The 49,611-nt window shown below is 34.1% G+C and carries 65 protein-coding genes and 1 tRNA gene; 31 read left to right on the forward strand and 35 right to left on the reverse strand.

Translation table 11 applies throughout. From position 1 onward, the window contains the following. Nucleotides 1-222, forward strand: a 222-nt coding sequence (locus VEU72_00220; protein HYL65558.1) for a hypothetical protein, incomplete at its 5' end; no start/stop codon positions are given. Nucleotide 223: 1 nt separating this feature from the next. Here VEU72_00220 and bcp read toward each other — a convergent pair. Then, on the reverse strand, nucleotides 224-682 hold the full coding sequence (gene bcp / locus VEU72_00225; GenBank protein HYL65559.1) for a thioredoxin-dependent thiol peroxidase: 459 nt from the start codon (nucleotides 680-682) through the stop codon (nucleotides 224-226). Between the two features lie 77 nt (nucleotides 683-759). Between bcp and VEU72_00230 the strand changes: the two genes are divergently transcribed. Then, nucleotides 760-1,467: an MIP family channel protein gene (locus VEU72_00230; protein HYL65560.1), complete on the forward strand. Its 708-nt coding sequence runs from the start codon at nucleotides 760-762 to the stop codon at nucleotides 1,465-1,467. 57 nt (nucleotides 1,468-1,524) lie between these two features. After that, nucleotides 1,525-1,599: transfer RNA gene (locus VEU72_00235), tRNA-Arg, on the forward strand. A 137-nt stretch (nucleotides 1,600-1,736) separates the two neighbouring features. Here the strand turns inward: VEU72_00235 and VEU72_00240 are convergent. Together VEU72_00240 and VEU72_00245 are read right to left on the reverse strand one after the other, a co-directional pair. After that, entirely contained in the window at nucleotides 1,737-2,276 is a 540-nt protein-coding gene (locus VEU72_00240; protein HYL65561.1) for a zinc ribbon domain-containing protein, read from the reverse strand. 291 nt (nucleotides 2,277-2,567) lie between these two features. Then, nucleotides 2,568-3,008: a hypothetical protein gene (locus VEU72_00245; GenBank protein ID HYL65562.1), complete on the reverse strand. Its 441-nt coding sequence runs from the start codon at nucleotides 3,006-3,008 to the stop codon at nucleotides 2,568-2,570. A gap of 471 nt (nucleotides 3,009-3,479) precedes the next feature. Here VEU72_00245 and VEU72_00250 point away from each other — a divergent pair, with 471 nt between their 5' ends. Next, nucleotides 3,480-3,845, forward strand: coding sequence for a hypothetical protein (locus VEU72_00250; GenBank protein HYL65563.1), 366 nt, complete (start codon nucleotides 3,480-3,482; stop codon nucleotides 3,843-3,845). A 289-nt stretch (nucleotides 3,846-4,134) separates the two neighbouring features. Here VEU72_00250 and VEU72_00255 read toward each other — a convergent pair whose 3' ends face one another. Then, complete coding sequence (locus VEU72_00255; GenBank protein ID HYL65564.1) at nucleotides 4,135-4,341, reverse strand: hypothetical protein; 207 nt, start codon at nucleotides 4,339-4,341, stop codon at nucleotides 4,135-4,137. A 250-nt stretch (nucleotides 4,342-4,591) separates the two neighbouring features. Continuing rightward, on the reverse strand, nucleotides 4,592-5,620 hold the full coding sequence (locus VEU72_00260; GenBank protein HYL65565.1) for an SPFH domain-containing protein: 1,029 nt from the start codon (nucleotides 5,618-5,620) through the stop codon (nucleotides 4,592-4,594). A gap of 129 nt (nucleotides 5,621-5,749) precedes the next feature. Between VEU72_00260 and VEU72_00265 the strand changes: the two genes are divergently transcribed. The 6 genes from VEU72_00265 to VEU72_00290 all read left to right on the forward strand — a co-directional run bounded on the left by VEU72_00265 (nucleotide 5,750) and on the right by VEU72_00290 (nucleotide 10,398). Then, nucleotides 5,750-6,025: a hypothetical protein gene (locus tag VEU72_00265; GenBank protein ID HYL65566.1), complete on the forward strand. Its 276-nt coding sequence runs from the start codon at nucleotides 5,750-5,752 to the stop codon at nucleotides 6,023-6,025. 38 nt (nucleotides 6,026-6,063) lie between these two features. Continuing rightward, entirely contained in the window at nucleotides 6,064-6,207 is a 144-nt protein-coding gene (locus VEU72_00270) for a hypothetical protein (GenBank protein ID HYL65567.1), read from the forward strand. A gap of 305 nt (nucleotides 6,208-6,512) precedes the next feature. Beyond that, nucleotides 6,513-8,084: a glycosyltransferase family 39 protein gene (locus tag VEU72_00275; GenBank protein HYL65568.1), complete on the forward strand. Its 1,572-nt coding sequence runs from the start codon at nucleotides 6,513-6,515 to the stop codon at nucleotides 8,082-8,084. A 103-nt stretch (nucleotides 8,085-8,187) separates the two neighbouring features. Beyond that, entirely contained in the window at nucleotides 8,188-9,351 is a 1,164-nt protein-coding gene (locus VEU72_00280; protein ID HYL65569.1) for a HAMP domain-containing sensor histidine kinase, read from the forward strand. Between the two features lie 191 nt (nucleotides 9,352-9,542). Next, the gene (locus tag VEU72_00285) at nucleotides 9,543-9,791 is read left to right on the forward strand and encodes a hypothetical protein (protein HYL65570.1); all 249 of its coding nucleotides are present in this window, start codon (nucleotides 9,543-9,545) and stop codon (nucleotides 9,789-9,791) included. A 67-nt stretch (nucleotides 9,792-9,858) separates the two neighbouring features. Further along, nucleotides 9,859-10,398 carry a hypothetical protein gene (locus VEU72_00290; protein ID HYL65571.1) on the forward strand — a complete coding sequence of 180 codons (540 nt, stop codon included), beginning with the start codon at nucleotides 9,859-9,861 and terminating at the stop codon, nucleotides 10,396-10,398. Between the two features lie 25 nt (nucleotides 10,399-10,423). Here the strand turns inward: VEU72_00290 and VEU72_00295 are convergent, their stop codons facing one another. Then, entirely contained in the window at nucleotides 10,424-10,876 is a 453-nt protein-coding gene (locus VEU72_00295) for an SHOCT domain-containing protein (GenBank protein HYL65572.1), read from the reverse strand. Between the two features lie 135 nt (nucleotides 10,877-11,011). Beyond that, entirely contained in the window at nucleotides 11,012-11,890 is an 879-nt protein-coding gene (locus VEU72_00300) for a hypothetical protein (protein ID HYL65573.1), read from the reverse strand. Nucleotides 11,891-12,037: 147 nt separating this feature from the next. Here VEU72_00300 and VEU72_00305 point away from each other — a divergent pair, with 147 nt between their 5' ends. The 7 genes from VEU72_00305 to VEU72_00335 all read left to right on the forward strand — a co-directional run bounded on the left by VEU72_00305 (nucleotide 12,038) and on the right by VEU72_00335 (nucleotide 17,117). Further along, nucleotides 12,038-12,391 carry a hypothetical protein gene (locus tag VEU72_00305; protein ID HYL65574.1) on the forward strand — a complete coding sequence of 118 codons (354 nt, stop codon included), beginning with the start codon at nucleotides 12,038-12,040 and terminating at the stop codon, nucleotides 12,389-12,391. 376 nt (nucleotides 12,392-12,767) lie between these two features. Then, nucleotides 12,768-13,004: a hypothetical protein gene (locus tag VEU72_00310; GenBank protein ID HYL65575.1), complete on the forward strand. Its 237-nt coding sequence runs from the start codon at nucleotides 12,768-12,770 to the stop codon at nucleotides 13,002-13,004. Between the two features lie 51 nt (nucleotides 13,005-13,055). Continuing rightward, complete coding sequence (locus VEU72_00315) at nucleotides 13,056-13,262, forward strand: hypothetical protein (protein ID HYL65576.1); 207 nt, start codon at nucleotides 13,056-13,058, stop codon at nucleotides 13,260-13,262. 165 nt (nucleotides 13,263-13,427) lie between these two features. After that, complete coding sequence (locus VEU72_00320; protein ID HYL65577.1) at nucleotides 13,428-13,943, forward strand: tetratricopeptide repeat protein; 516 nt, start codon at nucleotides 13,428-13,430, stop codon at nucleotides 13,941-13,943. 58 nt (nucleotides 13,944-14,001) lie between these two features. Then, the gene (locus VEU72_00325; protein ID HYL65578.1) at nucleotides 14,002-15,045 is read left to right on the forward strand and encodes a hypothetical protein; all 1,044 of its coding nucleotides are present in this window, start codon (nucleotides 14,002-14,004) and stop codon (nucleotides 15,043-15,045) included. A gap of 74 nt (nucleotides 15,046-15,119) precedes the next feature. After that, nucleotides 15,120-16,283: a hypothetical protein gene (locus VEU72_00330; protein HYL65579.1), complete on the forward strand. Its 1,164-nt coding sequence runs from the start codon at nucleotides 15,120-15,122 to the stop codon at nucleotides 16,281-16,283. A 399-nt stretch (nucleotides 16,284-16,682) separates the two neighbouring features. Further along, nucleotides 16,683-17,117 (forward strand): hypothetical protein, encoded by a 435-nt coding sequence (locus VEU72_00335; GenBank protein HYL65580.1) that lies wholly within the window; start codon nucleotides 16,683-16,685, stop codon nucleotides 17,115-17,117. Between the two features lie 90 nt (nucleotides 17,118-17,207). Here VEU72_00335 and VEU72_00340 read toward each other — a convergent pair whose 3' ends face one another. Beyond that, nucleotides 17,208-17,396, reverse strand: coding sequence for a hypothetical protein (locus VEU72_00340; GenBank protein HYL65581.1), 189 nt, complete (start codon nucleotides 17,394-17,396; stop codon nucleotides 17,208-17,210). A 198-nt stretch (nucleotides 17,397-17,594) separates the two neighbouring features. After that, nucleotides 17,595-17,900 carry a hypothetical protein gene (locus tag VEU72_00345; GenBank protein ID HYL65582.1) on the reverse strand — a complete coding sequence of 102 codons (306 nt, stop codon included), beginning with the start codon at nucleotides 17,898-17,900 and terminating at the stop codon, nucleotides 17,595-17,597. 58 nt (nucleotides 17,901-17,958) lie between these two features. Between VEU72_00345 and VEU72_00350 the strand changes: the two genes are divergently transcribed. Then, the gene (locus VEU72_00350; GenBank protein ID HYL65583.1) at nucleotides 17,959-18,228 is read left to right on the forward strand and encodes a hypothetical protein; all 270 of its coding nucleotides are present in this window, start codon (nucleotides 17,959-17,961) and stop codon (nucleotides 18,226-18,228) included. Between the two features lie 64 nt (nucleotides 18,229-18,292). On the opposite strand, the gene VEU72_00355 is transcribed toward VEU72_00350, so the two are convergent. Further along, the gene (locus VEU72_00355; GenBank protein ID HYL65584.1) at nucleotides 18,293-19,099 is read right to left on the reverse strand and encodes a hypothetical protein; all 807 of its coding nucleotides are present in this window, start codon (nucleotides 19,097-19,099) and stop codon (nucleotides 18,293-18,295) included. Next, nucleotides 19,096-19,770, reverse strand: a complete 675-nt coding sequence (locus VEU72_00360) for a hypothetical protein (protein ID HYL65585.1) — start codon at nucleotides 19,768-19,770, stop codon at nucleotides 19,096-19,098. The genes VEU72_00355 and VEU72_00360 overlap by 4 nt, the downstream gene beginning before the upstream one ends. 76 nt (nucleotides 19,771-19,846) lie before the next feature. Between VEU72_00360 and VEU72_00365 the strand changes: the two genes are divergently transcribed. Continuing rightward, a complete protein-coding gene (locus VEU72_00365; protein ID HYL65586.1) occupies nucleotides 19,847-20,320 on the forward strand; it encodes a MarR family transcriptional regulator in 474 nt (157 codons plus the stop codon). Between the two features lie 55 nt (nucleotides 20,321-20,375). Next, nucleotides 20,376-20,633 carry a hypothetical protein gene (locus tag VEU72_00370; GenBank protein ID HYL65587.1) on the forward strand — a complete coding sequence of 86 codons (258 nt, stop codon included), beginning with the start codon at nucleotides 20,376-20,378 and terminating at the stop codon, nucleotides 20,631-20,633. A gap of 4 nt (nucleotides 20,634-20,637) precedes the next feature. Here the strand turns inward: VEU72_00370 and VEU72_00375 are convergent, their stop codons facing one another. Genes VEU72_00375 through VEU72_00385 form a run of 3 tightly spaced genes read right to left on the reverse strand, consistent with a single transcriptional unit; the run spans nucleotide 20,638 to nucleotide 22,560 of the window. After that, on the reverse strand, nucleotides 20,638-21,306 hold the full coding sequence (locus VEU72_00375) for a hypothetical protein (protein ID HYL65588.1): 669 nt from the start codon (nucleotides 21,304-21,306) through the stop codon (nucleotides 20,638-20,640). Next, the gene (locus VEU72_00380; GenBank protein ID HYL65589.1) at nucleotides 21,307-21,885 is read right to left on the reverse strand and encodes a proteasome subunit beta; all 579 of its coding nucleotides are present in this window, start codon (nucleotides 21,883-21,885) and stop codon (nucleotides 21,307-21,309) included. Between the two features lie 60 nt (nucleotides 21,886-21,945). Further along, nucleotides 21,946-22,560 (reverse strand): hypothetical protein, encoded by a 615-nt coding sequence (locus tag VEU72_00385; GenBank protein HYL65590.1) that lies wholly within the window; start codon nucleotides 22,558-22,560, stop codon nucleotides 21,946-21,948. A gap of 339 nt (nucleotides 22,561-22,899) precedes the next feature. Here VEU72_00385 and VEU72_00390 point away from each other — a divergent pair, with 339 nt between their 5' ends. The 4 genes from VEU72_00390 (at nucleotide 22,900) to VEU72_00405 (ending at nucleotide 25,976) form a co-directional block, all read left to right on the forward strand. Next, a complete protein-coding gene (locus VEU72_00390; protein HYL65591.1) occupies nucleotides 22,900-23,217 on the forward strand; it encodes a DoxX family protein in 318 nt (105 codons plus the stop codon). Between the two features lie 287 nt (nucleotides 23,218-23,504). Beyond that, the gene (locus VEU72_00395; GenBank protein ID HYL65592.1) at nucleotides 23,505-24,239 is read left to right on the forward strand and encodes a winged helix-turn-helix domain-containing protein; all 735 of its coding nucleotides are present in this window, start codon (nucleotides 23,505-23,507) and stop codon (nucleotides 24,237-24,239) included. A gap of 142 nt (nucleotides 24,240-24,381) precedes the next feature. Next, on the forward strand, nucleotides 24,382-25,176 hold the full coding sequence (locus tag VEU72_00400) for an SIMPL domain-containing protein (GenBank protein ID HYL65593.1): 795 nt from the start codon (nucleotides 24,382-24,384) through the stop codon (nucleotides 25,174-25,176). A 71-nt stretch (nucleotides 25,177-25,247) separates the two neighbouring features. After that, on the forward strand, nucleotides 25,248-25,976 hold the full coding sequence (locus VEU72_00405) for a tetratricopeptide repeat protein (protein ID HYL65594.1): 729 nt from the start codon (nucleotides 25,248-25,250) through the stop codon (nucleotides 25,974-25,976). A 231-nt stretch (nucleotides 25,977-26,207) separates the two neighbouring features. Here VEU72_00405 and VEU72_00410 read toward each other — a convergent pair whose 3' ends face one another. Beyond that, nucleotides 26,208-26,399: a hypothetical protein gene (locus VEU72_00410; protein ID HYL65595.1), complete on the reverse strand. Its 192-nt coding sequence runs from the start codon at nucleotides 26,397-26,399 to the stop codon at nucleotides 26,208-26,210. A 143-nt stretch (nucleotides 26,400-26,542) separates the two neighbouring features. Between VEU72_00410 and VEU72_00415 the strand changes: the two genes are divergently transcribed. Continuing rightward, entirely contained in the window at nucleotides 26,543-26,722 is a 180-nt protein-coding gene (locus VEU72_00415; protein HYL65596.1) for a hypothetical protein, read from the forward strand. Nucleotides 26,723-26,784: 62 nt separating this feature from the next. Here VEU72_00415 and VEU72_00420 read toward each other — a convergent pair whose 3' ends face one another. Further along, complete coding sequence (locus VEU72_00420; protein ID HYL65597.1) at nucleotides 26,785-27,699, reverse strand: TFIIB-type zinc ribbon-containing protein; 915 nt, start codon at nucleotides 27,697-27,699, stop codon at nucleotides 26,785-26,787. A gap of 173 nt (nucleotides 27,700-27,872) precedes the next feature. Between VEU72_00420 and VEU72_00425 the strand changes: the two genes are divergently transcribed. Beyond that, a complete protein-coding gene (locus VEU72_00425) occupies nucleotides 27,873-28,292 on the forward strand; it encodes an SHOCT domain-containing protein (GenBank protein ID HYL65598.1) in 420 nt (139 codons plus the stop codon). Nucleotides 28,293-28,317: 25 nt separating this feature from the next. Here the strand turns inward: VEU72_00425 and VEU72_00430 are convergent, their stop codons facing one another. From VEU72_00430 to dps, 4 genes are all read right to left on the reverse strand, one after another. Next, a complete protein-coding gene (locus VEU72_00430; protein HYL65599.1) occupies nucleotides 28,318-28,830 on the reverse strand; it encodes a hypothetical protein in 513 nt (170 codons plus the stop codon). 1 nt (nucleotide 28,831) lies between these two features. Further along, nucleotides 28,832-29,194: a hypothetical protein gene (locus tag VEU72_00435; GenBank protein HYL65600.1), complete on the reverse strand. Its 363-nt coding sequence runs from the start codon at nucleotides 29,192-29,194 to the stop codon at nucleotides 28,832-28,834. A 49-nt stretch (nucleotides 29,195-29,243) separates the two neighbouring features. Continuing rightward, nucleotides 29,244-29,531, reverse strand: coding sequence for a hypothetical protein (locus VEU72_00440; GenBank protein ID HYL65601.1), 288 nt, complete (start codon nucleotides 29,529-29,531; stop codon nucleotides 29,244-29,246). A 123-nt stretch (nucleotides 29,532-29,654) separates the two neighbouring features. Next, nucleotides 29,655-30,233, reverse strand: a complete 579-nt coding sequence (gene dps, locus VEU72_00445; protein HYL65602.1) for a DNA protection during starvation protein — start codon at nucleotides 30,231-30,233, stop codon at nucleotides 29,655-29,657. A 282-nt stretch (nucleotides 30,234-30,515) separates the two neighbouring features. Between dps and VEU72_00450 the strand changes: the two genes are divergently transcribed. Further along, the gene (locus VEU72_00450) at nucleotides 30,516-31,025 is read left to right on the forward strand and encodes a MarR family transcriptional regulator (GenBank protein ID HYL65603.1); all 510 of its coding nucleotides are present in this window, start codon (nucleotides 30,516-30,518) and stop codon (nucleotides 31,023-31,025) included. 13 nt (nucleotides 31,026-31,038) lie between these two features. Further along, nucleotides 31,039-32,523, forward strand: a complete 1,485-nt coding sequence (locus VEU72_00455; protein HYL65604.1) for an MFS transporter — start codon at nucleotides 31,039-31,041, stop codon at nucleotides 32,521-32,523. A 19-nt stretch (nucleotides 32,524-32,542) separates the two neighbouring features. On the opposite strand, the gene VEU72_00460 is transcribed toward VEU72_00455, so the two are convergent. From VEU72_00460 to VEU72_00500, 9 genes are all read right to left on the reverse strand, one after another. Further along, nucleotides 32,543-33,517 carry an NAD(P)/FAD-dependent oxidoreductase gene (locus tag VEU72_00460; GenBank protein ID HYL65605.1) on the reverse strand — a complete coding sequence of 325 codons (975 nt, stop codon included), beginning with the start codon at nucleotides 33,515-33,517 and terminating at the stop codon, nucleotides 32,543-32,545. A gap of 1 nt (nucleotide 33,518) precedes the next feature. Beyond that, nucleotides 33,519-33,749, reverse strand: coding sequence for an Lrp/AsnC ligand binding domain-containing protein (locus VEU72_00465; protein HYL65606.1), 231 nt, complete (start codon nucleotides 33,747-33,749; stop codon nucleotides 33,519-33,521). A 32-nt stretch (nucleotides 33,750-33,781) separates the two neighbouring features. After that, entirely contained in the window at nucleotides 33,782-34,576 is a 795-nt protein-coding gene (locus tag VEU72_00470) for a hypothetical protein (GenBank protein HYL65607.1), read from the reverse strand. Nucleotides 34,577-34,676: 100 nt separating this feature from the next. Then, on the reverse strand, nucleotides 34,677-34,871 hold the full coding sequence (locus tag VEU72_00475; GenBank protein ID HYL65608.1) for a hypothetical protein: 195 nt from the start codon (nucleotides 34,869-34,871) through the stop codon (nucleotides 34,677-34,679). Next, nucleotides 34,871-36,457 carry a lysine--tRNA ligase gene (gene lysS / locus VEU72_00480; protein ID HYL65609.1) on the reverse strand — a complete coding sequence of 529 codons (1,587 nt, stop codon included), beginning with the start codon at nucleotides 36,455-36,457 and terminating at the stop codon, nucleotides 34,871-34,873. The genes VEU72_00475 and lysS overlap by 1 nt, the downstream gene beginning before the upstream one ends. After that, nucleotides 36,457-38,043: a tRNA uridine(34) 5-carboxymethylaminomethyl modification radical SAM/GNAT enzyme Elp3 gene (locus VEU72_00485; GenBank protein ID HYL65610.1), complete on the reverse strand. Its 1,587-nt coding sequence runs from the start codon at nucleotides 38,041-38,043 to the stop codon at nucleotides 36,457-36,459. The genes lysS and VEU72_00485 overlap by 1 nt, the downstream gene beginning before the upstream one ends. Before the next feature lie 113 nt (nucleotides 38,044-38,156). After that, nucleotides 38,157-39,179 (reverse strand): phosphoribosylformylglycinamidine cyclo-ligase, encoded by a 1,023-nt coding sequence (gene purM, locus VEU72_00490; protein HYL65611.1) that lies wholly within the window; start codon nucleotides 39,177-39,179, stop codon nucleotides 38,157-38,159. Nucleotides 39,180-39,370: 191 nt separating this feature from the next. Further along, the gene (locus VEU72_00495) at nucleotides 39,371-39,556 is read right to left on the reverse strand and encodes a PAC2 family protein (protein HYL65612.1); all 186 of its coding nucleotides are present in this window, start codon (nucleotides 39,554-39,556) and stop codon (nucleotides 39,371-39,373) included. 306 nt (nucleotides 39,557-39,862) lie between these two features. After that, a complete protein-coding gene (locus tag VEU72_00500) occupies nucleotides 39,863-40,207 on the reverse strand; it encodes a hypothetical protein (protein ID HYL65613.1) in 345 nt (114 codons plus the stop codon). 121 nt (nucleotides 40,208-40,328) lie between these two features. Between VEU72_00500 and VEU72_00505 the strand changes: the two genes are divergently transcribed. Both VEU72_00505 and VEU72_00510 read left to right on the forward strand, forming a co-directional pair. After that, a complete protein-coding gene (locus VEU72_00505; protein HYL65614.1) occupies nucleotides 40,329-40,565 on the forward strand; it encodes an Lrp/AsnC ligand binding domain-containing protein in 237 nt (78 codons plus the stop codon). A gap of 49 nt (nucleotides 40,566-40,614) precedes the next feature. Next, complete coding sequence (locus VEU72_00510) at nucleotides 40,615-41,622, forward strand: hypothetical protein (protein ID HYL65615.1); 1,008 nt, start codon at nucleotides 40,615-40,617, stop codon at nucleotides 41,620-41,622. Here the strand turns inward: VEU72_00510 and VEU72_00515 are convergent. From VEU72_00515 to VEU72_00540, 6 genes are read right to left on the reverse strand one after another with little or no spacing between them, the layout of a single operon-like run. After that, a complete protein-coding gene (locus VEU72_00515) occupies nucleotides 41,619-42,971 on the reverse strand; it encodes a TldD/PmbA family protein (GenBank protein HYL65616.1) in 1,353 nt (450 codons plus the stop codon). The genes VEU72_00510 and VEU72_00515 overlap by 4 nt on opposite strands. Beyond that, nucleotides 42,972-44,234 carry a 5-amino-6-(D-ribitylamino)uracil--L-tyrosine 4-hydroxyphenyl transferase CofH gene (cofH, locus tag VEU72_00520; GenBank protein HYL65617.1) on the reverse strand — a complete coding sequence of 421 codons (1,263 nt, stop codon included), beginning with the start codon at nucleotides 44,232-44,234 and terminating at the stop codon, nucleotides 42,972-42,974. Next, on the reverse strand, nucleotides 44,231-45,400 hold the full coding sequence (cofG, locus tag VEU72_00525; GenBank protein HYL65618.1) for a 7,8-didemethyl-8-hydroxy-5-deazariboflavin synthase subunit CofG: 1,170 nt from the start codon (nucleotides 45,398-45,400) through the stop codon (nucleotides 44,231-44,233). The genes cofH and cofG overlap by 4 nt, the downstream gene beginning before the upstream one ends. Nucleotides 45,401-45,439: 39 nt before the next feature. Further along, complete coding sequence (locus VEU72_00530; protein HYL65619.1) at nucleotides 45,440-46,576, reverse strand: trypsin-like peptidase domain-containing protein; 1,137 nt, start codon at nucleotides 46,574-46,576, stop codon at nucleotides 45,440-45,442. 38 nt (nucleotides 46,577-46,614) lie between these two features. After that, nucleotides 46,615-47,823, reverse strand: a complete 1,209-nt coding sequence (locus VEU72_00535) for a glycosyltransferase (protein HYL65620.1) — start codon at nucleotides 47,821-47,823, stop codon at nucleotides 46,615-46,617. Between the two features lie 4 nt (nucleotides 47,824-47,827). Continuing rightward, entirely contained in the window at nucleotides 47,828-48,244 is a 417-nt protein-coding gene (locus VEU72_00540; protein HYL65621.1) for an SRPBCC family protein, read from the reverse strand. A 362-nt stretch (nucleotides 48,245-48,606) separates the two neighbouring features. Between VEU72_00540 and VEU72_00545 the strand changes: the two genes are divergently transcribed. Beyond that, nucleotides 48,607-48,933 carry a hypothetical protein gene (locus tag VEU72_00545; protein ID HYL65622.1) on the forward strand — a complete coding sequence of 109 codons (327 nt, stop codon included), beginning with the start codon at nucleotides 48,607-48,609 and terminating at the stop codon, nucleotides 48,931-48,933. The last annotated feature ends 678 nt before the right edge of the window (nucleotides 48,934-49,611 follow it).

Raw genomic sequence — 49,611 nt, forward strand, 5'->3', positions numbered from 1 at the left:
TCTACTACATCATCAGTATCATCTGGCGAAGTTGCACCAGCATATGCAACAACCAGCTCTACAGGTTATACTGGAAACAGATACTATGCAACAAGAGCAAGATTGTCATATCACCCTCCAGATAAACAATACAAGGGTGAATCTGTGTCATCTCAAACTGTTAAAGTTGCAGAGCCGCCAAAACCAAAACGTGGTACACTGCCCGCTGGCTGGAAACCCTAAACTAATTTTTAAAAGCCTCTAGGACTTCTTGTGCATGTCCTGCAGGTTTTACTTTTTCAAAGACTCTGAAAATTTTCCCTTTTTCATTTACTAAAAAAGTTGATCTGTTTACACCCATGTATTCACGACCCATGAATTGTTTTTTGCCCCATACGCCGAATTTCTTTGCAACGTCTTTCTCCGTATCTGCAAGCAAGATAAATGGCACCTTCATTTTTTCGCCGAATTTCTTGTGAGATTCTTCGTCATCTGGACTTATTCCTAGTATATCAATATCTGCATTCTTGAATTTCTTATAGTCTTGGGCAAACTCGGCTGCCTCTGTCGTGCATCCTGGAGTAAAGTCCTTTGGATAAAAATAAACAACATATTTTTTTCCTTTTAAATCTGATTTTTTAACTAGCTTTCCAGTAGCGTCCTTTAATCTAAAATCTGGAACATCATCACCCTCTGCAAGCATAAGATACGTTTTTTCATTCCCTAATTATTTTTTCTTATTCGAATGTTTTATATGGTAATTCCAAAGGTGATTGACTGATGGTAAATCCACGTGCATGGTTTGCAGAAGCTATCGCAACGTATGCTTTGGTTTTCTTTGGGCCACTAGCTATCATACTAGCCGCGGTCGCATTTGGGACTGGTCTGTCAATTCAAGCAATAGTTATGATATCTTTGGCACATGGTGCTGCAATTGGTTTGATGGTTTATACATTTGGTCATGTTTCTGGTGCTCACATTAATCCTGCTGTGACAATTTCCATGTTGGTTACAAGAAGAATTGGAATCAAAGATGGCATTGCTTATATTATATTTCAGTTAATTGGTGCAATTACTGCTGCCGCATCACTTAAGGCAATCTTGCCAGATCTTGGTGCCAAGGTAAATTTTGGAACACAAGGTGGACCAAGTGAACTTTTAAACCATAGTGCTATCTCTGGTCTTGCCGTTGAAATTATTTTGACATTCTTCTTGGTTACTGTTATTTTCATGACTGCAGTTCACAAAAAAGCACCTGCAGGAATGTATGGTCTTGCCATTGGTGGCATGATATTTTTGATTCATCTAGTTGGTGTTCCATTGACTGGTGCATCAGTAAATCCTGCAAGAACTTTTGGTCCAGCACTTATTTCGGGATACTGGGATTATCACTGGATTTACTGGGCAGGCCCAATTATTGGTGCAATAATAGCTGGTTTGATAATGAATTATGTCTTTGTAAAAAAGGCAGAACAGCAAGCGGCATAAATTTCAAATCCTGAATTATTTGAAATGTATTATAACGGGTCAAATGAAACTTCCAATGGACCCGTTGCACAGCTTGGATAGTGCGGATGCTTGCGGAGCATCAGGTCGTGGGTTCGAGTCCCATCGGGCCCGCTTTCACTGTGAGTGCGAGTCCTGACTATTTTTGATTACAATCTTGCCATTTGGCAAAATAAAAGGACAAAATACTTGTGTTTTCAGCTGATGATGTTAAAAGTATGAAATAAAAAAATCAGATATTGATTTATGTTCTATAATGAGTGGCCGCAATTATGGCAAAACTTGGCATCTGAATTTTTTGATGCGCCACAAGAAGAACATCTGTGTGAACTAGGATTGTATAATGGTATTGTAATAGTCTCTGGCTTTGAAGTAGTTTGGTTATTTTCAACCGACGTATTTGCATATTTTTCCAACAGAAGTGAATTTGATGAAACAATTTTTGGTGGAATTGTATGCTTGGTTGGTTTTGGTGACTCGTTTCTGATCTGTGTAGTGGCAAAAACGTTTCTTTGTTGAACTTGGACTGTAGATGGCCTTTGTTGTTGAACCTGAACTGTATCTGGTCTTTGTTGATAAATCAGTGACGGGGCTGTTATTTCTATATCGTGGATTCCTTTTGTAGAATGTTCTTTTTCTTCTTGCATTTTTTCAGCTGATCCCTCCATAATCTCACTATAATAGAAGGACACTAGGTGCTCCATTGTTTTTTTCAGACTCAGATCAAGCTTCTCAGAAATCTCTTTTAGCCACATATAGTGTTCAGTGCCTATTGGTACGCTTATAGCCATGGAAGGATAATCTTTTTTGTTCGTATAAGAACTAGGGTGTATCATAGTTGTACAAACAGTCGTATATGACTAATCTAGAATAGTCTCATTCTTGGGAAACATTTTCAGAGATTGGCATTTCTGATTCTTTTTCAGTTATGTGAATTTTCAACCTTTGAGGGTAACAACTCATGATTAGTAATACATCCTCTCTAACAAAAAGCCAAGTGTGTATTCGTTGGTTACAGACTCTAACCTTGAGGTTCAGATTTGCTCAGAATTTAAAAATAAAAAAGAAAAAGCTCCTTTACACTAGTTTCGTGCAGGTGTGCATGCTTGAATCCAGTATTGCAGTACGCCTTGGTTTAGACCAGTAAACATTTTTGCATTCTCGTTGAATGTGTTTATTGCTTGCTGAGTAGCATCAATTGCAGCCAGCACTACTTTATTTTGTACTGCTTGTGCCTTGATGATTTCTTCAGTTACGTCGTTTGCCATCTTTACGATAGCTGCTGGAACACTTGTGTTTATGCCAGCTTTTGTTGCAAATTCATGATTTATGGAAATGGCTGATTCTGTTGCCTTTTGCCATGCTGCAACGTAAGAACGCTGAAGATTTGTTATTGATTGATGGTATTGTGGTATTGTTTTTTCTACCTCATCAAAAAATCTATCTGCGTTATGCTTGTATACTGAGTGGATTTCTTTTGATTCTGTATGGAACTCTTTTGGTTCCGGTGTTGATTTACTCATGTATTCCTATAGTTGGTATCAGCATATATACCTATTGGTAGTGATTGGTAATTAAAACCAACAGCCATAAGAGTTGAAACTATGCCTTTGATCCGTTTTTTGCATGAGTTACAAATGGTAGAATGCAAATCAAAAAATAATGTCTCTATGCCTATTTGTAAATGATAAACATAGAGGTAGCGATGATATTGTTTAGCCGATAAAGTTGGGCTAGAGTCTGTAATCGCTCGGGAGTAAGCTCTGACACTTGTTTCTCGGTATGATGTTAATTGATTTTAAAGATTAAATGCAAATTATTCTATCTATGAATCAATTATAATTTAACATTTTTTGATCGTCTTGCTATATTGGTTTCATAGTTCTATGAATTATCAAAAAAACCATAGAATACACTTAGATAAAAAGAAACAAAGTAAGTCGATGATGATTATTACAAACCATAAAATTCTGTTATTAATTGGGTTTTCAATTATGACTCCTGGTTTTCTTATGAATGCGTATGCCAGTGATCCAGAAAATTATAAACCGGAAATAACTTTGATTGCAGGTGTGTCAATTGATCAAATAGATTCAAATTATAAAAATCTGACAATAGACCATACTAAAGATGCTTATGTTGTTTATTTGGATGGAAACAATCTGTCTACAAAATACACATCAGGAAATTCATTGATTGGCGATTCATCATTTGAGAATATTGTGATTGAAGGAAATTGTTTGAATTCATATGATGTTCCGACTAGAACACAAACAAACGATATGTGTCAACAAGATATCTATTTTCCAGTGCAATATTGGACAGAAACACAAATTGGCAAGTTTATAATATTACAATAAGTGTGTAAGATACATCAATTTTAAAAAGGTTGAACGAATTAGAGAACTTTCTCACGTCTATATCTGTTCTTAATGTATCTGGTATGAAATTGTCCATGAGATGATATTGACTTTACTAAGTCTTCATAGATCTTTTTTGGTACACTAAAGTACTGGTAGATTCCACCATGATGAAATTCTATTTCTAATATTTGGGTTGATTCATTATAGCCAACTGATCTAAGATCACTCGATTTAATTCGTATTCTTTCCATATTTCTCAAATTTTATGAAAACTATCTTTAATAATCTAACTCGTGGAATCCAACGGTCGCGCTAAACTTTTTGGATTTTTGTTGAATTTGCTTACTATGTATTGTACTTTATCATCGCCTTCCGGTAAGGGATTGGCACAATGTCCGCATTTTGGCAAAGTAACTACTGCGTCATAATCAATCTCTCCAATGAATCTATCACACTTGGAACAACGTACTGATTTTTTATCATAAATATTCATTATACTGTCTTATACGCGCTCATCTCTAATAAACTGGCTTGATGTGTGATTTACAGTTGTGAAGAACCCATTAATTTTATAGGTATTACAGTTTCAACACAGTAATTGTCTGAAGAAAATAACGCCGATAAAAATGAAAAAGATACGGAGTATTTAGACGAAAGTTATGATGATGACACCAAAACAGATCAAGTGGAGGAAGATTAGTTAATTTTTCATTCCATTGATTGTAATGACAATCCTTGAAGAATTATTCTTGTTTTGCTTTGTCGGCGTTTGATTTTTCATTTTGAATTGCTTTTTTTGTACTTTCTAAATATGCTATGGTAGTTCCCAAGTTTCCAAATCCCATTGAATTAAGTGATTCTGATGGCACCATAATTATGGTATTACCTTGTACCTTGATTGATTCATACAACATGTTGGATTGTCTTAACGCGTATGCAACAGGATTATCAGCATATACTTTTGCTGCCTCTAGAAATTTTTGTGCAACCAGAACTTCGGACTCTCCATATGTCACTCTAGCACTTTTTTCACGTTCGGCCTGAGCTTGCATTGACATTGCAGATTCCAACTCTTGTGGTATTATGACTTGGCGAATCTCAACACCTGTTACTTCGACTCCCCAATTACTTGCCTCGCTTTCTATTGTGGTTCTAATATGGGCATTGATTTCTTCCCTTTTTGAAAGTACATCTTGGAATAATGAAGAACCTATGTTATTACGGAGCGTAGTCTGAGAAACCTGTTGGATCATATTGTTAAAGTTCTCGACATTTAATATGGCATCTTTCGCTCGTTGTTCAATTATTTTGTAACGAAGTATGGCATCGATGGTTACTGGAACATTATCTTTTGTAAGCATCCTTTCTGCTTTGAACTCGCTTACTTTTTCTCTGACATCCACTACGAGAATATTGTCTGCAAAAGGCAGTCTAGTTTGAACACCAGGACCGACCTGTTTGTGATATTTTCCCAGTCTTAGTATTATCGCTCTTTCATATTGTTTGATTATCATAAGAAATGCTGAAACAATAACTATGACCCCTGCAGCTATTGCAAGATAGATTATTGTCTCGTTTTGATAGGAAATACCAATGCCGATGCCAATGATTAGAATTAGTATTCCTATTATGACGTGAGAACCAGATCCTTTTTGATTTACAAATTTGTGTACAAAATCATATTGTTGATATCCGCTAGACAATTCTTTGTCTTGTACTCCTTTGCGCCGAGTCCAATTCTTGATTCTGCATGCTTTACCTGTCTCATCCAAGTATAAAAATCAATGATCCCCAAAACATGAAAACAAACTAGAAATCAACCATTAAATGCAACGGTATCCATATACAATATTGTTACAAAATGTTTCCTGTAATGGAATGTTAAGAAATATGGTGGTATCATGGACAAGGTGAAATTTTTTGCAATCTTTATTCCAGTATTAATTGGACTGGCATTTTTATTTAGAATATTAATTCCAATAGCAATTGCAGCGGTCGCTATTTGTATTATAACAATGGTTTTGTTTGGCAAGAAAAACGAAGCTGGCGGATTTTTTAGAACAATGAGAGCACGAGAGCCTACTAAATTTGTCTGCATAGAGTGTGGCTATTACCACAATGAAAATGCCTGCCCAAAATGTGGCTCTAAAATAAAAAAATATTATTCCAAGACATAATGAAAAGAGATATCAGTCAAGGTGGTTTTGAATATATAATGTCAGACGAGAAAAAGAAGATAAAAACAACACAAGAGGACTATGATAAGGCTCTGGCCTCAGAAGATCCAACTAAAATTACAAAAGAAGAGCAGGAAAGACTAACTCGTGAAGCAGTAAAGAAATTCAAATCTCTATCTTGATTTCATGGATTATCAATATGTTATACTAGAAATGGTTTTACTTGGAGGCATGACTGCTGCAGCAATTAATTTGTGGTTATATACACTGTTTTTCCTTTCTTCTACATCTTTCAAATCAAATCTGCACGAATCTGGGTCTTGAAAGCCTCCACTTTTTAGATAACATTATTGCAAGATTAAACAAATTCTTTTTTCTTTTTCAATCTCTAATCATATCATTATACATAACAATTGAACATTAGATCATAAAAAACGAACTTAAAATTATGCCTACATTTTAGCAATAAAATAGAGAATACAAACTAATGAAACTAGTACATTTTATCAAGACAAACTCCCGATACATACTTCCTGTTATACTATTTCTGGGGTCTTTTTTCATTTATTCGTATAATTTAGAAGGACAGCCTTGGCATGGAGATGAGGTTGTCTATCTTAGCTGGGCTGGAAATTATATCCATTTGATAATGAAGGGTGATTTTTCAAATCCATGTTTAGCATCTCTTGATAACTGTCATCTTTTGTATCATATACCTGCATATGGCCTGACCTATAGTCCACTTCGAAATCTTTTGATTGGTTTTCCAATGGATGTTAGAAACGAAGACAATGGATATTTTAACATCTGGGCCTGTTATTGGCAATGCACCACTCATACCAACCTGCCTACTATTTCAGAATTTACTGCAGGCCGCCTCCTTTCGCCACTTTTTGGATCTTTGACTATAGTAATTTCATTTTTAATTGGAAAATTCTTTTTTAACAAATATGTAGGCATAGTATTTTCGCTTCTTTTCTTATTTTATGATCTTTGGATGTGGTATAGTAGGACTGTGATGACCGAGGTTCATTATGTTTTCTTTAGCATGCTATCGTTATTGCTTTTACTTTATGCTTTCAAAACTGGACATTTAAAAATTAGATATTTAATTTTAAGTGCCATTACATTTGGTTTAGCTTTTACTTCAAAGATGTTGTCTATAGAATTCTCTGGATTATTTCTTGGCATTATTTTGTTTGGTGGTATGTTCAAAAGAGAGGCTGGTTCTACTTTTGACAAAAGACACATATCTAAAATCGGTCTGTCTGTTTTCCTCTTTGGCATGATAACAATTTTGTCATTTTTTTTAACTCTGCCAGGGTTTTACGAAAACCCGTTGCACCAAATTGCAGTGACAAAAAGCGATATGGACAATTATAATCGTGATGTTTGGTATATAGGATATCCAACCATTCATGGGATTCAGATTAAAAATATGATAACAGTTTTTCATTATGTTGTATTTCCAAGCTTCATAGAGAAGCAAATACTTGAACCAAATTCCAATCTATTTGGAAATCTTAGTCTGACTTCTCCTTTGACGTATTCAAGTGTTCCATTGAGCATCTTTTTCTTCATTGGACTTGGGTATCTCATATACAGAGTCAGAAAATTCAAAAACTATGTGCAGGATTGTATAGTTCTATTTTGGTTCATTAGTACTTTTATTTTCACACTTTTGATGGCAAAGGATTTCTCTCAAGAGAGATATTTGCTGCCTCTTTTAATTTCAATTCTTTTTATTGCCTCCTATGGATTCTGGAATTTCATCAATGGTATAACATATCACAAAACAAAAATTGCTTTTACGGTATGTTTTATATTTGCGCATTCTGCGACTGTCTTGCTGGATTGGCAAAAATTTTATTTTTCTCCAGATGCTACATGGACTAATCCACTTCTTTTTGGAACTCTACAGGGATCACTTGATAATCCATTTACATTTGTTATATCTCTAACATTTGTAGGATTCTTACTTTTTATGGTGATAATTAGATGTCGAGAAAGATTACATCATACTGTCACTTTCAGGTCTCATAATCTACTTGGAAAATAACAGAAAACTTATTCGTGATACGAACAAATGCATATAGAATAAAAAATAATACAAGATGAACTTTGTAGCAAACTTTAGAACTGATAAAAAACTAAACAATCTCATGAGCATGCGGCTATACAACATTCAACTTATGAGATATTATGAAGAAGTATTAGCACAATCTGCACGGAATTATGCTTTTACCGGTGATAAAAAATGGGAACAACGATACAGAATGCTAGAACCAAAATCAAACATATTATTAAAAAATGCTATTAAAATCGCAGACAAAAAAGATAAGAAATTCTTTTCAGCTATGGATAAAGCAAATCTTGATCTTGTGGAGATGGAAACCCATGCGCTTGAACTTGTTAACAATGGTCAGGCAAGCGAGGCAGTCAAGCTATTAGAAAGTGATGAATATGAAAGACGAAGAAAAATCTTACGAGATGGTCTTTCTGAACAAGTAGAAACAACAGAATCTAACGAACTGGATGAGTCTTCTCAGTCAACCAATATTGTAAGTGATTCTGTTAAAACTATTATAGATCTAGAGAGAGAATTATATGAAAAACTCAGAAAAGCAGATGTAATAAAAGAAGAATTCTTGGCTATGATAACTCATGAATTAAGGACACCACTTGTGCCAATAATAGGCTACGTTGATATTTTGCTCTCGCAAAAACTAGGAAAAATAAACGATACTCAAAAGGAAAAGCTTGAGATCATCAAAACCAGCACAAGATTTCTCCTAAAGATGATATCTGATCTATTGGATGCTCAAAAAATTGAACTTGGGCAGCTAGCAATGATAAAGAATCCACACTATATTTCTCAAATAATAAAAGATGTACTTGCAAGGATGCGACCTGATCTGGAAAGTCATGGCGTTATGGTAAATACAGATCTTCAAGAAAATATTTCTTGCTTATGTGATAACACCAGAATAGAACAGGTCTTAATCAACCTAATATCAAATGCTATGGATTTCTGCCCAAAAAATAACGGTAAAATTAACATCAAACTACGACTAGAGGACAATACGCATGCAAGAATTAGCATTATTGATAATGGGATTGGAATACCAAAAAGTCAACTTGATAAAATTTTTGTCAAATTCTATAAGATAGATACCTCATCCACAAGAGAACATGGTGGAACAGGACTTGGTTTGTCTGTTTGTAAAGGCATAATTGAAAATCATGGCGGTAAAATCTGGGCAGAATCAGAAGAAATCAATGGAGGCACTCAGATTCATATTTTATTACCTATTTCAACTCGCTAAATTTTAAAAATGAAAACTTTGCATCATTCTATGATTATATTTTATAGACTTAAACTATTCAAAATTTGATGTTTGGCAAAAGTGGGTTCAAAATAAGACCACGATGGTCTCAAGTTCTAACGGATTAGTATATTTGCATTCTTTGCATGTGATTTACAAAGTGTTAAAAAGTCGTCAAACTACAAACACACATGAGTAATTCTAACCATGATTCTCAAATAGAAAACATTGCATCACAAATTATTTCAGATAAAACCTCACTTGATGAGCAAAACCCAAAAAAGTTACAAAAGTATTATGATTATGTAAAAACAAATTTTAATCTCAAAAATAACGATGCAATTTTACTAGTAAATGAGGCCTTTTTGTATTTGAAACTAAAGAGTGCTGATTTTGATCCTCTGCAAGAGGGTGATAAATTCGGTGCAGGGTTTAGCTAAATTATACATTTCATAAAAAATATTTCAGAGCATTCCCTTTTATCTGGGCAATTTTTTCATCTAGTCATTGTCTGATAATTTGATAAATTCAGTAAAACAATTGATACAGCTTGGTAAAGGCGATCCAGGAAGGCTAGAATACATCCTTGATATGTTAACTACAGGTCGTATGTTACCGTTTTCTGATCAAAAATATCTGGATAATGTCATTCCGCTATATATTGGAGGTCAAGATCAAGGCTTCATACAAACAAAAAATGAGTATACTGTTGATCAACTTCAAAAAGAGATACAAAACTTAAACCAAAGACTGGTAAAACTTGAGAAAAAAGGTTTTGAAAGATACGTAGGAAAAAAAACAATCTTCTTTTTTGTTACAATTTTTGTTGGATGGCATGCATTACAAGTACATGATGTAGAATTTTTGAATATGTTTTTACCATCTAATTTGACACAATATTTGTTTCCTTTAAACTTACTTGATAATTTTTTTAATTATCAAATAGTGAAGTTTGTCTTTACTGCAATGATGTATGCCTGGTTGTTCATAGGTTTCATATATCTTACCAGATTAATCAAATCACGTAAAATTCCTAGCCATTATTAGACATTTAACAATGTCTGTTTTTTGATTATTCTAAGAATCTTTTTAAATTTAGAAACTCACTTGATGAAATTTCACCTTTGGCTAACCTCTCTTGTAGTATTCTAAGACTACGAAGATTTGTTTGAATCTTTTCATCTGTAGGTTTGGAATATATGTCAACTTCTTTCTCTTTATCAGATACTTCTGTAACTAGTTTAGCTGCAATTTTCTTTGGAATCTTTTTTACTACAAATCCAAACAATACAAAACCAATTCCAGCTACTGCCATTCCTATTACAGAATATTGTATAATGGGAATAACTGCACTCATAGACGGATATCCCATCTGGTGTAGTATTGATGTATTAATAGTGCCGCCGTTTGACATTGAACGAAAAAAAGAGTGTACTGCCAGAGATAAAAAATGAGGTGAATAAAGATATGCTGGAATTGAAATTATCATAAGTAATAAACCGATAATTATAGGTACAACTCTCATTACATATCAAATAAAACAGAATCTAATATTCACTTGTTTGTATCAAAGACTGACACTATGTCATATAGATGGGCCAAGTATCATTATGAAAATATCACAAGGCATCATACCATAATACATAGTTTACAAATTACTTTAAACATGAATTATACCACTATTTGCCAGATATTGTATTCCTTTGACAAAATCATTATCTGATATCTGACCATTTGCCCACAAACCTGCACTTGTTTTAACCCAGCTAGGTATTTGATGTGACAAGCTAGAATCAGACTGGGTGTGTGGAATTTTCATTATTCCATTCTGTACCATGTATTGAATTCCTTTTGTGAAATCATCATCAGTTAATGAGCCTTCTGCCCACCACTTGGCATTGTTTTTTATCCAAGACGGGATTTGCAAATTAGACAGTGTTCCAGAATTTGCAAACATATTGGTATTTATCAAATCATATTTGGTTGGAAAACTAACATCAAGAATTGAAGTGACTGCATTTGCTGATTTTGGTATCAGATGAAGATACATTAGCACGCCAGTTTCTTTGTCATACCCTATCTCATTTGTGGTTATCGCAGTGTTGTTGGAAACGGAAATCACATCTCTCTTGGAACCGTTGAAATTTTGAGTTTTTTCAGAAACACCAGATATGTTTTTATCAATATTGATTGGAATTGGTGCAATGACCAGAATAGGAATACCGCTTCCATTAGTAGTCTCATTATAAAATCCAGTTTTTAGATCTAATATGTTGTTTGATTGAATTTTGGTACCATTCAAAATACTGGTTATGCTGACACTCACCTTGTCTGTACCGACATAGTCTCCAAAGGTATAGGTTTCAATAGATGGCACTTTTTCAAATTCTGTAGAATATGTTATAAAATCACCTGGATGAACGCAGATGCTTCCTGACTGGCAGTCTATGTTAGGCTGGGATAATGCAAAAGCATTTCCTGACATGTTTGTAATTCCTGCAATCATGATCAATATTATAAAAATTTTCAGATTTTTCATAATAATCGGTCTCTCAATACAGATTTAATCGCTTGTGTTGCCTTTGTTGATTCATAGATTAAATTTTTGTTCATTCCAGAAAATAAACTCAAAGATTACGTATTTGACGGTGGATATGTTTATCAGACTGCTTTATAATAATGAATCATGTCCAAAAATGAAAAGTCTACGAAAAATTGGACCAAGTTATGGAATGAATATACTACTGCATTAGAAAAATGGAGAGTATCATTTCAATCATTACAGAAAGCAAGTAACGATGTTCAGGCAAAGTACAATGAAGTTATGGAAAAAGCACTTCATGAATCAAGCCAAAACACTATGAACCAATTTCTTGATAGTTGGAAAAATACCATGAACAAATCTGGTTTAAATGCATTAAAACAATTTGGAGAAAATTGGCAAAAATCAATGGACCAGTCAGGAATGAATCAGTTAAAAACATACGGCGAGATGATGACAAAATTTGCCGAAACATGGGAAAAGATGTGGCGAAAATAAAGTAATCCTAATTGCACATTTGTAATGAAAATAAATTGGCGTGACCCTTTTCTCAGAACTCGGGAGATTACTTCCCACAGAATTAGTGCCAATGCACTTCATTCACTTTATGGCTTCTGAAGGGCCACGCACGTTCAATCCATCATTCTGCACTGAACGAGCATTACATATTATAGGAATTACAACTATTTAACATAATAGTATTATTCTTACATTCAAAAAACTATTCAGATTAGATTTTTTATTAATTATTATACAAAAATAGGAAATTTTACACTCTTTACATATGATCATTTCATTTTTTGATTATTATAATGTCTTTTGAATCAAATACATGAATTTAAAAAAGGAAATGCCATTAACAAACTGTTCATAATTGGAAAACAAAGATTTAGAAATATGTCTTGATGAATGCCTGAAAATACTAGATGATAACGTGAATATCCTTTCCAATATAGAATATGAACTAAATCAGCAAAAAGAAGACGAATTGGTTCCAGAAATGCAGCTTACTGATTTGATTGACATGAGTCACGATGTTGCCGATTCTTCTAGACTAAAAAAAGCAGAATTTAGTTTCATGCAACGATATTTTGAAAAATCAAATTCATAAAAAAGTATATTCACAAACAAAAAATAGCCCATGAATAACAGAAAGCATGACATGAAGGACATTAACGAAATTATGCCAAAGATACCTGATATGCGATGGGGGGCATTACTGAACAAATATCCTACAGATGACAAGGTAAAACAGATGAATAAAATATTTCCACACAATGGTAAATGGCATACAGTTTTTGAGGAAGATGAACAGGTATTTGTAGACGGAATCCGTATTTGGAAAAAAGACATGAATGTTTGGACATGAATGTGACTGTTTGAATTAAGTATAAATAATATAAAGAGCAACCAATGCACGAATTTTTTATACTGATACAAAGTCACATAATCAAGGAAGAAGATCACTAGATATTTTTCCAACCGATCAATTAAAATTAAATTCTATTTTCAAAAAAATATAAACAGGCAAAGTTTGGTAGTAACCAAGTTGGATGATTCAAAATCCCTTCTAGAGGAAGCCTATGATCTCTGTCAGGAGGGTGAATATACTCTAGCTCTTGAATATTATGATCTTGTTCTCTTTAAGGATCCAAAAAATATAATGGCTCTAATTGATAAAGGCGTTACACTACAAAATCTTAGGAAATACAGACAGGCAATAAAATGCTATGATGATGTATTGGAGATAGATCCAAGAAACAAAATCACACTTGTTAACAAAGGATCAGCCCTGCATAGTATAAGGAAATATCATGATGCAATTGACTGTTATGATATGGCGTTACAGATTGATTCTAAATATGCTATGGCAATTGTATACAAGGGATTGGCTCTTGGTGAACTTGGGCTGTTAAAACAAGCAATAAAGTGCTTTAATGACGCGTTAAGAATTGACAAAAAATATGATCTTGCGTTAAATAACAAGGCTATGGCACTGCAACTACTCAAAGCTAATGATAAATTAAAACCAAAGTTGCAAAAGCCATAATTACAATGTAGATCATTTTGTAGTAAGATTAAACTAGATAAAACCAAATTTGATTCACATGAAGTACTTTCTTGTTGCAATTTTATTAATTTCAATTCCAGCATGTTATGCAGCTTCAATTGCACCTGGAAGCACGATCCCCTTTTTCATAAACGACAGTAATCTGGATACTGATCATAGATCAGTTATGACTATCTCTACTTCAAGCTTGGTGGATTTTACAATTAACGGAGTGCCAATTTCAGATCCTGGTACCATGACAGAAACTGGAGTTGACTCGGGAACCTTTCAGCTTTATCTTACCATTCCATCTACAATAAATGGCAAACCTGTTAAAAACGGTGATGTTGTTGTAATGACATACCACGAGAAAGCAGATTCTTCTGGAAATCCAACTGACATTACACAATCTGTCACAATATCTGTAACTCCATCAGTATCTGCCTTTTCACCAAGTTCTTCGTCTCAAGATAGAGTTGGAATTGGGCAAATTTTTTTACTTCAACTTTATGCACCAAACTGGAATCTTGATTCTTATACCCCTGACTCTATTCCTCTGAATCTCATAGAATTTCGTGATGGTGGTTTAGTTACAACTTTGGCGGATCCAGCATTTAGTATCCCAACAGGCGATGTGAGAGAGACAGGACCTAACACAAATCTTTTTACAGCACAAGTAAAAATTCCAAGGCAAGTTGATGGAGTTCCACTGGACATTGGATCTACAATAGAACTTAGCTTTACGGACCCAACTGAGGGATCTTCACCCTCGACATCCCATATTCTGGTAACAATTGGTCATGAAAATTTGCAAAACATCACGCCATCAACAATTTCTCAACCAAGTGTTGCAACTTTGGGTTCTATAAAAGATGCTGCAAAGATGTGGTGCGGTCTACATGCTGGCAATGCTAGTTTTGTAAAAATACTCCAAATTCTATCTGACAACAACTATGTTACAGTAACAAAATCAAGTTCTTCTACACACGTTCCTTTGTGGTTTGAGAATACTTCTTGTTGGTGGTCTAATGGTCAGATATCAGACAAGGACTTTCTTTCTGGGGTACAATTCTCACTTGACAAAGGATTTCTAAAAACCTGATCTAGGTTTATACACAAATTCATCTATCTTCATTTTAACCCTTAAATAGAAAATAAAATCAGCCAAATCAATAAATGAAATTTATTGTTGTAATCACACTTTCATTACTTGCACTTTTATTGCAAACCCAATTGGCAGATGCATCAAATATAGGATTTGACAAAAAAGCATACACGTGGACAAGTCTAGTACATATCATGATTTACGCACCAGATTTTGACTCTGATCCAAACCTTGTCGACACGATAAATGTCTCTATATCAACAAATGGTCAAACCATATCTCCATACGAACTAGTAGAAACAGGAACACATACGGGAATATTTGCTGGCAATGTGACCCTTACAGGAAATCCACTTCTCAAAGGGACAGGGGGAGTAGATGGGCAAGGTACTGAACCTAGTGGCATTCAAGGTGGACACGGTCCAAATGACGGATTCCTACCATCTGAAAACAGTGACGGTGTAACAGTTTCTTTTGAGTATAATAGAGATCAAACTATAACAGGCTCTGCTCTTATACAATGGAACATCGGTCAGATAAAATGGCTCGAGCAAAATTATCAAACAAATGTACAAGGTGTATTACAAATAATAGATCCAGACATGAATCTTAATCCAAAAGCAATAGACAAATTTGAAACCAGTGTCTGGTCTGATTCTGATTCAGGTGGCACAAAAATTACAATGTCAGAGACAGGAAAAGACACAGGAATTTTTCAAGGTACTGTGTATTTTACTACTGACTCCCAGTCTTCAGGAGGAAGGCTGCACGTGACAGAAGGCGAAACAGTTACTGGTGAATATGTGGATAGGACACTTCCTTATCCACATTCTCCGTCTGATGAGATGCATCTTACTGCAACTACTACTGTTGGAAAACCAATTGCACCACTTGAGCAAGTAAATTCAAGCAATCCAAGAATTGTGGATTCTTTGGGAAATGCTATAACAGCAGCCAAGGTAAACCAACAGATACTGATTGAAGCTGATCTAAAAAACATGCAACAAAGAAATCAACCGTTTGCATATCTTGTACAAGTTGAGGATTCTAATGGTGTCACATTATCTTTATCTTGGATTACAGGTACACTTACTGGAAATCAATTTCTAAATCTGGCAGAATCATGGGTGCCCTCATCTTCTGATAAATATACTGCACAAATCTTTGTCTGGCAGAGCTTATCTGAACCAAATGCGTTGTCTCCTCCTCTCTCAACTACCATAATGGTATCTTAGGTGTGATTTAACAAGGAAAAGTTAACTCTTTCCACAAAAGATAATGTGATTTTTTTATATTCTATACTTTTTAATTTATTTTTTAGATCTAGATTTGATTTCTGATTGAAGAGACAATGTATTTGATATTTTCAATATTATATAAATAAGCAAACACACTAGTTTGATTCTAAATTATTTTATTGCTGATTTCTTTCTAAAAACCATCATGCAAGTACCTGCAAAGATTCTGATTTATCATCAACCATAATAATTTTAAGATTTTTTGATATTAGGCTTCATTTATCTATTTAGTTCATGTTTTAGAGCTATTTCCAAATTTGGCAGAACATACTTTTATTTTCATGCTCGTAATTTATCTATGAATTTAATTCATTTCTGTAACAGAGACGGGCATTCATGATGGATGAAACTAACCAGCATCATGAGTCTGTTTATTTGGCAAACTTGTGTGATATAAGAAATCAGTTATTAAATTCCAATAATAAAGAAATAAATCTAGATAAAAGCTTTGAATGGATAAATATAAAAGAAAAATTTGTAATGCAATTAATTCTTGATGCCTTTGTCGATCCTGAAAAGAAAAAAATTCTGAATCTTACTTCGGATAAAGCACTTACGGTACCTGAGATATTGGGGATTTGTAAAATGCCTACAACCTCCGGATATAGAATAATTAATTCCTTGGAAAAGAACGGATTACTTGTCAAAAGCTATATTGATAATATGAAAAATGGAAAGAAAATAACCAAATACAGAGCAATTTTTGACAATGTACAAATCACAATTGAAAAAAATGATATTTCCATTAACGTAAAATTTGCAAAAATGTGATTTTTAATTTATTGTATTAATTTTTACATTGAATTGCAACAAATTCTTTAAAATAAGTTGATCAAATTGTTAATGAATCAAATAATCAATCTAGGTACTGATAGTAATAGATCCTGTTTTTATTCTTTTTTTCTTATGTTTGTCATATCTGCAACCATTGCATATTGTTTTATCATGAGGGATCTTTCTTTCACTTAATGCAACTAACAAAGCAAGAGCTTGATCAGATATTTCTTCAAATTCTTTTTTGCAACCGCAATGGCATGTACAATCTCTCATTCTTAATAGATAAATATTTTATAAATTAGATAAGTGCTAGTTTTCACATTTATAACATACAACATTGAAAATCGATCAAAACTTTGTTAATTATGATTTTTACTGATCAAAATTTTAGATACTAGGTTGTATGTTAGATAATAATATACTACAGTGTGTGACAGCCATATGGATATCTTGGGCAGTTTATCTAAAGTTCTAAGTACCTTGCTTAGTACCGTTGTGTGTGATTTCATCCCTGATAATATGAAAATATGACTCAATAATCTCGCCTATCATCAAAATTTCCTCAGCAGACGCCTCCCTATTATAGATCATTTTAAACGCGGTAAAGGAGCTGCCTAGAATTTGGCCTATTATGCTGCCATAGATAAAATCCAAATCATGTTCAAATTTCCAATCATTTTTTAATTTTGGATATTCTTGTTTAAGGGTTGGAATAGTCATGATTATTTCGTGTATATTATCTTCAATTCTGTGACGAAATTCTAAAGTCAGAACCACTACGATCAGTATCAGTTCATACTAATCTTAATATGTATGTGATTTCGTAATTTCATCAATGGTAAAACTTCAACATATGGGATTACTTGCAATAGCAATTTCATCAATAGTGGCATTGTCAATTACTTTGCCTGCCGCGACTGCACTAACACAACGAGACAACTTCGATGATAGCCATACAACTGCCAGATTCCTTGGCGGTCAGAAGATTTGTGGTGATCATTTGTGTAAGCATGGTGAATATGATAAACAGCTACAGCAATTAAATGATGCACAACACGCAGCTGCTAAATGCAGAGCAGCCTTGGCAGCAGGAAAAAAGTGCTAGATTACAAAATAATACTTTCCAAAATAGGTTTCTATTATTAGTTTATCAAGTATACTAGCGAAATTTAGACTTTCATTATTTTATTGTTAATCAAATATTGTACGGTGGAGTCGAAATCTTTATCTGAGATTTTTCCCTCTGCCCACCATACTGCATTTGTTTTAATCCATGAAGGTATTTGTATGAAATTCGAGTCTTGTTGAGATTGTGACATGTTTACCATTCCATATTTTGTTATGCTCTGAATTTCTGATGCAAATGTTGCATCATTAATAGAACCTTTTGACCATAATATTGCGTCATTTTTAATCTGTGACTTTATTACTGATTGTGTTTCGGATTTGCTTTTTGTATATGATGCAAACTTGTCAAGACTCGAATCTAGATTTGACAATATTGCTTGGTCTGGTATGGATGGAGCAAGCAGAGACAATATGCCAGAAGTTTGCAACACCATCTCCATATTCACTATGGTTCCACCATCTGGTGTGCCATCAAAACCCCATGTTTTTTGTAGTGTGGTGACGATTTTACTTCCTTTTAGATCTCCTGAGGTAACTTCTACCACATGACTTCCATCAGAGTTTTGTGTATACTTTGTCTGAACGTCAAAAAAAATTCCATTTGAGTCAACATTGAGTTTTGCAGTATCTATTCCTGTTAATTCTACTGATTTGATATATTGAGGAAAGATCTGTGGATAATCCTGTATGTTTGAGAGCGTCTCAAGCAATACTTGGTTTTTCACATCTACTGTCTTTTTGAGGCTTAGATCTTTTTCAGCATATGCTGATTGTGAAATAATTAAAAAAGAAAACACAAATAAAATTAAAGTAAAATAAACCCTAAAGTCGTTTAGTGCTTTAGTCAATGGGAGTAAGCAGATGATGGTACTTTGATGTAATAATCAGGCAACATTCCTTTTTCATCAAAGTTCTTTTGAATATTGGGATCTGCAAGTCCATACTGTATATTCAAATTAGTGTTTAATGCAACCAGTTCTGAGTGCCTTATTGCAGCATACTTGGTAAATTCCTGTATTGCTTCTTCCCACGTACCACCATTATCAAGAACTTTTTTCATAGCTGCATGCCCTGCATCAATTCTCTGTGATGTGAAATTAAACTCGCCCCAGAAAATATTTTGTATTTTGGTATTGTTTACTGTAGAAACGAAGCTTCTAAAAGCAACTGTTGGAGTATGTGGTAAATTATTAAGATCCATTAGTTGTTGTGCCTGTTTTTCTAGTTGTGCAACAACTAGTCTTTGCTGGTCTACTAATATTTTATTTGTCTCTGAATCTTTTTGATTTTTTTGCAAATCCGCAATCTGTTTTTTGGAATATTCTATTTCAAGCAAAATTTTTTGCGCCATTGGATTGTTTTTTAGGGCATCTCCAGTAATGGTCTGAGATTGAAATTGTGTTTGATTGCCTGTTTGGACTTGAGCCTCAGCAAACTGCTGAGTTCCATTAAATGCTGTTACAAATAATACTATACTTGATATTGCTATCAAAGACCAAATTATTTGTTTGTCACTCATCGAAAGATAATTAGCTTAAAGGTATATAACTATTGGTGTACCAATCATTTGTATCAGGTTAGATGGTATACCAATTATGAAAAAGATAGACTTTGAAAACAGCTTAGGTCTGGCCATAAAAAATGCCTCAAAATCTCTTGAGAGGACATTAGATGTTGAATTACGTGGACAATATGGACTTTCTGGTGGTCAATGGAAGGTCATACTAGTACTATCTATTCAAAATGGAATTTCACAAAAAGATCTTGCAGAAAGAATTTTTGTTGATAGTACTACACTTGTTCCAATAATTGATGGGATGGAAAAAAAGGGATTAGTTGAACGTAGAACTGATCCAAAAGATAGAAGAAATAACAATATCTTTCTAACAACAAAATCTGAATCACTTGTTGATCCTATAATAGAAATCATTCTTCACATGCGAAAGATTTTTTTTAAAAATATTTCAGAAAATGATTTAGAATTTACTAGAAATATACTAAAGAAAATAACTATAAATGCTGATTCTTATATTACTAAAAATGAAGGTATAACACAATCGCTAAAATAAAGAATACTATAACCAAAGAATAGGTTTTAAAAAGAACAAACGCATTAACAAATACATGAGTGCTAGTACTATTCGCAAAGCAAAAGAGCTTGCTAAAAACGGCGTAATGAAAATAGAAGATAACCTATATCAGGTAAGATCATCAAGTGATCCATCAAAATCATATTTTGTAACATCAGATTCATGTGACTGTCAGGGATTCAAAAACTTCTACAAATTTCATCATGGAAAGGGCATAAAGGCAAATTGCTCTCATCTTGAAGCAATAAGAATTTTCAAAGAAACAAAAGAAAACCTTAACAGTAAAAAATAGAAGATTATTGTGGAATTTTTTTGAATTCCTTTTCTTTTACGGTGATGATTCCAGTTTCCACAACTGGTCTCTCACCAAGTGCCTTTTCTATTGCCTTGTTGCTTAGTTTGAGTGCTTGCTCCATATTCATGTCTGCACTGTATTCTCTTTGAATCTCAGTTAGTGCCAAATCTGAGGATTGACCTATCGCAAATCCTGAACCTCCAAAGAATGTTCCGCTAGGATCTACTTGATACAACTGAATTCCTTTTTGATCAACGCCAGCTATTATTACTGAAGCTGCTTGTGGTCTTACTGCATAGATTGTATATCTATGTAGGAACGTTCCAAGGTGTTTTGCTAAAGAGTTTACATCAATCGAGTTTTCAAAGGTTAACCTGTGTCTTTGTGCCTCAACTCGTAACTCATCAATTAATTGCAAGATATCGCCAATATATCCAGAGCCTGTAGCACCAACATGTGAGTCAATAACAAATATTTTTTCTGATGGATCTATCAATGTACGGGTTGGTTTGATATGACTTGATATCAATGCAAATTCTTGTGTTTTGATTCCAATTGTAGTTGAACCTCTGTTTACTGCCTCTAATGCGCTGTCAACTAGAACTAGTCTTCCTTGTGGACCATAAAAGTTTGTATACCTGCCAAATCCAGCAGATGAATCTTCTGACATTTAGCTAGTTACCTCCTTTACTAACAAGTTTGGAATTGCTAATACATCAATTCCATTACCAGAGCCAGGATCACGTTCCATTGCAGCGGCCACAGCCTTACTTACTATTTCTTTTGCTTTTTCATTAGTAATGTCCTTGTTGTATACGCTTTCAAGAACCCCGTATGCTATTGGTGAACCAGAACCTGATGCTGCAAAATCCTCGTTAGTTATTGCACCGCTCATGTCAGCGACAAAGACATGTCCGCCATCTTGATCAACTCCTGCAACCAACAGCTCTACATAATATGGTTGGTAGTTTCTGAGCCCTGAATATGCCAGATTTGCAATCAATCTAGTTGATTCTTTCACATCCAATGGAAATCCTCTTCGTAATTCCATTAGATTTCTTTCTGCTTTTGCAACCTTGATCAGATATTCTGCATCTGATAGCTGTCCTGCTATCGCTATTGCCAAGGTGTCATCAATTTTTGCAATTTTTTGTGTTATCTTTGATCCAATGAAAAAGCCCTTACTTGCTCTTTTATCAGAACCAAGAACAACACCTTCTTTTGTTTTTATTCCAACTATTGTTGTCATTAATGATATGATGGTATGCTACCTATTAGTTGACCACGCATCAAAAAATCCAGTCACAGTTTAGTTTAATTTGTTATCTAGATTTGTTGAAAAACTACCGTACTGACTGCCGTATAGTTTGGATACTTCTTGAATGATTCTGTATGCACTAATCATTGCATCTGCCTTGTCTTTCTCATTTGTTGCACTTGATTCTATTGTTATGTAATTTGATGCAATTCGAAGATTTAGATCAAATGAGCCAAACTCACTTAACCATTGCAATACATGATCAGTCTGACTTTCTACCATTCCAATCCACCGTAGATTTTTGAACCATCGCCCTGCCATGTTGCTGATTATGTCACTTGGATGAACATTTGATGGAACATATGTTTGAAGAAGTGGTGTGTATGAAATTTTTAATTTTGGATCTTCTTTTGCAAGAAATGCTCCTTTTTCACTTAGCTTGTATCCTAAATGAGATTTTTCTATGAGATCTAACTCATGTAATCGTTGTAATGAACGTGATAAACTCTCTTGGTGCATGCCTAATTTTCTCATCATTCCTCTAAAGGTATAGTTTGAGTTGTTCTCACTTAGCACATCGAGAACTTTGGAATCATTTGGTCTGACATCTAACTCATCTATATGTCCATGTTCTTCCTGTGACGAATTAATTATAATGTCATCCATTGATTATCACTTGTATTTTCACTCGTAAATACATTTGTACGATTCCACTTATCATACTTGCTATACAATGTACATCTTAACAAGTATGTGTATTGATTTACCTTAACTAATGGTAAGATTATTGATAAAATTTCATGTGACCAAGTTTTATGATGATTAGTCACTTTATAGATCATCTGAAAAGAACTGGCAAAATAGTATATGAAAACGTTCATTTGTTATTGAGAGCTAAAGTAGATAATTAATGGTTGAAGCCAATCTTAGAACACATAGGTTACACGATCTTAGTCATTTTGGATTAAGAATTGTTGTAGCGTTTTTTTCATTGTTCACAGCCAAATGAAATTTGGTAGCGGATTTGGAGGATTTCTTGCAAGTATAGGTCTTCCTGCCGAAATGGGCATACTTGTAGGATTGTTGGAATTGATAGGAGGTTCTCTTGTTGTAGGAGTGCTAACAAGAATATCCAGCAGTCTTATTGCAATTGATATGCTTGGAGCAATCGTTTACGTAAAAAAAGTGCGAGCGTTTTCCGGTATGGGTGGAGTGGAGCTTGAATTATTGTCATTTATAATTTTATTAACAATAATAGTCTTAGGACCTGGTAGAGTTTCAATTTCTCACATTGTAAAAAAGATTCCAAGATTTTTACAATAAATGGTAGAGTATAATTAGAAAATTAATCAACAGGGGTGATGACTTTACCGCCCCTGTTGTGGGTATTTGGTATGCTTGTGGCTCTCCATTACTTTGGTTTTGAGCTCATTAAACCACATAGTCACATGATAAATAAGAAAGTCGTATAAATACTGCCAAACGCTTAAAAACATTATTTTGTTGTCTCAATTATTAAATTTATAAAAATCGCGATGCCTTTACCTTTAGAACTTTCTACTGAACAATTCATGAAAAGCCCTTTTAAATGGAAATATGTGATCTAAATTATGAATGATATTGTTGATAATAATTCCAAGGAAGGTCAAAAAATAGACGATCTTGCAATCAAAGCCGAAGAATATCTTGAAATCATTAGTACTGAAGATGAACGAATTAAAATCATTGGCGAAGAACTGGCAAATGATACGGGCAGAGCTATATTTGGAAAGATTTCACAAGGAATTGTGAGTCCAAATGATTTGGCAAAGGCGTTGAACATCTCACTCCCATTAATTAATTGGCACATAAACAGACTGTTAAGCGTTGGATTGGTAAGGGTAGAAAAAATAGAATTAAGCTCAAAAAATAAACAAATGAAATACTATGGCCCAGTAAAGACTGCCCTTGTAATAATTCCTCCAGAAAATTCATCAGGTAATAGTATGTCGCAACCAAAAAAAGAAACTGTACTGTTAAAGCTTAGGCAGTATCTTGCAAGCTTTGCAGCTTTTGTTGCTGGCGCATCAGGAATTTATTTTGCAGAAAAAAGTCAATCTCCAGAAATGATACAATCTACTCCTCAGATGACCACAAAAGAAATAGCTCCAAGTGAAGGATCATTACATACATCTGCACCTATGGCTCCATCTGTTGCAGCAGCTCCTACCCCCGAACCATCTGTTCTGTCTGGTGAGCTGATGATTATTTTAATTGCAGTACTTGGAGGCGCTGCTATATTTTGTGCAATGTTTTTTGGAATTAGATTATACAATAAAAAAAGGAAAATCAAAAAATTAAATTAATTTTAAATTATAAATTTCAATGATTCTATGTAAAAATAAAAAATACACATTATTTGAGATTATTTTACAATTTTTCAGTAAAAAATTAGATTAAATTCAAATTTAATCAAAGCCTATATGCACTGCATTCTATTATGATGTAATGACAACAAACAGAACAAAAATCATGCTTGCAACACTCGCTGTTATTGCAATTGTTTCAACAATAATTGTTGCTAGTATGCAGACATCACAAAATCAAGTATATGCACAACAGGTACCAATTACTCCCACAAATGAAAGGACAATCTCTGTCACTGGAACTGCAACAACTTCAATATCTCCAGACATTGTAACATTACAGTTTGGTGTTGATACTGAAGCAAAGACTGCACAAGATGCAATATCTGCAAATTCTCAAGCAATGGACTCGGTGGTTACTGCAGTTACAAGCCTTGGAATAACAAAAGATGAGATGAGTACTGCAAGTTTTAGCATCTACCCCGTGTACAACTATTCTGTACCAGACCCAATGACTGGAGTTCAGAAAACAATACTTACTGGATACAAAGCCTCAAACACTTTGTTTGTCAAAACAACCAAGCTATCTTTGACTGGAAAAATTATAGATTCAGCAGTTGGAGCAGGTGCAAATAGAGTGGACGATGTATCGTTTTCCTTATCGCCAGCAAAACAACAAAGTACACAAAATGATCTGTTAAGTAATGCAGTTGTAGATGCCAAATCAAAGGCAGAAAAAGCACTTGCACCATTAGGTGAGAAAATAACCGGAGTAAAATCAATAAGCCTTTCAGACTTTAACAACCCACCGCCACGACCAATTTACTACGCTGGAGCTATGGCTGCACCATCTGTTGCAAAAGATACACAAATTTTCTCATCAAACCAGGATGTCACTACTACTGCAGATGTGATATTTTTGATTGGAGATCAGTAGCTCCAACCCACCTTTTTTATTAATTCGGACAAGAAAGATTTACTTGATTCAATATTTGATTGTAAACTATATTGAATATTTACCAGTGCTATGAAACCCTCGGGCTAAAAGCGGGATCTTCAATGAAAGAAATCAAGCAAGCATACAGAAAACTTGCTCTTCTATACCATCCTGATAAGGACTCCTCAGATGGTAACGAAATAAGGTTTAAGCAAATTTCAGATGCTTATCAAACTTTGAGGCTACATCACAAAACAGAATTAAAAATCACAAAGTTTACAGATCTATATCCTGAAGACGCTGTGGCTTCATATGAACAAGCTGAAGCATCTATTGCAAAACAAAACTATGAGGAAGCAATTGTATTTTATGATAAAGCATTAGAACGGTTACCACTATATGAAAATGCCTGGCTCAAAAAAGGTGATACATTATCTCGCCTGAAAAGACATGGAGAGGCACTTGATTGTTATGACAAGGTTCTACAAATAAATCCAGAATCAACAGATGCCTTGAACCTAAAAGGAATATGTCTTTCTGATTTGAAAAAGTATGATAAATCTCTAGAATGTTTTGATGAGGCAACTTTGTTAAACCCAATGCATTATGCGGCATGGAACTTTATGGGCGTTTGTTTTTTCAATTTGAAGAAACTAGAGAAAGCTTTGGAATGTTTTGACAAAGCAATAAAGATCAAGCCAGATTTTGCAGTTGCTTGGTATAACAAGAGTGGAGTCTTGTTGATAATGGGTAAAAAGAAAGAAGCAGAAAAATGCTACGAGAAAGCAAAGAGTTTATGACAATAATGTTTTCATTAAGAAATTCTGTGATTTAGATTTGTGCAAACTAGTATGTTATAATCAGTTCCATGCAAATTTTGATAACTATCCAATCAGATAACATGCGTGAAGAAACCTAGTATGACATTTGGATTCAATGATCTTGATAAATTTGAATTTGAAGAGTCTGACGATCTTTATGAGTTCTTTGAGGATTAAAAATTTATTCATTCTTTTTATACAAATCTCCTTTCATACCACTCTTTCAAGAAGAGTTTCTTTACTTTCGTAATAGATGCGCACAACAGATTCAGTTTCTGATCTCAAAAGATACAAAACTCTTCCATCAGTACTTTTTTTAATTTCTTTTACAGTATATGTAAGAAAAGATTTTTTGTATGAATTAATTATACGTACATTTTCACCAATCTTGAATGTCGCCATGATAATTTTTCAAAACTACTCACGTATCTACGTATGTTTCAAATATTATTGCATATTAGGTGATTGTTTTATTGGAATTTTTTCATAAAAGTTTTTTGTCATTCCAATAAGAGGCTTATTATAACAACAAAACAAAATAGAGTATGTCAAAATCTCCAGTAGAATGTAAATGTCCTTCTTGTAAGTGTGGTACATATACATATAACGAGTCTCAAGTTTGTGCTAGTTGTGAAGACAATAAACATGCATCGGGACAAAAAAGATGGTCAACTATCGTGTTAGCAAATGTCCCGCCAACTATTACTACAGAAGAAACAATGTAAAATTTAGTAAGAATAAATTTAATCAAGTTATTCTAAAAGTTTGGTAAAAACATTGGAAGAATCTAGATTTTTAATGATTCTCTTAGTCCTTTGTATCTATTTCGTATTGTAACTTCTGTCACTCCAGCTGCCATTGCTATAACTTTCTGTGTAGTGTTTTCTCCGTTGAGAACACATGAAAGATATAATGCCGCCGCTGCTAGTCCCATAGGATCTTTTCCAGCTGTGATCTCCATCTCATGTGCATCTTTTAAAATTGTAAGAGCTCGTCGCTTTACTTTTTCACTTAGACCAGCTTCACTTGCTATTCTGGAGGTGCATATTATTGGATTTACTACTGGCATATTTAGATCAAGTTCACGCAAAAGGAGTCTGTAACATCGTGATATGTCCTTTCTTTTTACATTGATTTGATGTGACATGTCGTTTAATGTTCTTGGTGTTCCGCTTTCCCTGCATGCTACGTATAGTGCTGCTGCAAGAACACCTGGAATAGATCTTCCCCTGACAAGACCTTTGTCAAGTGCCTTTCTATAGATGTATGCTGTCTTTTCTATTACCGCATTAGAAAGTGCAAGTTTATCTTTTAGTCTATCAAGCTCACTAAATGCCTGTCTAAAGTTTCTGTCTGCAGGTTCATGTACTTGGCTTCTGCTGTCCCAAGTTCTAAGTCTCTCTATTGTACTTTTCATTGATGCAGACAACGGTTTTCCAGTTACATCCTTGTTTGCATGACCGATTATTGTTGCAAGTCCCATGTCATGCATTGCAAGTGAGGTAGGTGAGCCTGTTCTACTTCTGTCATCTGACTCATCTTTTGAAAATGAACGCCATTCAGGACCTGTTTCATCAACGCGTTCAGAAATAACAAAACCGCAACCTCCGCAAAACCTTTCGCCTGTAACGTTATCAGTTACCAAAGATTTCTTTCCACAACGTGCGCATTTACTACCAACGTTTAGAGTCTGTAAAACCATAGAATTCTAACATGTATTGATTTGATTGCTTATAAGAACTAGAGTATTTGCACTATTTTCTCTTTTTACACCTGTTTTCCCTTCTTTTTGCTGATGTACAAATATTGTTTCCATTTTTGGCAGACTGGTTTTTTATTTTAATTGTTTTTTATTAGTATTGGAGTTACAAAAAATTGAAAATAGGCATAATGATTTGGGGGGCGTTTTTAATTGTGGGAGCTATAGTAGATCAAGGTATTATGCCAAACTTGGTGTCATCTGTAAGTAATCTTCCAGAGTCTATTCAGGGAAAGGTAGTGTCTGGATTGCCTGAAAATATTCAGACAGGTTCATCCCTTGCTACGGCTTCAGCAGAGATGAATTCAGGACTTGATCAGATGCGTTCGCAGTTAACATCTTTGGAACAATATGCTCAGATGAGCTCTATAGCTATGGGATTTGTTGGAGTAGGACTTGTAACATATGGTGGATTAGCAAAGAACGCTACAAAATTTAAAACCAACGACACTCCGATAGAAATACTCAAAAAAAGACTGGCCAAAGGAGAAATAACAAAAACGGAATTTAACAATCTAAAGCAATATATTCAATAAGCAAAAATCATCAAGAAAATTTTCTTTATGGTGTTGATACTCTGTTAAAATAGGCTCGTATATGTGGCTGGAAAAAATAACAAATTATTACAATACCCATAATTAATTGAAATGAAGTTCCGATTAATTTACTAGTTGGATCAGTATTTGTATGTGAAAAGTAAATCAATCCTGTAGCAATACTTAGAAAAGTTTGAATTATTGTAATTTTCCAAGCCCATCTTTTTCCTTTAAGGACTCCAATGCCAATTATTATTCCAGCACTACCAGCTACTATGAGCCAAATAATAAAACTATAACTAAGACCACCATTCAAAATTTGAAGCAACGTGTAGATCTCATAACTTTGAGGTAATCTGTTCAAGTATATCTCTATGTACTGAGTTGTAGTTGAAAGTAACAATCCACAGAAAATTGCTATAACTCCTTCTATGATATAAAATAAACCTCTCAGAGTAACACCGAGTGGTCGTTTATAGTATGTTGTAGACAATACCAAGTCACGTTTTTTTGATTTTGGAGAAAATTTATCAAACAATTTAGTTTACCAATAATTCTTGGCGTTCTCTTAATTCAAGAATTTCATCACTCATTTCTGATATAGCTGTATCTATTTTAAAAAATTGCTCACTTGTTATATTATCAATTTCGTTTAATTTTAATCTTAATATTTCTAAACCTATCTTGATTACGCAAAGATTATACATTAAAGGGAATCTTTCATGATTTTCTTTTTTCAAAACTTCGTTAATAGTAGATTCTGAGGAAATCTTGGCATCATTTACCATATCTGACAATGCTGCTAGCATTCCAATACTCTCTTCTAACCCACCCAACTTTCTCTCATGTTTAACCGAAATATTTTCATATAAAAACTGTCCTTCCAAAGTTGGAAATGACATAAAAATGATCGCTACTTAAGTCAATCAAAAAATTATAATTATTTTTTGCTTATTCTGAAATAACTTTAAGAAATCTCTCGATCGGTTTATGTTCTGTAAATTCGGTAAGTTCTTTTTTGATCGATTCAACAATAACAGTATGTGACATGCCAAACAAATCTCTGAGCACTTTAGATAGGTATTCTGGATGTTCATAACAATCTCCTAAATAGCAACGGTGTTCTTCATGCAAGATATTGGAAACTTGATCTAGTGCACTTTTGCCAATTTTTAGTAGTGCCCTTTCAATAACAAATGCAACAAGAGCCTTTCTTGCATGATCACTATCTACATTCATTCACATACGATACTTAATATCTTATAAATAATTTGTTAACAAATCATTATTCTAATAATACTTCAAATTATGACTTGGTATTGATGTAAAACCATGTTACGGATGATTATCAAAATGGTTTGTTTATCCAAGAGATCTTGAGTGTTTTTGGGTATGGGGTCTTTCTCCAGGGAATTTTCTTCTCATGTGACCAGAAGGTCTTCCATAAAGCAGTTCCAAGAACCAAGCTTCATGTTCCATCTCTTCTCTTAGTATATCCTTTGCTACATCATAGGTAGCAAAATCTTTGTTAAATGTCATTTTACACATCTTGTTCCAATTAACTATGGCGCCCTGCTCTGCTTTTAGGCATTTTTCTAAAATTGATTTAATGTCTGTTTTGTTTGGAGGTAACTGTAAAAATTCACAACCCGACATTTTGATAAATGCCTGTGCATCATTTGGCAAACTACCCCCTAACTCGTAAATTCTTGATAAACTTGATTCAAAATGGGACAGATCCTCTAGTCTGGCATCTTCAATTACTCCTTTGATTCCCTCTCCTTCCATGCCAGTACAGTGCATTCTCAGATTTGTAAAATAATAGTACGCGGTAAATTCAACTGATGCATTGTAGACTAGTTGTTTTATTATTTCCTTGACATCAGCTCCATTTTGTTCAAGCACTTTGATGCCAATTACATCTGGATTATTTTTTGCCATGTGAATTTTTCCTTTAGATAGGCAAACAAATTACTAATCGGAATATAAAGAGATCGCCGCTAGGAAAATTATTTGGAATTATTGCATAATGTGAATTCCGATATCTGCCTGGGTTGATTCAAATCAATCCTTCTTAATTGGAAAAGCAATTAGCGACGCAATCATTGGTTATGATAATTATAAAAATCACTAATGTTTTATAATTGACTTTAGAAATAGATGACCGAGAATTTTTTATCATAAATTAATCTTAATCTTTATATTTAATTCATTAGTATACTAATGATTAGTAGACTAATTAATATGATAAAATATGACTTTGAATCAAGCGTTGGATTTATCGTAAATAATACTGCCAAAGCATTCCAGAAGGCATTAGATGATGAACTTCGAAAAAATGTAGGTGTTACTATTAGTCAGTGGCGTGTAATTAGTACACTTACAAGGCAACCAGGTATTACACAAAAAGAGATTGCTGATAAAGTTGGGATAGAAGGTTCTACACTTGTACCAATAATTGATAAAATGGAAAAAGATGGATTTGTAAAAAGAAAATTAGATAATGAAGATAGGAGAATTAACAGAGTTTACCTGACAACCAAGGCCGATGATCTCTGGAACTCTATGATCGAATGTGCTTTAAGAATAAGAAAACTTTCTACAAAAGAAATTTCAGAAGAACAGATTAAAACAACACTAGATGTTTTAAGAAAAATTTCAAAAAATCTAACAATTTATTTTGATAGTACTGATTCTAATTTAGTTACTTTCTCAAAGAAAATCAAGGTTTGAAGCGGTGTAAAATATGGTAACACCAAAAGATACAAATGACATACAATCCCCCTCAGATAAAATTCCACGATCTGCTTGGAAAACACTTGCAATACTTAGTTTGATTGCAACAATGGCAATGTATGCTGAAACAATGCTTGTTCCAGCAATTCCTGATCTCATCAAGGATTTTTCAATTTCGTATAGCACATCATCATGGATTCTTACTACATATCTTATTGCAGGTGCTATAATGACTCCTATCTCAGGGAAACTTTCAGACATTTATGGAAAAAAAAAGATCTTGTTAATAATTATGATAATTTATACCGCAGGCGTTTCTGCTGGCGGATTTACAACTAACATCTATTCCATGCTACTAGTTAGACTTGTTCAAGGAATTGGAATGTCAATGTTTCCAATAGCATTTGGAATAATAAGAGAGCAATTCCCAAGAAGCAAGATTGCCATAGGTCAAGGAATTATCACCTCAATGTTTGCTGCAGGTGCTGTAATTGGACTTGTTGCAGGTGGGCACCTTATACAAAATTACGGATGGCAGTCTACCTTTTTCTCAATTATTCCTATAGTGTTGGCACTTTTAGTAATAATTAAGAAGTTTATTCATGTGGATGAATCTCAAAACCCTAATATTACTTCGGAAAGAAAGACAAATGAAAAATTCAGAAACAAGATTGACATTCCAGGAGCAATCACACTTGCCATTTCTATTACATCATTTTTACTCACACTTACATTTGTAGAAAATGGTACTTCTAGTTCATATTTTATAACAGGTCTCCTTGGAATTGCAATTATTTCTTTGATCCTATTTGTAATGATAGAAAGAAAAGCAAGATCTCCACTAGTAGATTTCAAAGTTTTGTTACACAAAAGTATCTTTCCTGCTAATATTATGGTGATGATTGTAGGACTTTCGATGTTCATGGTCTTTCAAACAATTCCTGTACTGGTACGAAGTCCTATGCCCTTGGGGTTTGGTGAAGATCCACTAACTACTGCGAATGTTCAGTTGCCTTTTGCATTGGTATTATTGATATTTGGTCCAACATCAGGTTTTATTATTTCTAAATTAGGTTCTATAAAACCAATCATAGCAGGAAGTATTATTGGTGCCACAGGTTTTCTTTCTCTTTTTTTGTTCCACTCTACAGAATCTTTAGTTGCTGCAAATTTGGCTATCTTATCAGCAGGTCTTTCCTTAACAAATGTAGGAGCTATGAATATTGTAATGCTGGCGACACCAAAGCAATCTATTGGAGTATCACTTGGAATGTCTACATTGATTAGAATAATTGGTGCATCAATAGGGCCTGCTATTGCAGGTATGTATATGCAAACGCATCAAGTGATGTTGAGGGGTTTTACTACTCGTTTTCCATCAGCAGATTCCTATAATCTAATCTTCCTTACTGCTACGATAATCTCAGTGGTCTCAATAATACTTGCAGTGATTTTATGGAAAACAGTTCCAAGACATCATGTTCATGCTATTTAGTAGATAATAATGCCAAAATTTAGTAATGAAATACTGCATCTCCGATAGTTTTTTTCCAATCCGCACGAATGCCTGGTTTACCTTTTAATTTTTCTATATAATTAAAAGAGGATAATCCAGCTGCAGCACCATCACCGCATGCAGCTATGATTTGTTTGTATGGTACGCTAGTGGCATCTCCAGCAGCAAATATTGCAGGATGTGAAGTTTTACCTCCATCAGAAACCTCAATTTCACCTTTTGGATTAATTTTGACTAGATGTCTTACGAAATCAAGATTAATTTTTGATCCCATTTCAATAAATAGACCATCAACGTTAATTGTTTTTTCATTTCCAGAATTATCTAATATCGTAATTGATTGAAGATTGTTGTTTCCAGATAAAGATTTAATGCTGGACTGTGGAACAAGTTCTACGTTTTCTTTCTTTTCAAGAGAAGCAATCATGTCTTTATCTCCTCCCATTCCTCCACCTTTGTAAATTAGATAAATTTTTGAGGCCATCCTGGAAAGTAAAATGCCAGATTCCACAAGATATCCTCCAACTCCAACAACTGCTGTTACTCGATTCTGATAAAACGGCGCATCACATTTTGTACAATAATGCACACCTTTGTTTGCAAAAGCAGACTCGTTTTCAACTCCTAAATTATTTGGAACTTTTCCCGGTGCCAATACTATTGCCTTTGCAATATATTCAGAACGATTAGTTTTTACCTTTAAACCTGATTCGGTTTCATCTATTCTTTCAACTGTGTCATAAATCATCTCGCCATTAAATGTGAGATATTGATTTTCTAACGTCTTTGCTAATAATGGACCGCTTGACATAATTGTGCCTGGATAATTTTCAAGTTTTGGAATTAGATTTAATTGACCGCCAAGATCTTTTGATATTAGAAGACATGACGCTTTCTGTCTTGAAATAAATATTCCTGCAGATAAGCCAGCAGGTCCACCTCCAACTATGATAATCTCATACTCTTGAACCAATTTAGTTTACGGTTATAAGTGAAGTAATGTTGTTTATGCCATCAATATTATGCAAGCCTACATCTATTGCATTTTTTATTTCTTGCATATTGTTTGATTCTAATATTATCAGGACATCATAAATGCCATAGGTAGTTTTGACTGCCTTTACAGTTGGTATTTTTTTTGCTTGCTCCATTATATTTTTTTGATGCTTGTAATCCACATTTAACAAAACATATGCTTCATTCAATGGATATCTGTCACTGATATATGTTAAAAAGTTTAGGTTAATTTTTTATAGCTACTTTTAAGAGATTCTAATTCTTTTTTAGTAGTTTCATATTCATTTTTTAATCTCGTATGTGCAATTTTTATTATTTCTAGTTCTTTTTTCATAGTCTCATATCTTGCATTCATTGATGCAACAACAGTGCCTGCGGCTTCCATTATTTTCTTTCCCTCGAATTCTTTTCCAACACTTGCTAATTCTTTTTCTATGAACTCAAGTTCCTTTTTTATATGCGTGATTTCCTTTGTCTTTACTTCTTGTTGATATTGCAAAGAATTAATCTCAGATTTTCCATTTGTAATCTTTGTATTTATTTCATTAAATTCTGTTTTTGCTGATTCAATTTTATGTTGTATTTCATCTAACTCTGACACGAAGTTATTTTTTTTGGAATTTATTTTAGATAGTTCATCATTTGTAGATTCAATTTTTTCTTTAATTAATTCTACTTCTTTTTGATTATATTGTGATTTTATTGTAGCAAGATCTGATTTGGCTGATTGAATTTCTTTTAATATGGATTGGTGTTCTGATCTTAATTTCGAAATCTCAATTTTGTTTGATTCTAGTTCTTTTTTAGATTCTGATAATTTTTTTAGCTCTAAACCGTATTCAACTTTTACCTCTTCTAATTGATGAGCTGCAGTACTAATGGTAGCCAAGACATCTCGCACCTCGTTTTTTATTTGTTCTATCTCGTTTTGTGGTGGTGTTTCTTCTGGTGTTTTAATCTGTTCTTCTTCTGATCTTACCTTTTCGTGTTTTTTTGAGTGTCCAAATAGGCCCATTAATATCGACTCCTTACTTTTAGGAAGAGCATTATTTTCAACTTATTCCTTAACCAGATTTTATCTGCTTATATCAATTCTCTTATACTTGATTTCATTTTTATGGCTTTTTCTTTTTTTTCAAAAAGGTAAGATAAAAACCAACCCCTCCCAAGGCAAATCCCGCTATTATTGCCCCTAGACCTTCGATCAGATTTTGTTTAAAATATGAAGGAGCAAAAATAAAGATCAAAATTCCACCGACAATTAATGCCATGCCTCCGCTTTTTGGTCTGTTATGTTCACTGTGTGCCATTAGAGGTACTCCAAAAGAGTCTGTGCAACTTTCTTTCTACCTATGTCCATGATAAGCGGTCCTATCTTTGGACCCCGTTCTGATGCCAAGATTATCTGGTAAAGTGTTTTGAAAAAGTCCCTTGGTTGAACACCGTTGTTTTTGGCAATTTGGTAGATAGTATTTTGTAAATCTTCTGGCTCGATATGAGATGAAAGTATTGCTGTCAGCTCTTTTAAGGATTTTTTTGTGATTTCATCCATTTGTACTTCGACTTTTGTTGGTTTATCAAAATCATCAGCATATGTTCCAGCTAAATTAATAAGATTTTCAATTTCTGGATTTGATTCTTTAATTGTCCCATATTCTATTAATTTTTTAATCACAAGCTGATTTCTATTTTCTCTAAATATCTTACAAAGTTGGGTCAATAATCTATAATTAACATAAGGTGTGGGATTTTTTGGAACGTTCAAGAGATTTACATATTCGTAGAGACCTTTTGCTCTAATCATTTTTGCCTCATTATCTAGTTTTATCTTTCCAAAGTAAATGTTTTCAAGTTCATTGTATTCATCCATTAGCGATGGAATGTCTTCAAATCCTACTTCGCGAGTGCCTGTAATTCTCTTGTATAATAAAAGCAAAATGGATTTTGGTGTGCCATATTTTAGCCATGTTTGGGATGTTACCACATTACCAAGAGATTTGGAAATTTTCTTGCCACCCTTATCTAAAAACATTTCATACTTTACATGGTGAGGATGAGGGAATTGCAGTATTTCATCTGAAACCCAGTCATTTACCTTAACAGAATCCATGATGTCCTTTCCATATGCTTCAAATCTAATATCAAATGCTTGCCATCTTGCAGCAAACTCAACTTTCCATGCAAGTTTGCCCAACTCTTTTGTAATGTCAGCTACTCCTTCATGACCGCAACCTGCTAAAACTTTAGAGCCTATTGTGGTGTCACCACATCTGTATTTTATCTTTTTTTCATCTTCCAAATAATCATATGCTACTGCTGTGTATAGTCGTCCACAGTTTGAACAAATTGGAAAATATGGAAGCGATTCCTGATATTTTTCTTGTCCTACAAGCTCTGCGATTTTTACTCCAATTTTTTTGCTGTTTACCAATATTGTGTGAATCTGGTCTTTTAGTAAACCATTTTTGTAAGTGTCAACACCTCTCTGAAATTTGTATTTTATTCCAAGATTATCCAAACCATCAAGCAAAAGGCTGCTCATATGTGCACCGTAAGAGTCATGACAATCGAATGGATCCGGAATAAAAGAGACTGGCTTTGCAACATAATCCTTTAACCATTCCGGAAATCCTTCTGGAATTTTTCTTAATCCGTCAAGATCGTCTGAATATGCAATAAGCTCTGACTTGTATCCGAAATTTTCTAATGCAAGCTTTACACCATACGCTCGTACTGCGTCACCCAGACTTCCTATATGAGGAATCCCAGATGCTCCAAGTCCACTCTCAACATTTATCAAGTCAGTACTACGTCCAAGCATTTTCTCTCTTTGTAATAGCTCATCTGCAAGCTTGTCTATCCAAGTTCCTCTACCGATAATTTTTTGTTCTTCCATCATACCAATTCCTTTGACATGTAAGGGCCTAAAATCGAATATCCTAGTTTTCTATAATATTCTCTGGTGCCTACTGCACTAATCACGAGTAATCTTTTTGCATCAAATTCTTCTTTTGAGATTTTTTCAGCTTCAGTCATTAGGTTTTTACCTAATCCTAAATGTTGAACACTATCCTTGTCTCTTTCACCAAGCTTTAACGATTTGCCATAAACATGAATCTCTCTTACAATGCATGTGTTTTGTGTTACTTCTTGTCTGTGTGCCTTATTACTTGGTTTTCTAAGTCTCAAGAATCCAAATATTCTGTCTTTAGAATCATCGAAGGACAAAAATACTTCACGACCTCCAGATGATTCGTATTCTTCATTGTTTAGTTTCATATCGTTGAGATCTATGGAATTTTCTGAAAGTCCAGCTTCCCTACATCTTATACACTTACATGATATGTTTTGTTTTTTGAGATTTTGTTGTAATATTTGGCGTAGGTTACCAAGTTTTGGTCCTGCAATTATCTGATCTGATGATATTTCTCTTTGTACCCTCATTATTCTAACCCATCGTGGTATGATCTTTTTAATTTCCGTTAGTACTTTGATCATGTCTTGATCTGAATATGGAACATATGTTCCATCTTTGTAAGAATTGTAAAGACCGGTGTTTTCCAAAACGAGAGTTGGGTATATTTTTAGCATATCTGGTCTGAAGGCAGGGTCATCGAATAGCTTTTTGAAATCGTCAATGTCTTGTTGTGGAGTCATAGTAGGTAATCCTGGCATCATATGAGATACAATTTTGTATCCTGCATCCTTTGCAATTTGAAATGATTCTACTACATCGTTTAAGTCATGACCCCTGTTTATGATTTTATAAACATTCTCATGCAGACTTTGCATTCCTATCTCTATTCTTGTTATTCCATAATCAAGCATCCAATCAACATGTTCTTTTTTACAATAATCTGGTTTGGTCTCTATTGTAAAACCAACATTTCTTATTTTTGCCAGTTCATTGTTTTTCTTGGCAGATTCTAAATTTGGTGAATCAAATCCATTTAATGCATCAAAACATGATTTGATAAAGTTAATCTGATAATCTCTTGGCATAAACAGAAATGTTCCGCCCACTATGACAATTTCAAGTTTTGAGCTATCGTGACCATAAGTTAACAAATGATCAAGCTTGTCAATTATCTGTTTTTTTGGATCATAATTATTTGCTATTGCATTTTGAGTTGAAGGCTCTCTGCCGGTGTAGCTGTTTGGTGTGTTGTATTCTACTCCGCCAGGACAATAAGTGCATCTTCCATGTGGACATGCATATGGTTTTGGCATTAGTGCAATTACTGCAACTCCTGAAGCTGTTTTTACTGGTTTTCGTATCAACGCCTTTTGAAGTTTTATGAAATCATCCCCTTCTACTTCTGCAAGTATTTCATAGTTTCTTGGAATCCTTTCTAAAGAGTATTTGATACAGATTTTTTTGATCTCTCTTTTTACATCATTACTTGTTGGTTGGAGAATTGCAAGAAGATTCTTTGAGATTTCTAAGCATGCCGTCTCAAAAACTATTTCTGTTTTTTGCATCAATTTTAAGAACAAAATTGGTTATTAAATCCTAATTGTTTATGCCTTGGTATGGTTTGTTATGAGTAAAAAATTCGTATTATTCGTGTCATAAAGAAAATCACTAACTTTCTTCAAGCAATTCTAAGCGAATCTACAAAGACTCCTTTTTTTTCTACTATGCTACCAATTTGTCTGCTTTTCAAACCATGTTTTTTGAAGATATTCTCAATTAGTTCTCCTTCTTCCTCTGGAGCTATGAGACAAAACCCAATTCCCATGTTAAATGTCTTGTACATCTCTTCTTTTTCTACATCTTCGTTCTCAATTAATTGAAATATATCTGGAGGTTCTGGCATGTTGTCTATCATATATCCTGTTTTTTTCAACCTCAATAGTTTTGTAAAAGAACCTCCTGTTATGTGTGCAAGTCCATGTATGTCACAGTCTTCAAGAGCTTCAAGTACAGGTCTGACATAGATCTCAGTTGGTTCTAAAAGAACATCTCCCAACGTTCTTGATCCCTTTATTTTGTCCTTGAGAGAATATTTTGAAAGCAGTACTTTTCTCGCAAGCGAATAACCATTTGAATGTAATCCGCTACTTTTGACTCCAATAATTATGTCGCCTGGTGTTATCATGTCTCCTAAAACCATGTCGCGTTTGTCTAATATGCCTACAACCATTCCAGCAAGATCAAACATGAAATCTTTTCCTGTTATTACATCTGGCATTATTGCAGTCTCTCCTCCCACTATGGGAACTTGAGCTTTTTTTGCGCCTTTTACCAATCCTTGAACTATTTTTTTAAAAATTTCATGTTCATTTCTATTTGCTGCTATGTAATCAACAAATGATATTGGAACAGCTCCAATACAGATGATGTCATTTACATTCATCGCTATACAGTCAATTCCTATTGTATCATATTTTTTCATCATCTGAGATATGACAACTTTGGTACCTACTCCATCAGTATGTGTTGCCAAGAGTTTTCCACCAGGAATCTCTACAATTCCGGCGTAATGACCAAATCCTGATTTTATCTGAATCTTCTTTTGTAGCTTATGAGTTGATGTAATTAGTCTGCCAATTGTAGCTTGACTTTGTTTTATTTTTTTAATGTCAATACCTGCATCCTTGTAAGTAATACCCATGGTTTCAATTCTATGTGTTTGAAATAAAAGAATTTGTATCCACTATAAACAAAATATAATATATTATAGATTATACAACTACATGTAAAGATTGGTCTCTGCTTTTCTTGTCTCAGTATATTTGTCTGAGAGAGCCTTGAGATCAACACCTAACTGCTTTTCTTGCTCTCTGATCTCTTTGGTGTCTATACCTATCGATAAATCCGATTAACAGCTTCTACAAGGGTTGTAGCTGCAAGAGGATCTGGTTTTTGTGGATCTGCTTTGACAAGTAAAGCAACTCCTCGAATTTCTTGTAATATACATTCATTTAATATTGCACCGGGGATTCCAGTTACAAAACCTTGAGGAATCATGTTGATTACACTATCTGCCATTATTCTACAAATATCTTTTTCTGCTGCACAAAATGCTTTTTGATCATGTGCTTCTTTACTTGGTACTCAATCTAAAACAACTATTTCATCAGAACCGTTTTTTTTTCACTTCAGTCCAGAATTGCAGAATCAATACTGTAAAGTCTTTCAAATTGCAAAGTGATCTCGCAAATTATAGTACAAATTGTACCGCTTTTATCTGAATAAAAACGAACAGGATGGGGGTTATTTAGTTTTATTTTTTTATCTCGCATACTTTTGCTTCTAGAAAAGAATTCAAACGCATTCTTCGTGAATTCTTTCTTACTAATTACTTTTCTGTATGAAGAGATCTAACATCGTCCTACCCTTGTCTGTTATAGAATAAACCATATTTGCTCCTACAGGCATTTTTGTCACAAAACTATAATTTACACAAAGATGCAAATAATTAAGAAAAGATTTTTTCATTCGTATGTTTGATTTTATATAAAGATCAGAAAAAGTCATTGGATTACATCGTACTTGGTATAATAGCTTTAGAAGTGAGATGGTACTAAAATCACGCGCTCTTGCCTTCACTGAATCCAAGACTTGCTCATCTCGTGTAATGATAAAGTCAGAAAACTGATCTGCTACTTCTACTGGGATATACGTCATTCTTGTTCTCATATTACGGTATTGGTACGGTATCTTACCTTATTAATCTTAACTAGAAGTTTTTTTGAGCTATGTTATAGCTTTTTTTCAACAAATTCAATTTGTTTTTATTCAAGATGATGAGAATTCAAACATGCATAGTGCGTTTATACTAATGAATGCAGAACTTGGTAAGGAAAATCATATTGTAAAAGAACTACGCCAAATTCCAAATGTCAAAGAAGTTTATCCAGTTTATGGAGTATATGATGTATTGATGGAATTGGAAGCTGATTCGATGGAAGTCTTGCGTGAAACAATCACAACAAAGATTAGAAAATTAGATGGAATCAAGTCCACTTTGACTATGATAATTGTAAAAGACCAATGATCCTACTAAATAATTGTCTATAATAATTTGGAAAAGTAGAGAATAGAGATTGGCAGAAAATTTACTTTTATTGTTAGGTTGGTTAGGTGAACTAATCTTTTGCAGTTGGTTACTTTCTAGTGGGGCAGAGCATCTTGCAGAACGCTGGGGTGGAAAGTTTGTTGGTAGAACACTTCTTAGTATTGCAACAACACTTCCAGAAATTGCAATTGTAGTAACTGCTGCAAAAGATGGTTCTTATGGCATTGCACTCGGTTCCGCTCTTGGTAGTAATCTTTTCATGATGACACTTGGTCTTGCGGTAATGCTAATTATTGCAACAACAAAACTTTCCAAAGCACCGCAACGATTTATTGATGTAAAGCAATTCAAGATTGATAAAATTCTTCTGGTGATAACCTCTGTAGTTGGAGCTATATTGTTTATTGATGGGTATGATGTAACTGATGGAATAATATTTGTAGGGTTTTTTGGTGCATACTTGTATTTTGCATTCCGTGAGATGAGACAAGAGCGAAAAGATGAAGCACTAGTCTCTGAACTTCATGCAACACATGAGGCAAAAATGTCAAAAAAACACTTTGGCCGTTCAATGATTCTTTTCATAATAGGAACTGTTGGGATTTTCATTGGAGCAGCACCATTTGTACATTCTCTTGGTGGCGTTGCATTAGATAGCGGTGTTTCGGTTGTTATACTAGCAGTAATAATAAGTCCCATTGCTGGAGAGATGCCAGAAAAAATATCGATGATTTTTCTTGCACGTAAAGGTGCAAGTGGTGCGTCTATTGCAGTGGCAAATGTTTTAGGATCAAAAATTCTAAACAACACACTACTTCTCGCAGTAGCTATCTTTGCAGCTATGTCATATCGAGGATTTACAACAAAAATTCCAAACACCTCGCTTTTGGAAGATCAGATGATCCTAGTTACAGTAATCACAATCATTGCACTCATTCCTATGTTCAGAAACAAACTTGGTTTGAAAAGTGGAATAATGCTTTTAATTTTATATGGAATAGGCATTGGATTCCAATTTGTTTTATCTTCTCTTTAAATTGGAATTATCTTTACTCCTTCTACCTTGATAGATGGAGTGATGCAGGGAAGTGAACTCCACTGTAACACATTTTTTATATCATTTCCTATAGCTGAAACATTTTGTAATAATGTTGTAAGGTTATGTACTATTCTGAATGATTTGCCTGAGTTTTTAATAATTCCGTTTTCTATTATTCTGATTCCGCTTCTTGCTGTACAAGAAAAATCACCGCGCTCTGGATTTACTGGATATGTATACCAGAGTCTTCCTACAAGCAATCCTTTTTTTGTATTTTTTATTATCTCGTCTTTCGTTTCACCCCTGCCGTCTATCCTTAGGTTGTGTGGTGATGGAAAGGGTATTGGCTGTGCATTTCTGCCCATAGGCGAACCCATCCGACTTGCATTTCCTGTAGATTTCATTCCTTCTTTGAATGCATAAAACGAGTCGGAAAATGTATTTGTAAAGATACCTGATTTTATGAGGTGTCGTGGTAAAGTAGGAACTCCCTCATCATCAAAGGACTTGCTACCGATTCCTTCTGGATGATGTGGATCATCTATTAGGTTAAAATTTTCAGTGGCTATGTTTTTGCCAAGCTTATCTACAAAACAACTTCTTTTTTCTGAATATGTTTTTAGATTAAAATTTGAAGAAAAAACAAAAGCAAGCATTTCTCCAATTGCATAAGGTTCAAAAATAATACTATAAGTTTCAGATTGACAACTTTCTGGATTTATAGAGTTTATGCACATTTCTGCAGCATCCTTTCCAACTGTTTCGGAAGAAAAATTGTTAACAGTTCTAGACGAAATAGCCCCAACACCGCTTACTGGTGTGATGCCATAATCTGAATCTGCGTTAATATTTCCAGCAATGTATGTTGCCTTGTCAGTACAATTTAATCCGTTACTGTTGGCAATCTCAATATTTTCAGAGACAATATTCAAAGATCCAGAAATTGTTGTAATTTTTTGTTGTTTGGCAGCATTGATCATCTCCTGTGCAATATCAGATGCTTCTATTCCGGAGATCTCTTCAAGTTTTTTATCAAAAGTTTTTTCAACTATGGAAAATTTTGCAGCAAAAGGTAAAGACTTCCAGAAATTTTTTGGTTTGACAAGAGATGTTGATTGCAATGCCTTTTCAACTATATCGTTTTCAAAATTTGTAGTCTTGGCAGAACCAATTCTTTTTTCATGAATGATTCGTACGGCAAGTCCTCTTTCTTGGTTTTGTTTTAATTCAGCTATTTCTGAATTTGTTATTCTTATTGTTGTGATTTTCCTTTCTACAAGGAATGTTTCACACTCGTCCAACTGTAGACTTTTAGCCTTAGAGAGTACCTTCTCACAAGCTGACAACTAATTTCGCCTATTTTTGTACCTGTATTTGTCCAGCTTGATTAATTCATGATAAGAACCAAATTGTGATGTGTTTTCAACTTTATCCAAAACATCTTCTTTTTCTTTAGTTTCATACGTCTGTATTATTTTATAGGAGGTAGTTCTTTGTGCTGGAATTCTGTCAATCTGTCTTATGAAATTTCTAATCTCTTTTGGTTTAAGAAGCTGTCCGTGTTTTGCTCCTGCTGCTGTGGATATACTTTCATTTATCAACGTTCCACCAAAATCATTTGCTCCCCACATGAGCAAGAGCTGTGACATGTTTCCGCCCTCTTTAACCCAAGAAGTTTGAATGTTGTTTATGTAATTATTTAACATTATACGTGATACTGCATGCATTAATAGTACATCATTTCCATTGGCACCATTTTTTATTCCAACATGTAGATTGTTCTTGTACATTGGAGCTTCAGAATGTATGAAATTCAATGGAACAAATTCTGTAAAACCACTCGTCTCCTTTTGAATTTCGCGAATCAAACCGATATGTCTCGCTCTGTCCTCTGGTGTTTCCAAGTGACCAAACATGATAGTAGATGTTGAAGGAATCCCTAGTCTATGAGCTGTTTTAATTATCTCGATCCAGTTTTTTACGCTTATTCTTCCAGGAGAAATTCGGTCGCGAAGTTTTTGATCCAAAATCTCTGCAGCTGTTCCAGGAAGTGAATTGACACCTGCTTCTTTTAGTCGTACAAGATATTCTTTGATTGATATGTTAGATCTTGTTGCACCATACAATACTTCTTCTGGCGAAAATCCATGAATGTGAATGTCAGAGACTTCTTTTTTTATTGCCTTGCAGATATTCTCATAAGTTTCTCCATCCATGTCAGGAGGTAGACCTGCTTGTACACAAACTTCAGTTGCACCTAGAGTTCTTGCCTCTCTAGTTCGTCTTACAATTTCTTCTGTGGGTAAAAAATATCCCTCCTCTTCACGAAAATCCCTACTGAATGCACAAAATCCACATTGTTTAATGCAGACATTTGTAAAATTGATGTTTCTGTTTATGATATAAGTGACAACATCGCCAACTCTTCTTTTCCTTAACTCGTTTGCAACCATGCCAACAAGGTGAAAATTTATTCCTTTTGCATAAAACAACCTTGTTGATTCTTCTACTGAAATTTCCTTTTCAGCAAGTGCTCTATCCAAAGTTTCAACTATTAGTGGATCAGCACATCTTAACAGAGAATCAAACAGTGATGATTGAACAATCATTTTTGTTGCTCCATTTTCACAAACCCTTCAGAGTCTGTACACTCTGATATTTTAGATTTAAGATCTGGATGCACAAATGAAAAAAATTCTGGATACACTGGAAGTCTTGCTTTTAACTCAAATCCTGCTTTATGAGAATTTTTCGCAATCGTATCTATAGATGGCCACGAGAATTCAGGATTTACATAATCAGGAGTTAGTGGGGAAATTCCTCCCCAATCATTTATTCCAACAGATAGAAAACTTGCATAGGAGTCTGGAGAAAGATTTGGTGGAATCTGGATGTTCATTTCTGGCATAATTACTCTGGCAAGTGCAATTAGTGTTTTAAAATATTTTTCTTCTGGAGACGGAACATTTTTCATCATAGTATCTGATTTTGGTTGAAAGTTTTGCAAAATAATTTCTTGGATGTGACCGTATTTTTCATGAATCTCTTTTATTGCATAGATTGAATCAATTACTTCAATAGCAGTTTCACCAATTCCAATAAGAATTCCTGTCGTCATTGGGATTCCAAGTTCACCAGCATCTTTTAGTACTCGAAGTCTTGCTTTGGGATGTTTACTAGGAGCAGACTCGTGAGGCATGCCACTTTGTGATAATCGTACACTGGAATTTTCAAGCATTAGACCAAGACTTACATTAGTTTTTTTAAGTTCGTTCATTTCTGATTTTGTAAGGTTTCCGGCATTAGTGTGAGGGAAAAGTCCTTTATTAAGAGCAACTTCAGATGCATGAATCAAATACTCGACAGTACTTACAAAACCATTTTCTTTAAGCCATATTCTTGCTTCTTGGTATTTTTGTTCTGGTCTTTCTCCTGTAACAAATAATGCCTCTGTACATTTGTGAGTTTTTCCAATCTTTGCAAGGTTATGTACATCTTGTTTTGACATCATAGAACTCTTTGATTGGTTTGGTTCTGATTTGTAAGTACAATATGAACATGTGTCCCTACAGAGATTAATTAAATTGAAAAAGATTTTTCTTGAATACGTAACGTGGGTTCCTTTGTATCTGTTTCTTAAAATTTGTGATGTTTTGTAGAGTTCAAGGGGAGTATTTTGCGATTCCTCATAAATCTGGTAAGCCTCCTCCTTTGAAATTTCTTTATTATCAATAACTCTATTTAATGCGTCAGAAATTAAGGTAAGTTTGCTCAATAGTTGAATTAGCTAATGGCAGTGGTATTTATTCTTGTACTAGTGTTGATTTTGATTGGGTCTTTCTTCTAGAATCAAATCAAAATTGCTTGTATGACCGTTGCGAAGGATCTTTAAAGTTATTTTATCCCCAACTGATTTTTCTTCTTGTAGATAATTCAGAATGTCTTCAAGTTTTCGTACTTGATTGTTATCAATACCTAAGATGATGTCGCCACCTATTTTGTATTTTGTACCATCAACAGTAGTTGTATTGGTGTAACCGTGAAGACCTGCTTTTCCTGCTGGACTTTCCATTACAACATTTTGAATCATAAATCCGCTTGATACCTGTAATCTGAGAGCACTGGCCAAATCTGGGTCAATACTAATACCAGATATTCCAATCCATGGGTGCTTGAAATGTCCATTTTGTATAAGGGCCGGAACGATTTTTTTAATTATATTTGAGGGAATTGCAAATCCTATGCCGGAAAACTCACCAGTACCAGATTGTATGGCAGTGTTGATTCCTATCACTCGTCCTTGCATGTCAAGTAATGGTCCGCCAGAGTTTCCGGGATTTATTGCAGTATCTGTCTGAATTACATCTGGTATTGAAAATAAAGCAGTATCTGGAGTCTCCAATAGTCTTCCTACCTGACTAACTATTCCCGATGTAATTGAACCACTAAGACCAAAAGGACTTCCTATTGCTGCTACTGGTTCTCCAATACGTAATTTTGATGAATCTCCTAGAGTCAGTGGATGTAGAATTGATTGATCTGCATTTACCTTGATGACAGCCAAGTCCGCAAAGGGATCTGTACCTACAATTGTTGCTGTGTATGATTCTCCTTCATGAAATGTTACTGTAATTTTTGTGGCATTTTTAACAACATGGTTATTTGTTATAATGTGACCATTTAGATCATATACAATTCCTGATCCAAGATCACGACCCCCTGATGTATCGTTTGACGTGCGAACAATTACTTGTACTACACCATCATCAGATTTTGCAAAAAGATCAGCAAGAGACATTTCAGAATTTTTAGATAAAATCTGATCAAAATAATTTGTGTTCATAGAACCATTCATAAGATCAGTTTTTTGTGGCGAAATAAAAAAAACAAAGACCAATGATATTACAATTACACCATAAATGCAGCCCAAAATGGCAGTTGTCTTATCCAAGGACTCAAAGTATAGACGGTTCATCTATAATCCTTCCTCTATAAGTTTATTGAATTTTGAATTTGATCTACCATTGAATACGTTCTTCCTCTCCACATTACTGCAGTGCTACTCTTTGCTTGTAAAATTCCAGCTGCAAAACCTATGACAATGATGAAACTGCCTATAGGACCAAGTACTGCATGCCTGAGACCAAGTGATAGCCCTTTTTTCACCTCTATAATTGCTGCAACATAAAGAAGCGAAACCGTAATAATTGAGACTACAAAAAGCACTGAAAATGATTCGGACAAATTTGCAAAGATTACAGAATATGCCAAAATAGGAAATGGCATGAAGAGCAAAAACAAAACTGCAACAAAAATTCCTACTGCGATGTTTTTATTTTGAAGATAAAGTGGGATCATGAGGCGTTTTAAAGCGTGCCAAAGTGTTGACCAATCTCGTGCCCAAACTGCCTCTATAAGATGTTCACCACGAACCATCTTCATCTTATGACCTGATTCCTTTACCTTTTTTCCAAGAGCGCCGTCCTCTACAATTTCTCCTTTTACTCCTTCATGGGTTCCAACACTTTCGTAGGTTTTTCTTTTGATAATGAAAAAACTTCCAAAAAAATAACCTGTTTTTTTTGATGGATCGTTTACACGAATAGCTGAAAATCTGGTATGCAAAAAGGTTGAAAGCATTGGTAGTGTAATTTTGGTCCACTTGTCAAGACAGATCATTTTTGGAATGACAGTGAGCGCATCAAGGTTATCACTTAGAAGATGTGAAACTGATAATGAAATAATGTCTTTTGAATGTTTAGTATCGGCATCAGTAAATAACAAAAGTTCACCTGTGGATTTTTTAAAACCTTCAAAGCAAGCCCAATTTTTCCCCATCCAATTTTCTGGTTTTGGTTCTGCCAATACATAAATAATCTTGGAGTTTTTTTCTGCCATTTTTTTAATTATTTCTGCAGTTCTATCCTCTGATCTATCGTCAATTACTATTATCTCATAATTCTCATAGTCTTGGTCTAAAAGCGAAGCAAGGCATTTTTCAATAAACCCTTCCTCGTTTCTTGCTGGTAAAATAACTGATACCTTTGGTTTTGAATGCGGTTTTACTTCAAACTTGTCTAAAAAAGGTGAATCTCTAAATGAAATCCACATTGATTTTATCAATAGAATCCAAGTAATGGCAACTCCAACTAAAATGGCAGCTAGAATATAATTAAAAACATCCAAGATAATTTCCATGAAATTACTTCTCTGCTTCTTGTTTTATGCTTTGTAGTGCCTGTTCAGTTCCACTCTGGATGTGTTTTTTTACCATACCTGTAAATATGCCCATCATTCCTGAGAGTTTCATATCCCAAATTGCTTCTAGGTGGATTGCTCCATCTTTTGGTGTGAGAATTATTGTCTTAGTTCCATTTATGATTCCCTTAGTAAACTCGGCTTGAATTTTTTCTTTAGGAAATAGGGTTACAATTTGCATACATTTGGAATCTTTGAAGGCAATTGTAACCTCACGTGTGATAATATTATCTTGTTTTGATATGTTTCTTACTTCCTTTGTACCTTTCCAGAATTTAGGCTCTGCATCAAGATCTGATACGATATTCCAAATTTTTTCAAGTGATGCGTTTACGTCTATGGAACTTTGTATTTGAACCATATTGTATTTTTTGACAGTCTACATATTAGTCTTGATTTACAAAAAGATTCTGCACAGAAAACAATTGATATTTTCTAATACATTATAATTTCATGAGAGATGTAGTATCAAAAAAACACCAGCAGAACAAGCTGGAATTACGCTAAATTTAGGTGAGAATAAATTAAGAGTTTGATCAAAATGGTATCCAGATCATAAAATTAGTATGTGATAAGTACGAGATAAAGTCCTAAACAGTCTGTATCTACACAATCAGCTAAATGGTTGTAACTCTAGCTAAACAGTACATATCAAACCAGTTCTTCAAAGTAAAGATGCAATGAAATTACTAGTACATATCATGTTGGAAAATGATTAATCTAATGTTTGATAATAACGAAGAGGTAAAAAAAGTATTGGTAACTCTATCCGTAGAGAAAGCACTACTTGATATTGGAAAGTCTACCTATGACAATGTGTTAGAGATCCTAAATACAGAATATCACTGTTATCTGCCAGATTGTTATGAACATCCTGAATACTTGAATAAAATACTCTCAGAATTATACGATAATATTGGCATAGTAGAATCAATCACAAAACAATTAGAGGAATTCAACTATCATGAACCAATAAACAAATTTTTGAAAGTAATATGCAATTATACCACAAAACTGAACACCGGCAATTTCAAGTTGTCAAACCCATAGTTCTGAACAAATGTAGTTTTCAAAATATTCATTAGTTAAACCATAAATTCCAAAAACTTCTTGATGTATTAAACAGTAAGTTGTAGTGATACAACATACGTGTTATTATTGCCATAGGCTTGAGTCTCATTGGACCCAACAAAGTACAATATAGTCAGGGTATTGCCGTGGGATATTTCATAAATGAAAGATCAGCTTTTTATCACTGTTTTTTTATCATATAGATCCCAATTTGAATAAAATATTGTATAATCTTATAGCTGTAACCTTATTTCCAAATATGCCCATAATTAATCAAATTAATGCTAATGTCTTGTGTCGTGGCGATGGTTTTGGTTAAAAATTCTGATCAACGAACAACTCTTCCCACATTTTGTTTTTCTGATAATGTTCTAAAAATAATTCTGTCACAAAGATTTCAATTAGAATACAAAGCTATGTTTAATATTTTCATAACTTTAGAATTCTCTAAGAAAATTATAATGCGAGTTCTGATCTAGACAATGTACAAAAAAATCCCGGTTCTCATTTTTATCTTCATTATTATATTTAGCAGTGTAGCTGGATCTAATTATGCTAGTGGTATAGTTGACAAAACGCCTCCCGTGATAACTCTAAAAGGTGCCAACCCGCAAACAATCGAAGTTGGTTCAAAATATGTAGAGCTTGGTGCAACAG

The sequence above is a fragment of the Nitrosopumilaceae archaeon genome, from assembly GCA_035631875.1.
Lineage (GTDB): Archaea > Thermoproteota > Nitrososphaeria > Nitrososphaerales > Nitrosopumilaceae > TA-20.

Bases quoted from the DNA above. Each gene is read 5' to 3' on its own strand.
- VEU72_00300 (HYL65573.1), bottom strand. From the start codon at position 11,890: ATGAAAAATCTGAAAATTTTTATAATATTGATCATGATTGCAGGAATT.
- VEU72_00485 (HYL65610.1), bottom strand. From the start codon at position 38,043: ATGCAAAAAACAGAAATAGTTTTTGAGACGGCATGCTTAGAAATCTCA.
- VEU72_00305 (HYL65574.1), top strand. From the start codon at position 12,038: ATGTCCAAAAATGAAAAGTCTACGAAAAATTGGACCAAGTTATGGAAT.
- VEU72_00385 (HYL65590.1), bottom strand. From the start codon at position 22,560: ATGGATGACATTATAATTAATTCGTCACAGGAAGAACATGGACATATA.
- VEU72_00400 (HYL65593.1), top strand. From the start codon at position 24,382: ATGACAACAAACAGAACAAAAATCATGCTTGCAACACTCGCTGTTATT.
- VEU72_00455 (HYL65604.1), top strand. From the start codon at position 31,039: ATGGTAACACCAAAAGATACAAATGACATACAATCCCCCTCAGATAAA.
- VEU72_00315 (HYL65576.1), top strand. From the start codon at position 13,056: ATGAAGGACATTAACGAAATTATGCCAAAGATACCTGATATGCGATGG.
- VEU72_00360 (HYL65585.1), bottom strand. From the start codon at position 19,770: ATGAGTGACAAACAAATAATTTGGTCTTTGATAGCAATATCAAGTATA.
- VEU72_00330 (HYL65579.1), top strand. From the start codon at position 15,120: ATGAAATTTATTGTTGTAATCACACTTTCATTACTTGCACTTTTATTG.
- VEU72_00255 (HYL65564.1), bottom strand. From the start codon at position 4,341: ATGAATATTTATGATAAAAAATCAGTACGTTGTTCCAAGTGTGATAGA.
- VEU72_00500 (HYL65613.1), bottom strand. From the start codon at position 40,207: ATGAGAACAAGAATGACGTATATCCCAGTAGAAGTAGCAGATCAGTTT.
- VEU72_00415 (HYL65596.1), top strand. From the start codon at position 26,543: ATGTCAAAATCTCCAGTAGAATGTAAATGTCCTTCTTGTAAGTGTGGT.
- VEU72_00545 (HYL65622.1), top strand. From the start codon at position 48,607: ATGTTTGATAATAACGAAGAGGTAAAAAAAGTATTGGTAACTCTATCC.
- VEU72_00265 (HYL65566.1), top strand. From the start codon at position 5,750: ATGGACAAGGTGAAATTTTTTGCAATCTTTATTCCAGTATTAATTGGA.
- VEU72_00470 (HYL65607.1), bottom strand. From the start codon at position 34,576: ATGGGCCTATTTGGACACTCAAAAAAACACGAAAAGGTAAGATCAGAA.
- VEU72_00535 (HYL65620.1), bottom strand. From the start codon at position 47,823: ATGGAAATTATCTTGGATGTTTTTAATTATATTCTAGCTGCCATTTTA.
- bcp (HYL65559.1), bottom strand. From the start codon at position 682: ATGCTTGCAGAGGGTGATGATGTTCCAGATTTTAGATTAAAGGACGCT.
- VEU72_00230 (HYL65560.1), top strand. From the start codon at position 760: ATGGTAAATCCACGTGCATGGTTTGCAGAAGCTATCGCAACGTATGCT.
- VEU72_00275 (HYL65568.1), top strand. From the start codon at position 6,513: ATGAAACTAGTACATTTTATCAAGACAAACTCCCGATACATACTTCCT.
- VEU72_00340 (HYL65581.1), bottom strand. From the start codon at position 17,396: ATGAGAGATTGTACATGCCATTGCGGTTGCAAAAAAGAATTTGAAGAA.
- VEU72_00350 (HYL65583.1), top strand. From the start codon at position 17,959: ATGGTAAAACTTCAACATATGGGATTACTTGCAATAGCAATTTCATCA.
- VEU72_00270 (HYL65567.1), top strand. From the start codon at position 6,064: ATGTCAGACGAGAAAAAGAAGATAAAAACAACACAAGAGGACTATGAT.
- VEU72_00245 (HYL65562.1), bottom strand. From the start codon at position 3,008: ATGAGTAAATCAACACCGGAACCAAAAGAGTTCCATACAGAATCAAAA.
- VEU72_00295 (HYL65572.1), bottom strand. From the start codon at position 10,876: ATGAGAGTTGTACCTATAATTATCGGTTTATTACTTATGATAATTTCA.
- VEU72_00395 (HYL65592.1), top strand. From the start codon at position 23,505: ATGAATGATATTGTTGATAATAATTCCAAGGAAGGTCAAAAAATAGAC.
- purM (HYL65611.1), bottom strand. From the start codon at position 39,179: ATGGGTATTACTTACAAGGATGCAGGTATTGACATTAAAAAAATAAAA.
- VEU72_00335 (HYL65580.1), top strand. From the start codon at position 16,683: ATGATGGATGAAACTAACCAGCATCATGAGTCTGTTTATTTGGCAAAC.
- VEU72_00380 (HYL65589.1), bottom strand. From the start codon at position 21,885: ATGACAACAATAGTTGGAATAAAAACAAAAGAAGGTGTTGTTCTTGGT.
- VEU72_00420 (HYL65597.1), bottom strand. From the start codon at position 27,699: ATGGTTTTACAGACTCTAAACGTTGGTAGTAAATGCGCACGTTGTGGA.
- lysS (HYL65609.1), bottom strand. From the start codon at position 36,457: ATGGAAGAACAAAAAATTATCGGTAGAGGAACTTGGATAGACAAGCTT.
- VEU72_00390 (HYL65591.1), top strand. From the start codon at position 22,900: ATGAAATTTGGTAGCGGATTTGGAGGATTTCTTGCAAGTATAGGTCTT.
- cofH (HYL65617.1), bottom strand. From the start codon at position 44,234: ATGATTGTTCAATCATCACTGTTTGATTCTCTGTTAAGATGTGCTGAT.
- VEU72_00325 (HYL65578.1), top strand. From the start codon at position 14,002: ATGAAGTACTTTCTTGTTGCAATTTTATTAATTTCAATTCCAGCATGT.
- VEU72_00450 (HYL65603.1), top strand. From the start codon at position 30,516: ATGATTAGTAGACTAATTAATATGATAAAATATGACTTTGAATCAAGC.
- VEU72_00375 (HYL65588.1), bottom strand. From the start codon at position 21,306: ATGTCAGAAGATTCATCTGCTGGATTTGGCAGGTATACAAACTTTTAT.
- VEU72_00280 (HYL65569.1), top strand. From the start codon at position 8,188: ATGAGCATGCGGCTATACAACATTCAACTTATGAGATATTATGAAGAA.
- VEU72_00250 (HYL65563.1), top strand. From the start codon at position 3,480: ATGACTCCTGGTTTTCTTATGAATGCGTATGCCAGTGATCCAGAAAAT.
- VEU72_00440 (HYL65601.1), bottom strand. From the start codon at position 29,531: ATGAATGTAGATAGTGATCATGCAAGAAAGGCTCTTGTTGCATTTGTT.
- VEU72_00540 (HYL65621.1), bottom strand. From the start codon at position 48,244: ATGGTTCAAATACAAAGTTCCATAGACGTAAACGCATCACTTGAAAAA.
- VEU72_00475 (HYL65608.1), bottom strand. From the start codon at position 34,871: ATGGCACACAGTGAACATAACAGACCAAAAAGCGGAGGCATGGCATTA.
- VEU72_00435 (HYL65600.1), bottom strand. From the start codon at position 29,194: ATGTCATTTCCAACTTTGGAAGGACAGTTTTTATATGAAAATATTTCG.
- VEU72_00505 (HYL65614.1), top strand. From the start codon at position 40,329: ATGCATAGTGCGTTTATACTAATGAATGCAGAACTTGGTAAGGAAAAT.
- VEU72_00240 (HYL65561.1), bottom strand. From the start codon at position 2,276: ATGGCTATAAGCGTACCAATAGGCACTGAACACTATATGTGGCTAAAA.
- VEU72_00410 (HYL65595.1), bottom strand. From the start codon at position 26,399: ATGGCGACATTCAAGATTGGTGAAAATGTACGTATAATTAATTCATAC.
- VEU72_00285 (HYL65570.1), top strand. From the start codon at position 9,543: ATGAGTAATTCTAACCATGATTCTCAAATAGAAAACATTGCATCACAA.
- VEU72_00370 (HYL65587.1), top strand. From the start codon at position 20,376: ATGAGTGCTAGTACTATTCGCAAAGCAAAAGAGCTTGCTAAAAACGGC.
- VEU72_00365 (HYL65586.1), top strand. From the start codon at position 19,847: ATGAAAAAGATAGACTTTGAAAACAGCTTAGGTCTGGCCATAAAAAAT.
- VEU72_00495 (HYL65612.1), bottom strand. From the start codon at position 39,556: ATGGCAGATAGTGTAATCAACATGATTCCTCAAGGTTTTGTAACTGGA.
- dps (HYL65602.1), bottom strand. From the start codon at position 30,233: ATGGCAAAAAATAATCCAGATGTAATTGGCATCAAAGTGCTTGAACAA.